At 37.9% G+C, this 54,167-nt stretch carries 65 protein-coding genes, 1 tRNA gene, 1 other RNA gene and 1 pseudogene; 14 read left to right on the top strand and 54 right to left on the bottom strand.

Features of this window, described 5'->3' with window-relative positions; genetic code table 11:
* Positions 1-225 precede the first annotated feature (225 nt).
* Positions 226-1,335: a transposase gene (locus M3Z76_RS14835; protein WP_293928225.1), complete on the bottom strand. Its 1,110-nt coding sequence runs from the start codon at positions 1,333-1,335 to the stop codon at positions 226-228.
* Positions 1,336-1,477: 142 nt separating this feature from the next.
* Between M3Z76_RS14835 and M3Z76_RS14830 the strand changes: the two genes are divergently transcribed.
* Both M3Z76_RS14830 and M3Z76_RS14825 read left to right on the top strand, forming a co-directional pair.
* On the top strand, positions 1,478-1,864 hold the full coding sequence (locus tag M3Z76_RS14830; protein ID WP_293928227.1) for a hypothetical protein: 387 nt from the start codon (positions 1,478-1,480) through the stop codon (positions 1,862-1,864).
* Positions 1,865-2,014: 150 nt separating this feature from the next.
* Positions 2,015-2,383 carry an integrase core domain-containing protein gene (locus tag M3Z76_RS14825; protein ID WP_293928230.1) on the top strand — a complete coding sequence of 123 codons (369 nt, stop codon included), beginning with the start codon at positions 2,015-2,017 and terminating at the stop codon, positions 2,381-2,383.
* Between the two features lie 521 nt (positions 2,384-2,904).
* Here the strand turns inward: M3Z76_RS14825 and ssrA are convergent.
* The 6 genes from ssrA to secG form a co-directional block, all read right to left on the bottom strand.
* Positions 2,905-3,261: a transfer-messenger RNA gene (ssrA, locus tag M3Z76_RS14820) on the bottom strand.
* A 197-nt stretch (positions 3,262-3,458) separates the two neighbouring features.
* Positions 3,459-3,923, bottom strand: a complete 465-nt coding sequence (smpB, locus tag M3Z76_RS14815; RefSeq protein WP_293928233.1) for an SsrA-binding protein SmpB — start codon at positions 3,921-3,923, stop codon at positions 3,459-3,461.
* A gap of 65 nt (positions 3,924-3,988) precedes the next feature.
* Positions 3,989-6,379, bottom strand: a complete 2,391-nt coding sequence (gene rnr / locus M3Z76_RS14810; protein WP_293928235.1) for a ribonuclease R — start codon at positions 6,377-6,379, stop codon at positions 3,989-3,991.
* Positions 6,380-6,417: 38 nt separating this feature from the next.
* Positions 6,418-7,167 (bottom strand): alpha/beta hydrolase, encoded by a 750-nt coding sequence (locus M3Z76_RS14805; RefSeq protein ID WP_293928237.1) that lies wholly within the window; start codon positions 7,165-7,167, stop codon positions 6,418-6,420.
* A gap of 91 nt (positions 7,168-7,258) precedes the next feature.
* A complete protein-coding gene (locus tag M3Z76_RS14800) occupies positions 7,259-7,495 on the bottom strand; it encodes a hypothetical protein (protein ID WP_293928240.1) in 237 nt (78 codons plus the stop codon).
* Positions 7,496-7,574: 79 nt separating this feature from the next.
* Positions 7,575-7,802 (bottom strand): preprotein translocase subunit SecG, encoded by a 228-nt coding sequence (secG, locus tag M3Z76_RS14795; protein WP_293928243.1) that lies wholly within the window; start codon positions 7,800-7,802, stop codon positions 7,575-7,577.
* 142 nt (positions 7,803-7,944) lie between these two features.
* On the opposite strand from secG, the gene M3Z76_RS14790 reads away from it, so the two are divergent.
* The 4 genes from M3Z76_RS14790 to M3Z76_RS14775 all read left to right on the top strand — a co-directional run bounded on the left by M3Z76_RS14790 (position 7,945) and on the right by M3Z76_RS14775 (position 11,651).
* Entirely contained in the window at positions 7,945-8,625 is a 681-nt protein-coding gene (locus M3Z76_RS14790) for a response regulator transcription factor (RefSeq protein WP_293928246.1), read from the top strand.
* Positions 8,615-9,955, top strand: a complete 1,341-nt coding sequence (locus M3Z76_RS14785) for a sensor histidine kinase (RefSeq protein WP_293928249.1) — start codon at positions 8,615-8,617, stop codon at positions 9,953-9,955. Before M3Z76_RS14790 ends, M3Z76_RS14785 begins: the two co-directional genes overlap by 11 nt.
* Complete coding sequence (locus M3Z76_RS14780; protein WP_293928252.1) at positions 9,948-10,595, top strand: PepSY domain-containing protein; 648 nt, start codon at positions 9,948-9,950, stop codon at positions 10,593-10,595. Before M3Z76_RS14785 ends, M3Z76_RS14780 begins: the two co-directional genes overlap by 8 nt.
* Positions 10,596-10,685: 90 nt before the next feature.
* Entirely contained in the window at positions 10,686-11,651 is a 966-nt protein-coding gene (locus tag M3Z76_RS14775; protein WP_293928254.1) for a PepSY domain-containing protein, read from the top strand.
* 47 nt (positions 11,652-11,698) lie between these two features.
* On the opposite strand, the pseudogene M3Z76_RS14770 reads toward M3Z76_RS14775, so the two are convergent.
* Positions 11,699-12,040 (bottom strand): annotated as a pseudogene (locus M3Z76_RS14770) (HIT family protein); the annotation flags it as partial.
* A gap of 233 nt (positions 12,041-12,273) precedes the next feature.
* On the opposite strand from M3Z76_RS14770, the gene M3Z76_RS14765 reads away from it, so the two are divergent.
* On the top strand, positions 12,274-13,632 hold the full coding sequence (locus M3Z76_RS14765; protein ID WP_293928257.1) for a PepSY-associated TM helix domain-containing protein: 1,359 nt from the start codon (positions 12,274-12,276) through the stop codon (positions 13,630-13,632).
* Positions 13,633-13,677: 45 nt separating this feature from the next.
* Here M3Z76_RS14765 and M3Z76_RS14760 read toward each other — a convergent pair whose 3' ends face one another.
* The 14 genes from M3Z76_RS14760 to M3Z76_RS14695 form a co-directional block, all read right to left on the bottom strand.
* Positions 13,678-14,211 carry a TlpA family protein disulfide reductase gene (locus M3Z76_RS14760; protein ID WP_293928260.1) on the bottom strand — a complete coding sequence of 178 codons (534 nt, stop codon included), beginning with the start codon at positions 14,209-14,211 and terminating at the stop codon, positions 13,678-13,680.
* On the bottom strand, positions 14,208-14,894 hold the full coding sequence (locus M3Z76_RS14755; RefSeq protein WP_293928263.1) for an ABC transporter ATP-binding protein: 687 nt from the start codon (positions 14,892-14,894) through the stop codon (positions 14,208-14,210). Before M3Z76_RS14755 ends, M3Z76_RS14760 begins: the two co-directional genes overlap by 4 nt.
* On the bottom strand, positions 14,891-15,688 hold the full coding sequence (locus M3Z76_RS14750) for an ABC transporter permease (protein WP_293928265.1): 798 nt from the start codon (positions 15,686-15,688) through the stop codon (positions 14,891-14,893). The genes M3Z76_RS14755 and M3Z76_RS14750 overlap by 4 nt, the downstream gene beginning before the upstream one ends.
* Positions 15,685-16,137, bottom strand: a complete 453-nt coding sequence (locus tag M3Z76_RS14745; protein WP_293928268.1) for a nitrous oxide reductase accessory protein NosL — start codon at positions 16,135-16,137, stop codon at positions 15,685-15,687. Before M3Z76_RS14745 ends, M3Z76_RS14750 begins: the two co-directional genes overlap by 4 nt.
* On the bottom strand, positions 16,134-17,381 hold the full coding sequence (locus M3Z76_RS14740) for a right-handed parallel beta-helix repeat-containing protein (RefSeq protein WP_293928271.1): 1,248 nt from the start codon (positions 17,379-17,381) through the stop codon (positions 16,134-16,136). The genes M3Z76_RS14745 and M3Z76_RS14740 overlap by 4 nt, the downstream gene beginning before the upstream one ends.
* Positions 17,371-18,024: a nitrous oxide reductase accessory protein NosL gene (locus tag M3Z76_RS14735; protein ID WP_293928274.1), complete on the bottom strand. Its 654-nt coding sequence runs from the start codon at positions 18,022-18,024 to the stop codon at positions 17,371-17,373. Before M3Z76_RS14735 ends, M3Z76_RS14740 begins: the two co-directional genes overlap by 11 nt.
* A 343-nt stretch (positions 18,025-18,367) precedes the next feature.
* Positions 18,368-18,628: a transposase gene (locus M3Z76_RS14730; RefSeq protein WP_293928277.1), complete on the bottom strand. Its 261-nt coding sequence runs from the start codon at positions 18,626-18,628 to the stop codon at positions 18,368-18,370.
* A gap of 383 nt (positions 18,629-19,011) precedes the next feature.
* The gene (gene eno, locus M3Z76_RS14725; protein WP_293928280.1) at positions 19,012-20,304 is read right to left on the bottom strand and encodes a phosphopyruvate hydratase; all 1,293 of its coding nucleotides are present in this window, start codon (positions 20,302-20,304) and stop codon (positions 19,012-19,014) included.
* A gap of 25 nt (positions 20,305-20,329) precedes the next feature.
* Positions 20,330-21,868 carry a 2,3-bisphosphoglycerate-independent phosphoglycerate mutase gene (gene gpmI, locus M3Z76_RS14720; RefSeq protein WP_293928282.1) on the bottom strand — a complete coding sequence of 513 codons (1,539 nt, stop codon included), beginning with the start codon at positions 21,866-21,868 and terminating at the stop codon, positions 20,330-20,332.
* On the bottom strand, positions 21,861-22,622 hold the full coding sequence (gene tpiA, locus M3Z76_RS14715) for a triose-phosphate isomerase (RefSeq protein WP_293928286.1): 762 nt from the start codon (positions 22,620-22,622) through the stop codon (positions 21,861-21,863). The genes gpmI and tpiA overlap by 8 nt, the downstream gene beginning before the upstream one ends.
* A 70-nt stretch (positions 22,623-22,692) precedes the next feature.
* On the bottom strand, positions 22,693-23,877 hold the full coding sequence (locus M3Z76_RS14710) for a phosphoglycerate kinase (RefSeq protein ID WP_293928288.1): 1,185 nt from the start codon (positions 23,875-23,877) through the stop codon (positions 22,693-22,695).
* A 147-nt stretch (positions 23,878-24,024) separates the two neighbouring features.
* Positions 24,025-25,038, bottom strand: a complete 1,014-nt coding sequence (gene gap, locus M3Z76_RS14705) for a type I glyceraldehyde-3-phosphate dehydrogenase (protein ID WP_293928290.1) — start codon at positions 25,036-25,038, stop codon at positions 24,025-24,027.
* Positions 25,039-25,082: 44 nt separating this feature from the next.
* The gene (locus tag M3Z76_RS14700) at positions 25,083-26,114 is read right to left on the bottom strand and encodes a sugar-binding transcriptional regulator (protein ID WP_293928292.1); all 1,032 of its coding nucleotides are present in this window, start codon (positions 26,112-26,114) and stop codon (positions 25,083-25,085) included.
* A gap of 154 nt (positions 26,115-26,268) precedes the next feature.
* A complete protein-coding gene (locus M3Z76_RS14695) occupies positions 26,269-26,502 on the bottom strand; it encodes a glutaredoxin family protein (protein WP_293928294.1) in 234 nt (77 codons plus the stop codon).
* A 78-nt stretch (positions 26,503-26,580) separates the two neighbouring features.
* Between M3Z76_RS14695 and M3Z76_RS14690 the strand changes: the two genes are divergently transcribed.
* Positions 26,581-27,198, top strand: coding sequence for a spore coat protein (locus tag M3Z76_RS14690; RefSeq protein ID WP_293928296.1), 618 nt, complete (start codon positions 26,581-26,583; stop codon positions 27,196-27,198).
* Positions 27,199-27,386: 188 nt separating this feature from the next.
* Here the strand turns inward: M3Z76_RS14690 and clpP are convergent, their stop codons facing one another.
* Positions 27,387-27,977, bottom strand: coding sequence for an ATP-dependent Clp endopeptidase proteolytic subunit ClpP (gene clpP / locus M3Z76_RS14685; protein ID WP_293928298.1), 591 nt, complete (start codon positions 27,975-27,977; stop codon positions 27,387-27,389).
* 228 nt (positions 27,978-28,205) lie between these two features.
* Here clpP and M3Z76_RS14680 point away from each other — a divergent pair.
* Positions 28,206-28,277 (top strand) — tRNA-Arg (locus M3Z76_RS14680).
* 192 nt (positions 28,278-28,469) lie between these two features.
* Here the strand turns inward: M3Z76_RS14680 and M3Z76_RS14675 are convergent.
* On the bottom strand, positions 28,470-29,333 hold the full coding sequence (locus M3Z76_RS14675; RefSeq protein WP_293928300.1) for a helix-turn-helix domain-containing protein: 864 nt from the start codon (positions 29,331-29,333) through the stop codon (positions 28,470-28,472).
* Between the two features lie 37 nt (positions 29,334-29,370).
* Positions 29,371-29,541, bottom strand: a complete 171-nt coding sequence (locus M3Z76_RS14670; protein WP_293928302.1) for a hypothetical protein — start codon at positions 29,539-29,541, stop codon at positions 29,371-29,373.
* A gap of 125 nt (positions 29,542-29,666) precedes the next feature.
* Between M3Z76_RS14670 and M3Z76_RS14665 the strand changes: the two genes are divergently transcribed.
* From M3Z76_RS14665 to M3Z76_RS14645, 5 genes are all read left to right on the top strand, one after another.
* Positions 29,667-29,885, top strand: a complete 219-nt coding sequence (locus tag M3Z76_RS14665) for a helix-turn-helix domain-containing protein (RefSeq protein WP_293928304.1) — start codon at positions 29,667-29,669, stop codon at positions 29,883-29,885.
* Positions 29,886-29,966: 81 nt separating this feature from the next.
* Positions 29,967-30,536 carry a hypothetical protein gene (locus M3Z76_RS14660; protein WP_293928306.1) on the top strand — a complete coding sequence of 190 codons (570 nt, stop codon included), beginning with the start codon at positions 29,967-29,969 and terminating at the stop codon, positions 30,534-30,536.
* A gap of 224 nt (positions 30,537-30,760) precedes the next feature.
* Entirely contained in the window at positions 30,761-31,222 is a 462-nt protein-coding gene (locus M3Z76_RS14655; protein ID WP_293928308.1) for a hypothetical protein, read from the top strand.
* A 13-nt stretch (positions 31,223-31,235) separates the two neighbouring features.
* Positions 31,236-32,369: a homing endonuclease associated repeat-containing protein gene (locus tag M3Z76_RS14650; protein WP_293928310.1), complete on the top strand. Its 1,134-nt coding sequence runs from the start codon at positions 31,236-31,238 to the stop codon at positions 32,367-32,369.
* Positions 32,366-32,572, top strand: coding sequence for a helix-turn-helix domain-containing protein (locus M3Z76_RS14645; protein ID WP_293928312.1), 207 nt, complete (start codon positions 32,366-32,368; stop codon positions 32,570-32,572). The genes M3Z76_RS14650 and M3Z76_RS14645 overlap by 4 nt, the downstream gene beginning before the upstream one ends.
* Positions 32,573-32,635: 63 nt before the next feature.
* Here M3Z76_RS14645 and M3Z76_RS14640 read toward each other — a convergent pair whose 3' ends face one another.
* From M3Z76_RS14640 to M3Z76_RS14500, 29 genes are all read right to left on the bottom strand, one after another.
* Positions 32,636-33,385 (bottom strand): N-acetylmuramoyl-L-alanine amidase, encoded by a 750-nt coding sequence (locus tag M3Z76_RS14640; protein WP_293928314.1) that lies wholly within the window; start codon positions 33,383-33,385, stop codon positions 32,636-32,638.
* The gene (locus M3Z76_RS14635; protein ID WP_293928316.1) at positions 33,385-33,777 is read right to left on the bottom strand and encodes a phage holin family protein; all 393 of its coding nucleotides are present in this window, start codon (positions 33,775-33,777) and stop codon (positions 33,385-33,387) included. The genes M3Z76_RS14640 and M3Z76_RS14635 overlap by 1 nt, the downstream gene beginning before the upstream one ends.
* Positions 33,778-33,854: 77 nt before the next feature.
* A complete protein-coding gene (locus M3Z76_RS14630) occupies positions 33,855-34,043 on the bottom strand; it encodes a hypothetical protein (protein WP_293928318.1) in 189 nt (62 codons plus the stop codon).
* A gap of 16 nt (positions 34,044-34,059) precedes the next feature.
* Positions 34,060-35,787, bottom strand: a complete 1,728-nt coding sequence (locus M3Z76_RS14625; protein ID WP_293928320.1) for a phage tail spike protein — start codon at positions 35,785-35,787, stop codon at positions 34,060-34,062.
* 86 nt (positions 35,788-35,873) lie between these two features.
* Positions 35,874-36,026: a hypothetical protein gene (locus M3Z76_RS14620; protein ID WP_293928321.1), complete on the bottom strand. Its 153-nt coding sequence runs from the start codon at positions 36,024-36,026 to the stop codon at positions 35,874-35,876.
* Positions 36,027-36,079: 53 nt separating this feature from the next.
* Positions 36,080-36,394, bottom strand: coding sequence for a hypothetical protein (locus M3Z76_RS14615; protein WP_293928322.1), 315 nt, complete (start codon positions 36,392-36,394; stop codon positions 36,080-36,082).
* Positions 36,391-37,644 carry a hypothetical protein gene (locus M3Z76_RS14610; RefSeq protein ID WP_293928324.1) on the bottom strand — a complete coding sequence of 418 codons (1,254 nt, stop codon included), beginning with the start codon at positions 37,642-37,644 and terminating at the stop codon, positions 36,391-36,393. The genes M3Z76_RS14615 and M3Z76_RS14610 overlap by 4 nt, the downstream gene beginning before the upstream one ends.
* 16 nt (positions 37,645-37,660) lie before the next feature.
* Complete coding sequence (locus tag M3Z76_RS14605; protein WP_293928326.1) at positions 37,661-38,482, bottom strand: phage tail domain-containing protein; 822 nt, start codon at positions 38,480-38,482, stop codon at positions 37,661-37,663.
* Positions 38,479-42,873 (bottom strand): phage tail tape measure protein, encoded by a 4,395-nt coding sequence (locus tag M3Z76_RS14600; RefSeq protein ID WP_293928328.1) that lies wholly within the window; start codon positions 42,871-42,873, stop codon positions 38,479-38,481. The genes M3Z76_RS14605 and M3Z76_RS14600 overlap by 4 nt, the downstream gene beginning before the upstream one ends.
* Before the next feature lie 220 nt (positions 42,874-43,093).
* Positions 43,094-43,423 carry a hypothetical protein gene (locus M3Z76_RS14595; RefSeq protein ID WP_293928330.1) on the bottom strand — a complete coding sequence of 110 codons (330 nt, stop codon included), beginning with the start codon at positions 43,421-43,423 and terminating at the stop codon, positions 43,094-43,096.
* A 71-nt stretch (positions 43,424-43,494) separates the two neighbouring features.
* Positions 43,495-44,109 (bottom strand): major tail protein, encoded by a 615-nt coding sequence (locus tag M3Z76_RS14590; protein ID WP_293928332.1) that lies wholly within the window; start codon positions 44,107-44,109, stop codon positions 43,495-43,497.
* Between the two features lie 2 nt (positions 44,110-44,111).
* Positions 44,112-44,444, bottom strand: coding sequence for a gp17 family tail completion protein (locus M3Z76_RS14585; protein WP_293928334.1), 333 nt, complete (start codon positions 44,442-44,444; stop codon positions 44,112-44,114).
* Positions 44,441-44,821 carry an HK97-gp10 family putative phage morphogenesis protein gene (locus M3Z76_RS14580; RefSeq protein WP_293928336.1) on the bottom strand — a complete coding sequence of 127 codons (381 nt, stop codon included), beginning with the start codon at positions 44,819-44,821 and terminating at the stop codon, positions 44,441-44,443. Before M3Z76_RS14580 ends, M3Z76_RS14585 begins: the two co-directional genes overlap by 4 nt.
* Before the next feature lie 10 nt (positions 44,822-44,831).
* Positions 44,832-45,191, bottom strand: a complete 360-nt coding sequence (locus tag M3Z76_RS14575; RefSeq protein WP_293928338.1) for a phage head closure protein — start codon at positions 45,189-45,191, stop codon at positions 44,832-44,834.
* Positions 45,188-45,475 carry a hypothetical protein gene (locus tag M3Z76_RS14570; protein ID WP_483310174.1) on the bottom strand — a complete coding sequence of 96 codons (288 nt, stop codon included), beginning with the start codon at positions 45,473-45,475 and terminating at the stop codon, positions 45,188-45,190. The genes M3Z76_RS14575 and M3Z76_RS14570 overlap by 4 nt, the downstream gene beginning before the upstream one ends.
* Positions 45,456-45,653 carry a termination factor Rho gene (locus tag M3Z76_RS14565; protein ID WP_293928339.1) on the bottom strand — a complete coding sequence of 66 codons (198 nt, stop codon included), beginning with the start codon at positions 45,651-45,653 and terminating at the stop codon, positions 45,456-45,458. Before M3Z76_RS14565 ends, M3Z76_RS14570 begins: the two co-directional genes overlap by 20 nt.
* Positions 45,654-45,697: 44 nt before the next feature.
* The gene (locus M3Z76_RS14560) at positions 45,698-46,858 is read right to left on the bottom strand and encodes a phage major capsid protein (protein ID WP_293928341.1); all 1,161 of its coding nucleotides are present in this window, start codon (positions 46,856-46,858) and stop codon (positions 45,698-45,700) included.
* A gap of 25 nt (positions 46,859-46,883) precedes the next feature.
* Positions 46,884-47,588 (bottom strand): head maturation protease, ClpP-related, encoded by a 705-nt coding sequence (locus M3Z76_RS14555; protein ID WP_293928343.1) that lies wholly within the window; start codon positions 47,586-47,588, stop codon positions 46,884-46,886.
* A complete protein-coding gene (locus M3Z76_RS14550; protein WP_293928345.1) occupies positions 47,588-48,685 on the bottom strand; it encodes a phage portal protein in 1,098 nt (365 codons plus the stop codon). The genes M3Z76_RS14555 and M3Z76_RS14550 overlap by 1 nt, the downstream gene beginning before the upstream one ends.
* A gap of 75 nt (positions 48,686-48,760) precedes the next feature.
* Positions 48,761-50,473: a terminase large subunit domain-containing protein gene (locus tag M3Z76_RS14545; protein ID WP_293928346.1), complete on the bottom strand. Its 1,713-nt coding sequence runs from the start codon at positions 50,471-50,473 to the stop codon at positions 48,761-48,763.
* Complete coding sequence (locus M3Z76_RS14540) at positions 50,470-50,796, bottom strand: P27 family phage terminase small subunit (RefSeq protein ID WP_293928348.1); 327 nt, start codon at positions 50,794-50,796, stop codon at positions 50,470-50,472. Before M3Z76_RS14540 ends, M3Z76_RS14545 begins: the two co-directional genes overlap by 4 nt.
* 126 nt (positions 50,797-50,922) lie before the next feature.
* Positions 50,923-51,222: an HNH endonuclease gene (locus M3Z76_RS14535; RefSeq protein ID WP_293928350.1), complete on the bottom strand. Its 300-nt coding sequence runs from the start codon at positions 51,220-51,222 to the stop codon at positions 50,923-50,925.
* Positions 51,222-51,422, bottom strand: coding sequence for a hypothetical protein (locus tag M3Z76_RS14530; RefSeq protein ID WP_295656806.1), 201 nt, complete (start codon positions 51,420-51,422; stop codon positions 51,222-51,224). Before M3Z76_RS14530 ends, M3Z76_RS14535 begins: the two co-directional genes overlap by 1 nt.
* Positions 51,423-51,431: 9 nt before the next feature.
* Positions 51,432-51,584: a hypothetical protein gene (locus M3Z76_RS14525; RefSeq protein ID WP_293928351.1), complete on the bottom strand. Its 153-nt coding sequence runs from the start codon at positions 51,582-51,584 to the stop codon at positions 51,432-51,434.
* Between the two features lie 149 nt (positions 51,585-51,733).
* Entirely contained in the window at positions 51,734-51,955 is a 222-nt protein-coding gene (locus M3Z76_RS14520; RefSeq protein ID WP_293928352.1) for a hypothetical protein, read from the bottom strand.
* On the bottom strand, positions 51,955-52,374 hold the full coding sequence (locus M3Z76_RS14515; RefSeq protein ID WP_293928353.1) for a transcriptional regulator: 420 nt from the start codon (positions 52,372-52,374) through the stop codon (positions 51,955-51,957). The genes M3Z76_RS14520 and M3Z76_RS14515 overlap by 1 nt, the downstream gene beginning before the upstream one ends.
* A gap of 4 nt (positions 52,375-52,378) precedes the next feature.
* A complete protein-coding gene (locus M3Z76_RS14510) occupies positions 52,379-52,987 on the bottom strand; it encodes a hypothetical protein (RefSeq protein WP_293928354.1) in 609 nt (202 codons plus the stop codon).
* A 5-nt stretch (positions 52,988-52,992) separates the two neighbouring features.
* Complete coding sequence (thyX, locus tag M3Z76_RS14505) at positions 52,993-53,745, bottom strand: FAD-dependent thymidylate synthase (protein ID WP_293928356.1); 753 nt, start codon at positions 53,743-53,745, stop codon at positions 52,993-52,995.
* Complete coding sequence (locus M3Z76_RS14500) at positions 53,745-54,059, bottom strand: MazG-like family protein (protein WP_107838645.1); 315 nt, start codon at positions 54,057-54,059, stop codon at positions 53,745-53,747. Before M3Z76_RS14500 ends, thyX begins: the two co-directional genes overlap by 1 nt.
* Positions 54,060-54,167: the final 108 nt, after the last annotated feature.

The following is a 54,167-nucleotide window of genomic DNA, read 5'->3' as shown; positions in this document are numbered from 1 at the left end:
GTAATTTTAAAAAATTAAAAATCAGGCACAGGAGCAGTCTAAGCTCTTAAAAAAATCGAATTATGAAATTGATTCAAGTGAAGGTGATTTTATGCATAACTGTAAATATTGCAATACTGAACTTAATGAAAATTGAATATTGCGAACCAAAAGGTTCTTACGCTTTTTTAGTGAAAAGTGCTAGGTATATGTAGTAGTGTTGTAAATTACTTTATCAATATAGTATCATCCGTTAAACCGTACACGTTTTTCAAGCAATTCAATACTTGCGCGACCGTACATCATACGTTTTAACATCTTTAGTCGATTAATCTGCCCTTCCACAATGCTTGTATTAAATGTATAAATAAAGGAGGCTTTAACAGCTTCTAAATCCTCTTTTATGGCCGTTACATATCGTTTGATTTCTTTTGTCTCTTCTCGCTCAAAATAACGGAGAAGTTGCAGGAATGTTTGTAGGTCGCTTGTTGAATAGGCAACTCTAACTAGCTGGACGAATGCGTAAATCGGTTGTGTTTCTGGATAATTACTTAATGTCACTTGCAACATTTGATGCTGTTTTTCTTTTAATTGTTCATAAAAGCGCCAAAAACCTAGAATGATTTTTTTACGACTGACCTTCTTGGACAGTGGGATAGATGGCTCTTTTGTGGGTTTTAAACGCTCGACCGTTTTTCGGACGGTTGAGTAGCTGCCTTTGAACCCTAAGCCTTCGATTTCTTTTAAAATCGCTCGCACTGTCACACCACTTTCGGTTCGTTCTTGGACAAGTTCATAAAATGGTCGTATTAAGGCAGAGATTTTTGATTCACGATAATACAAGATTGGTTCTTTTATTTCGATATATTTTTTAACCGTATTTCGACTCATATTAAACTGCCTTGCGATTTCACGTTGGGATTGACCTGTTTGATAGGCCTGTTTGATTTCTTGTATCAATACCCATCTCTCTTCTTTTGGTTTTAATGGCGTTGGAATAGGTGGTTCAATCATGTGTGCCTGCTCTTCTGGCAGTTCAATATAAGCAGGCAAGAGACGTGACAATGCGTCTTTCGCTGTTTTAAAAAGATTTTGAACAAGATGGAATCGATCGCTCACGTGGACAATATCAGGTGAAGCAGTTGTAATCGCTGCTCGATATGAGTTAGAGCCCTCGCGTGCGACTACGTACAATTTTGTTTGTGTTTTTAACCAATCTTCTACGGTCTTTGTATCGCGACCATTCAATAAAGCAAGAGGCTTGTTCGTACGTAAATCACAAACAATGGTGCCGTAACGATCTCCTTTTCGAAAGGCAAAATCATCAATCGCAAGGAAAGGGAGACGGCACAGCAATCTGAGGTGTCTGATAAATCAAGCGAAGCAACGTATCATGACTCACGGGTAACCCTAGCTTTTCACTCAATTTAGCGGCTTGTACGCAATTTGTTCGAAAAGCGATTTCACGTAAGCATTCATTCACGCGAACTGTATTCCGTTGATAAGCTGGTGCAGCGTCAATCGTTTCCGTGAAGATGGTCGTATTACAAAGCTATCTGAAGAAGAACGAACAGAGATTTCAACCGTAGTGAAGCAAGATGAATATGCCGATTTACCACCAACACAAATTGTCCCAAAGTTAGCTGATCAAGGGACGTACATCGCTTCAGAATCAACATTTTACCGTGTATTACGCGAAGAAAAGATGCAAAATCACCGAGGCTTTAGTCAAAAACCGACGAAACGGATACCAGAAAGTCATCTCGCTGTGGCACCGAATCAAGTATGGACATGGGACATTACGTGGTTAGCAGGACCTGTGAAAGGTATGTTTTATCGTCTTTATTTAATCATTGATTTATTTAGTCGCAAGGTTGTCGGCTAGGAGGTTTGGGAAACCGAAGAAGCAAACTATGCGGAGCAACTGGTACAAAAAGCGGTACTGAATGAAAAAATTCAAGGTGCGCCACTCGTCCTTCATTCGGACAATGGCAGCCCGATGAAAGCCTCCACTTTTCAAGGGTTTCTGGAGAAAATGGGCATTCAAAGCTCGTATTCAAGACCACGTGTCAGCAACGATAATCCCTATTCAGAAGCGATGTTTCGGACGTTGAAATACCGTCCTGATTTCCCACGAAAAGGGTTTAAGTCCGTAGAGGAAGCACGTGCTTGGGCATTAAAATTTATCCGCTGGTACAACGAAGTGCATTTACATAGCGCCTTGAAATTTGTGACGCCAGTGCAGTGCCATACTGGTAAAAATATGGAAATTTTAGAGAAAAGAAAAGAAGTGTATGAAGAAGCTAAACAGAAGCATCCAGAGCGTTGGGCTGTGCAAACACGCAATTGGTCAGCGCAACAACAAGTAGCACTGAATCCGATAAAAGAAGTCGCTCAGGAATAAAAAAATCCCCCTTTTCCCTGTTGATGTTCAATGGAAAGAAAATCGCTTTCCATTGAACATCAACAGGACAGCAAGCACAGCGCGCTAGCTTCTATTGAATTGGGGATTTGATTGGAACGAATAGGAGTTTAGTAGAAAAGTAAAATAGCTCGATGCGACAACTATATTGACAAACACCGAATACGAGATTGCCACATTAATTGGCGTTCCGATCGTTTCATAAAAAAACCTCCAACTTGATTCATTTTCATGATTGTCTCATGGCCATGAAATTCGTTGAAGGTGTGCTGTATTTGGCGCTTACAATTGTCCGCATTGAGTGGCTTAAAGTTCCGCACTGGTGGTCTTTTCGGTTCGCAATATATCACCTCCCAATTTTTTAATTAGAAGGTCTAAGAATCGTTCAAATATGTTATTTTTCCATAGGGATGAAAATAGGGATATTCAACAAGAGTTCAACTCCCGTTCAATATCCCTAACCTCGAAAATCGTTGATATACCGCCATTTATAGGCTGGTAAATTATGGAGACGGCGGGAGTCGAACCCGCGTCCAGAAGCTCCAATACGCCGGCTTCTACGCGTGTAGTTTGTCTATTTGCAGTTCACGTGGCATTATGCCGACAGACAGGCGTCCTGCACGCTAGCTTGGAAGTCTCTTGTCGGTGACTCAAGCGGCACCACCGACCGTATCCCACTTAAAGTTGAGCCCTACGTACTGCACATGGGTGATGCAGAGGCAGAGCGCCTACGAGCTTACGCTGCGAAAGCTAAGTTTTGTTGTTTGCCAGTTATTATATAACTTCCGTTGATGACGGAGCCGAGACCTCCGACGCGCGACCAGAGCTTGAACCACCCCTGTCGAATCCGTAACGTCCCCGGATAATAATCCGGTTTGTAAACCGTATACGGTCAGCACTGCTTAATGCATGCTGTAAAATGAGCAACGTATGAGTAGCTGCTCGCTGGCATTATAGTCACTATTATAAGACAAAGATAGTCAAACATCAAGTGATATTACTTGTTAAATTTTTCATTTTTTTGAGTAGCACGCCCATAATAGCGTGCTGCTCAACATTAGCGTTGGCGGTCCTTGAAAGCACGTTCCATTTCACGCTTTGCTTCTTTTTTGCGTAAATCATCACGTTTATCGTGGTCCTTCTTCCCTTTACCTAGACCGATTAATAGCTTTGCATAACCATCCTTGATATACATTTTTAATGGCACGATGGTGTAGCCATCGCGTTTGACTGCGCCTACTAGCTGACCGATTTGTCGTTTGTGTAGTAGGAGCTTGCGGTTGCGCAGTGGGTCGTGGTTGAAGCGGTTGCCTTGGTCGAATGGGCTGACGTGCATGTTGTAGACCCATGCTTCGCCGTTGCGAATGCGAATGTGCGAGTCCTTTAGTTGGACTTTGCCTGCACGGATTGATTTGATTTCTGTGCCTGTTAGGACGAGGCCTGCTTCGTATGTTTCTTCGATGAAGTAGTCGTGTCCTGCCTTTTTGTTTTGGGCTAGTACTTTGCCCGTTCCTTTTGCCATTTGTTACACCTCACAGCGAGCTGCTCACGATTGGTATGAGCAGCTTATTCTCATTATATCTTGTTTTATTTTCTCTTTTTCTTTTTGCCTTTTTTAGCGACGCCTTCGTAGAATTTTGGTTTATCCTTTGCTTTGCCGTCTTTGCGGCGTCCGCGTGGGTCACGTTCAGCTGTTTTGCTTTTTTTGCGTCCTGGGCGTTCATCGTCACGCTTTCTTCTGTCACGGCGCTCTGAGCGTTCGCCACTTTTCTTTTCAGCGCGTCCTGCGTGAATAACCTTTGGTGCAGCTTTGCGTGGGCGTCCACCATGTGATGTGACCATGCCAACAACTTCAAAGTCGATGGATGATTCCTCGATGACTACGTTTGCGACGCGTACTGTCACTTCATCACCGATATGGAATTGGCGTCCTGTGCGCTCGCCGATTAGTACCATTTGGCGGTCATCGAAGCGGTAGTAGTCGTCTGTCATATTGCTAATATGGACAAGGCCTTCTACTGTGTTTGGTAGCTCAACAAACATGCCGAAGTTTGTCAAGGATGATACCATGCCGACAAATTCTTCACCAATTTTATCAAACATAAATTGTGCTTTTTTCAGTGCGTCTGTGTCGCGCTCTGCTTCTACAGCACGGCGTTCGCGCTCTGATGTATGGTCAGCAATTTCATCCATCGCTTGCTGCCATTTGAATACCGTTTCCTTTGATGTGTCACCATTAATTAAATATGTGCGAATTAAGCGGTGCACGATTAAGTCTGGGTAACGGCGTATTGGCGATGTGAAATGCGTGTAATAGTCTGTCGATAAGCCGAAATGCCCTAGCGATTCTGGATAGTATTTTGCCTGCTGTAATGAGCGCAGTAGCATCGTTGAAATCACTGGCTCCTCAGGCATGCCTTCAATCGAGCGAATAATTTCCTGCAATGCTTTTGGATGGACAGAGTTACCTGTTCCTTTTATGACTAAGCCGAAATTCGTTACAAACTCAAAGAAGCGCTGTAGCTTTTCTGGTTTCGGGTCTTCGTGTATACGATAAAGGAATGGTAGTTCCATCCAGTGGAAATGCTCGGCAATCGTTTCGTTCGCAGCAAGCATAAATTCCTCGATTAAGCGCTCCGCTACTGTGCGTTCACGCAGCACAATATCAGTTGGCCAGCCTTCTTCATTCACTAGCACCTTTGATTCCTTGAAATCAAAGTCAATCGCCCCACGTGCCATACGTTTTTGGCGTAAAATAGCGGCTAGCTCTGCCATTTGCTGAAACATCGGTACAAGCTGCTCATAGCGTTGTAGTAGCTCTGGATGCTCATCAGGTTCCTCTAAAATTTTATAAACATCTGTATAGGTCATACGCTCTGTTGTGTTAATAACACTTTGGAAAATTTCGTGCTGCACAACTTGCCCGCTACCATCAATTGTCATTTCACAAGATAGTGTTAAGCGATCTACTTGTGGATTCAATGAACAAATACCGTTTGATAGGCGGTGCGGAATCATTGGAATTACGCGGTCTGTTAAATAAACAGATGTGGCACGCTCATATGCTTCTTGGTCTAATACAGAGCCCTCTGCTACATAATGGCTCACATCCGCAATATGCACACCAAGCTTGTATGTGCCATCTGCATTTTTCGTTACGGTTACGGCATCATCTAAATCCTTGGCATCTGCGCCATCAATTGTGACAATGACTTCATTGCGTAGGTCACGACGCCCGATTAAATCCTGCTCTGACACTTCATCAGATACTTGCCCTGCCGCATCGACAACCTCTTGCGGGAATTCAGGTGGGATATCATATTTATAAAGAATGGATAAAATATCGACACCAGGGTCATTTTTATGCCCTAATATTTTTGTCACCATACCCGAAGCCGATTTAATTTCATCTGGCCATGCAGTTACTTCGACAACGACCTTATGTCCATCTACTGCGCCGAGTGTATCCTCTTTGGCTACATAAATGTCCATATTTAATTTTTTATCATCAGGTATTACAAAACCAAAGCCACGATTTGCTTGGTATGTACCGACGAAAGTCGTTTTGCTACGCTCAACAATTTTCGTAATCGTTCCTTCACGGCGATCGCCTGATGATTCGTTTAGTACACGAATTAATACCGTATCGCCATTTAGTGCACCATTAATTTCATGTGGTGGGATGAAAATATCATCCATCCCGTCTTCCTCAGGTGCGACGAAACCAAAGCCTTTTGCATGGCCGATAAAGCGTCCGCGCAATAAATTCATGCGCTCTGGTAAGCCATAGCGATTGGCACGTGAGCGTACAACATAGCCTTGTGCTTCCATCTTTACTAAGGTTTTGACAAGCTCTTTAAATTCCTCTGCTTCAATCATGCCAAAGACATCTTCAATTTCTGAAACGGTCATTGGCTTGTACTCTTGACTTTTCATCAGCTCTAGCAAGCGCTGCTGTAAATCATTTTTTTGCGTCATTATTGTCCCTCCTTACTAACAAACATCTCTATTTCCAATTAATCGACATGCCAATCAAGTGCTTCTAAAAAGGCATACACATCCTCATGTAGCTGTTCCTTTTCTTTATCTAGTGTAATGACATGTCCTGAATTGTCATACCATTTCATCGATTTCTTTAAGGATTCCACACCTTCGTAAATCATATTCGCGGAATCTGGATTAATTACGTCATCTTTTGTTGCCTGCACGACGAAAATCGGTGCATAAATCATATCAATTTCGCGGTATACATCGTCAACAAGCTTTTGCAAATCCTTTAAGGACGGCATACCTTGCTGACGAATCGCTTGCAATTCTAGTTCGATTTGCTCGTCAGTTTTTCCTTCATATTTTTTATATTGCTTTGCATAGTCTAGCACACCGTCAAACATAATATCTAATGTGCGCATCGTCATCGGTGAACACATTGTCACGATGCCCTTCACTGGAAAGTTCATTGCCAGCTTTAATGAAAAAACACCACCAAGGGATAATCCCGCAACCGCAATTTCCTCATAGCCTTGTTCCTTTAAAAATTGGTAGCCATTCTGCACATCCTGCCACCACTGACTCGGATTCGTCACGAGTAGCTCCTCTGGTGGTACACCATGCCCTTTATAATGTGGCGCATGAGAAGTGTAGCCCTTCTTCTCTAAAAAACGTCCAAGCATGCGCACATCGGCAGAGGTACCTGTAAAGCCATGCAATAGCAGTACAGCTCGCTTCCCCGCTTGAAAGAAAAATGGTTTTGGCTGTGTTAGTTTCATTGTTTTGTCCTCCATACTTTTCAACAATTGCCCGTCTAATTTACATTATAAAGTAAAACAACCAATGATGGCGAAAAATCGAGCTTTTCTTTTAGGATTTATCATCTACTACCCAAACTTTATATCGGGCAGCTGTTGATTCTGTCATTACTTTCAATTCTTTTATCCCCGCAAGCCTAAAAGCTAAAGAATAGGCTATTTTATAATCTGGCGTATCATAGCCATCATAAAGTCGAGCGTAAATTTCATTAGCTATTGAGTCAGCCCACACATCTGCTTCATGTAAGCTGTCAAATATAATATCCTCCCTATTCCATCTCGTCACCATCTATTCCCCCCTCGAAAAAATGTTTAAACAAAAAGCCGCCACATAAGTTTTCACTTATGGACAGCTTGTCTCACTTTAATTAAATTTTTGTAATAGCAAGTGTTAAAATAAAGAAAATTACCGCTAATACGATTGTTGTGCGGTGTAAAATTAAATCCATACCGCGCGCTTTTTGTTTACCGAATAGTTGCTCCGCTCCACCAGAGATGGCCCCTGATAAACCTGCACTTTTACCTGATTGTAATAATACAGTAACAATTAAAGCAATCGAAACGATAATAAGTAAAGTCATTAATAACGTATGCATACGTCCACCTCCTGCATCCCAAACATTGCAACAAGATTCATTATACCAAATGCCCTTCTATATGACAATGCGAAATATTTCAAGTCACTTGCATCTCCTATTCTTATCATCTAGGATAAATATAAGATTGGAGGTCCTAGCTATGCAAAAAATTTTAATTATAGAGGATGAGCCACAAATTGCGCGTGTTTTGCAATTGGAGCTTGAATTTGAAAACTACGCAACAAAAGTAGCACATACAGGAGCAGAAGGATTAATTGCCTATCGCGAGGAGCAGTGGGACCTCGTATTGCTCGATGTGATGCTGCCTGAGATGAACGGCTTTGAAGTATTGCAGCGCATTCGGAAAAAGGATGATACACCTGTAATTTTGCTAACAGCAAAGGGGCTCGTTGAAGATAAAGTAACGGGACTGGATTTAGGAGCAAATGATTATGTCACAAAACCCTTTGATTTTGAGGAATTGCTCGCCCGTATTCGCGCTGCTTTGCGCACAAGAACTGTACAGCGCGAGGAACAATTGAGGTTTGCGGATTTATTTTTAAATGAGCAGACACGCGAGGTGATGCGTGCAGGACAAGCAATTCATTTAACGCCACGCGAATATGATTTACTCGTTCATTTTTTAAAGCATCCACAGCATGTGCAAAGTCGAGAGCAAATTTTAACGACCGTTTGGGGCTATGATTATTTTGGCGATACGAACGTTGTTGATGTCTATGTTCGTTATTTGCGTCAAAAAATTGATGCAGTAGGTACTCCCCTGCTTCATACAGTACGCGGTGTTGGTTATGTCTTGAAGGTAGCGAACGATGAAGCTTAAAACGAAGATTAATTTATTTTCGACATTGCTTACATTATTTATTATTACGACAAGCTTTACAGGTATATTTCTGATTTATCAAAAGCTCGCCTTTCAAAATGAATATACACAGCTGCAAAATCGTGCAGGTGAATTAATGAGTGGGATGAGCAAGGTAGATGCCAACATGAATATTAGCTCCTTTTTGCGTGCGTATATTCCGTCAAATGGTGCTTTGCGTATCGTAGACGAGAAGGGTGAACAGCTAATGAATATGCAGGCGACGGCAACTGTTGAGCGCATCCCTTTCATATTAGAGGAAAATGCTGATTATACAATTTCTTATTGGAAAGATATGCCTATCATCGCAACCAACTATCCGCTTATTTGGTCAACAGGTGAAGTTGTTACATTACAATTGATTGAGCCATTGCCTAATATTGCGCAAAACATTGCCCTTTTAAAATGGATTTTAATTGCTATGGCATTAGTTGCAATTATTCCAATTTATTTAGCGAGCTCGATTTTAGCAGGTATTATCGCAAAGCCAATTCAACAGCTGACAACGACAATGCAGCAAAACATTACAACAAATCGCTATGAGCAGTTACCTTTACAGCAAAATAAAAAAGATGAAATTGCGGAGATGACAACGACCTATAATGCGCTAATGCATCGTTTAGAGGACAATTATTTGAAGCAGCAGCAATTTGTTGGCAATGCCTCACATGAGCTGAAAACGCCGCTCACTGTTATCGAAAGCTATGCCAAGCTTTTGCAGCGTCGTGGCTTTCAAAATGAGCAGGTCGCTTACGAGGCGCTGACAGCCATTACGAAGGAAACAGCAAATATGCAGGATATGATTACACAAATGCTACAGCTTGCCTCTGTCAACGAAAATGTTGAAATTGCTTCAGCTCAGACAAATATTGAGCCGTTATTGCAGGAAATTGCCATGACAATGCAGCAGGCCTATGCGCGTGAAGTTCGCATAGAAGGCAATAGCTTTATGTTGATGACAGATGCTGCGAAATTAAAGCAGCTGCTCTTTATTTTTATTGATAATGCGCGTAAATATAGCGATCAGCCCATTACAGTAACAATGACAGATAAGCAAATTATTATTGAGGATACAGGTATCGGTATACCTGAAAAGGATTTACCACATTTATTTGAGCGCTTTTATCGTGTTGATAAAGCGCGTAATCGTAAAACAGGTGGCACTGGGCTTGGTTTGGCAATTGCTAAGGAGCTAGCTGATTTACTGCATTTAACGATACAAATTAGCAGTGCTGTCGGTGTTGGTACAACTGTGACAATTTCGAGTAAGGATGTGATGATACATGAATAGAAAGGTCATTTTATTGTTGATTGCAACATGTATCGTTAGCTATTTCCTCTTTTCTGGATTGAATAACATTATGCAAAAGCAGCCGCTAAGTGAGGCCGATGTGCAACAGCATATTGAAAATTTATATGCAGGTGAAGTCAAGTCAATTGCGATGGAGGATGATATCGCTATAGTATCCTTTGCCACAGCAGAGGGTATTTACCAGGTCAATGTTGATTTAGAAAATAGGCATCCTTCCAATTTAACACTTGTCCATCAATTTGTAGCACAGATAGATGAAAAGAAAGAAGTTGTTACAAAAGACAATTCCAAAAGTGATGTAGTGCAAGAAAATACAAAACAAGTAGAACAAAAAAATGATACAGTACAAAAGCCAGTGGAACAGCCTAAGACGAATGAGCAAGCCACTAAGCCACAAACAAAGCAGCCTACTCCAGAAAATAAAAGCTATAAAATCTCTCAAGAGCAGGCAATTCAAATTGCGCTAAAGGAGCAGCCTGGCATTGTTGATAAGGCAAAATTTAAGAAAACGGATGATGGCGGCACATATGAAATTGAAATAGAGCATGGCGACTATGAAACAAAGTTTGTTATCCATGCTATTACAGGGAAAATTATAACTGTAGAATTCGATGATTAAATTCTCATTAAATTCTAATGTTGCTCTCACAGTCATCTCATTTTCATTTTTTATAATGAGGCTATAAGCAACAGAAGGAGTGTATGAGAAATGAAAAAATATTGGATTATTCCTACGGTACTTGTCGGCATGATTGGTGGTTATATTTTCGCACAAAATGACTTATCTGGCTCAGCGGAAAAAGCGGCAACGATTACAGCTCAGCAAGCAAAAGAACTGGCATTAAAGCAATTTGAAGGACAAATCATTGATTTTGATTATGATGGTGATGACAGAATTCCACATTATGAAATTGACGTAAAAACTGCAACGGAAAAGCTAGAGCTTGAAGTGAATGCGAAAACTGGCGCAGTAACAGTTGTTGAACGTGAAGCATTGAATGCAACAAAACAAACGGCAAACTCAATTACAGAGCAACAAGCAACAGATATTGCCTTAAAGCAATTTGCAGGGCAAATCATTGATTTTGATTACGATGGCGATGACAATATTCCACATTATGAAATCGAAATAAAAACAGCGACAGAAAAAATAGAGCTTGAAGTGGATGCACAAACAGGTGCAGTAACGATCGTTGAGCGTAAGACTTTAAATACAGCTAAGCAACCTGTTAATACACAAAATCTTATTACAAAGCAACAGGCGATGGATATTGCGTTAAAACAGGCTTCTGGTCAAGTAACAAAGGCTAAGCTAACTTCTAAAAATAACAAAGAGATTTATGAAATCATCGTGCGTGACCGCAGCATCGTCAACACATTTGATATTGATGCAAAAACGGGGGCTGTTTTAAGTCATGATAATTGGGACAATAAAAATTCCCATAATGACAATGCCACTTCAAATGTATCTAACAAGCCAAGCAACTTGATTTCGTCACAGCAAGCGATTGCGATTGCCCAAAAGCAAGTCACTGGTAAAGTGAAAAAAGCTAAGCTTGACGAAGATGATGGCCGCTATATTTATGAAGTTGAAATTAAAGATGGCAAAATTGAACACGAATTTGAAATTGATGCACAAACTGGAGAAGTTTTAGAATATAGCATTGATGACTAGTTGTCATTTTGAGCTGTTCGAAAAGCGTGCTTTTCGAACAGCTCTTGTTAATTCAACTCTTTTGTTAGCTGCTGAATCGCCTCCATCACTGTATTGATATTTCCCTCACTATTCATATGGTTTCTAGCATGCAACAAAACAGGTCTTACAGATTCTACCGAGCGCCCAAATTGATACATCCAGTCATAGCGTGGGACTAGCCAAGTATGAAAATGATGTGTTGTATCCTCATTGTAAAAATAATAGACATGCTCTATCCCTAAAGCCTTTCTTTGTACAGCTCTAATTTTTGATAAAACTGTAATATAATCTAACTTTTCTTCCTCTGTTAATTCATCAAAGCATTTAATATGGCGTTTAGAGGCTAATATAATTAATCCTTTGATCGGGTTATCTTGTTCAACGCTACTCGCTGCTAATGTTGTTAATTCTTTAAAAAATGATTCTTAAAATTAATTGTCGTAGCAAGCTGATTTTTATATTGATAATCTGTGTGTTTTTCGCTATCATTTAAATAAAATTTTTCTATTAACCTTAAATTTCCCCTAAAAATATCATTCAAATTTCACACTTATTATGTATATTATTCATGTAAAAAGAATTATACACTACAGGAGGCTTTATGAAGAACTTCTACAATCGTTTTTGGCGATGGCACTTTTTCGCTGCATTATTCATTACCCCATTGTTACTTACATTAACAATCAGTGGTATAGGCTACTTATTCTACCCCGAAGTGGAAAATAAACTATATGCGGATTCCTTCTTTGGCGATAGTGACCAAAAAACAAAGCTTACAATTGATGAAGGAGTTGAGCAAGCAAAGGAAGCGTTTAACGACTATTCCCTTAGTAAAATCATTATATTGGACGAGCCATATAATACTCGATTAACCATGACTAACAGTGCGGGCGAGCAAAAGTATGTATTTTTAGATGATAACTATCAAATTGTAGGCAGTCAGGATGCCAATTATACATTTTCCAATGTCCTAAGAAATCTACACAGCTCCTTGTTCATAGGTGGAACATTCGTTAATTATTTAGTGGAGTTAGCTGCATGTTGGGCTATTTTCTTATTACTTTCAGGTCTCTATATGACTGTTAGAAAGAAGTTGTGGAAAAAAGCACAGACAGAAACAACACGCATTCGTTCTCGAAGATGGCATGCTCTATTAGGTGTGATGATTACGATTCCTATGGTGGCTATTATTTTTACAGGGTTACCATGGTCAGCATTGATGGGACATTTTATCTATACGGCTGCACAAGAAAATCCATCCATCGGTATTCCTGAGTTGCAGCAAAATCCGCCAACATCTGAAGTAAATGAGATTCCGTGGATTACACGTAAAAATGAAACGCCAACATCTAATGCTCAGGATCATTCAGGTCATGGAGGACATACAGGCGCTGCAGATTACTCAAATGAATATGCATTATCTGTCGAGGAATTAATCGGACATATTGAAAATGAAAATATTCCAAAGCCTTACTCTATTATTTTACCTAGCTCTGAAGAAGGTGTTTTTACAGTTGCTAAAGGCTCAGGTACAGGTGTTACAGGGCTAGATGTCAGTCCAGATGAAGAAATCACAATTTATTTTGACCAATATAGTGGGACATTTATTTCTTCTGTTGGTTACGATGAATATGGAATTTTAGGGAAATGGTTCACATGGGGCATCCCTCTTCACGAAGGGCATTTATTTGGTTGGGCAAATAAAATTATCAATTTATTTGTCTGTCTAGCCTTCTTATATTTGATTTACCTTGGATTCAAAACATGGCTATTGCGCAGGCAAAAGGGGATGATTTCTGCACCACCTATAGCAAAAGAAATCTCTATTCCTTTTTATATTTTTGTCGTTGTATTGGGTATTATAATGCCACTCTTCGGTATCTCACTGATTCTCGTTGTTTTCATTGAGCTGGTTCTCTATTTTACGAAAAGACAACAAACAACACTCAAAGAGAGCTAATGAATTTAAAAATCAGGCACCAATTACTTTGGCGCCTGATTTTATTTATAATTGCTCCAAAATATTATCTATATATGCCTCATCAATAGCTCCATAAACTTCATGAACGATTTCGCCATTTGCGCTCAAAAATACAGTCGTTGGTATGGTAAAGCCGCCAAACCTCTTTCGGATTTCTCCCGTTTCATCAAATAAGATAGGTAAACTCCATCCCTTATTAGCAGCATATTTAGTGACGGCTGCTATACTTGCCTCCATATCAGTTGCGTTGACTGCTACAATATGTGCATCTTGCTTTGTCTCATAATATTTTTGTAATCGCGGCATTTCTTCATTACAAGGACCACACCACGTTGCCCAAAATGTAAGGACAACAGGTTTACCTAAATAATCGTATAATGTTGCTTTTTCACCCAAAATATTTGGCAATTCAAAATTTTGTACAGCTCTGTCAGAAAGCTCTACATCTTTTGTGTTAGCCTCTTCTTTTACAGTCTCTTTTTTATCTGGTGCTAAATAATTAACTACTATAAGCGCTACTAAGATAAAAATAACGCCACCGGAAAGCAAATTCTTCAAGACGTTTCCTCCTTTAAATACAATTTCATCCATAAGGCTTCTAATGAATTCTCAGCGTATTGAAGTTTTAGATTTGAGATATTACCAGAGGCAAGAACTTGACCTTTATGAATAAAAATGACTTCATCTGCCATCTCTTCAACCATTGATAGCAAGTGAGTAGAGTATAAGATTAATTGACCTTTATCTTTCTCTTCCTTTAAAATGGATTTCACCCTGTTAATCCAATACGGGTCTAGCCCGTTAGTGGGTTCATCTAAAATATAGACATCACATTCCCCTAACAAGCTTTGCGCAAAGTTTAAGCGCTGTCGCATTCCTTTAGATAGCTCACTAACAAAACTATTGATATGGTCAAATAAATCAGCTCGCTTTAAAATCTCCTTTTGACTTTCTTTTGTAATTCCTTTTAATTTTCCTAGCAGTTCAATAATTTCACCCACTTTTAATGTAGTAGGAAAGTTCAAATCGTCAGGCATATAGCGTACCTTCCCTTTAGGAATTCCCGTTATCGTGCCGCTATCTACAGGTAATTGCCCCATAATCAATTTCATGATAGTGCTTTTTCCAGCACCATTCTCCCCGACTAATGCGATAATTTTTCCACTTGTCATTTGGTAGGTAACAGGTCCGATTTGTCGTCCTTTACGATATGTTACTACTACTTCTTGTAGCTCAATCATTTAGAGTTCTCCTTACGTTTTAGCTTAAAATAGGCAAGACAAAGTGGCATAAACCACCATAATGCAGTAATACCTATCATGAGGAAAAAACCGATTTTCGTTTCATAAAACTGTGTTAAGTAATAAAACGACTTACCTAAAATGCCGGTTTGTTCAATTTGAATTAAATAAATATAACGTAACCACTCGATAATATTTAGATGAACATGGGCATAAATTACATTTTCATACATTTGCTTAGGGATGATTGTGCCAACCGCCATCACAATATAATTACTTAATAATGTGAAAAGTGCCCATACCCCTAAACTAAAACCTAGCGCTTGTAAGCGATGTATAGAAATAGCACCAATCATTACGCTCATTGCACTAAAAACAGCGATAATAACGATTGTTAGTATAAGAAAATACCTATCTATATGGACACCACCAAAGAAAGCCCCCATAAGTAATATCACTGCCTCTGTAGTAAACAGGGCAAATAAGAATATAGTAACCAATGCAACATACTTAGCAGTTAAATAATGTATGATATTGACTGGATAGGAGCGAATTAATTGATACCAACCTGATTCAATATCAGCAGCAATGCTCATCGCTCCAATTGTCAGGATAAATAAAGGAAACAAAAAAAGTAATAAATTTAATATCGAGGCTTGAAAACGGTCAAATCCACCTGCGTCCACATTTAATTGCTGTAGCATTAAAATAGAAACAAATAACACAATAAAAATACAAAGCAACATATAAATCCATTTGCTCCGGAAAAGCTGCTTTATTTCCGATTTAATCAATGCTCATGCACACCCCAATTAAATGACGTTACTAGCTCATCATAAGTAAGAGCCTTCCCTGCCCCATTCTCCTGCTCGTAAATAGTTGCATCCCCGACTGATGCAAAAGCAAGTACACCATAATTCATTGGTGTCCAATAATCTTCATTGTATATATAGGCAGCCTTTTTTACATCTATCCACTCATGCTTATCATTTGATTGAATGTACGCTACTGCGACTTCTTGCTCTGGCTCTCTTAAATATTCAATTAAACAGCCTAAATCATCAAATACTAAGTAATCATTGTTTTTAAAAATCACTTGTCCTGCATAATCTGAATGTGTAATCCCCATATTGCATACAAGACAAATATCCGTTTCTGGGTCGATTTTTCGTGGTTCAACTGATTGTTCTGAGCAACCAATTAGCAAAAGTCCCATAATGAATAATAAAATAATTTTTTTCATTTCAATCTCCTCCAACTAAAAACTAATAGAATAAATAAAGCGATGCCCATAATAAAGTGCTTCCCTGAGAAGGATAATTGCCATACCTGCCCCTCTTGAATCACAGGCTTCACATCGACCAGAGCATTTGCTTCCGATATGTTTGTATCCATCCTCGATAACAACCCTGTCGCTGTATTTCCAATAAAATATTGATAATATTCATTTTTTAAGACCCATTGACCAAAAGTAGAAGTGACAGTGTATACGCTATCACCATAACCGTCTCCATCAAAATCCTCACCATCATAATCATCATAACTATTAGCTAATAATGTAATTCCCTTAGACCCACTTGAAGCGACTAATACATTGCCATAGAACTTATTATTTGTAACCAGTATATCTTTTGGCTGTATATTTTTTAGCACAAGTAAATTACTTGCGATGATATTGTCAGACATATTTACTGATTCTGCCTGTTGAAATTGAACAGCAATCGAATTTTCACGAATCGCATTATGAACAATATTCACTTTGGTTGTTTGATACAGTGTTAGACCTGAACTATTTAAGGCATTTTGATGTTTAACTGAATTATTTTCTATAGTTAAATCATCGACCATCATTGCCATAATGCCCGTTATATGGTGAGCATAGGTATTATGTAATAATTGGATATTCTCACCATACATAATGTGTGTTCCATAGCGTCCATGTGTAATCGTATTTCCTTCAATCGTCACACGTACGCTATCTTCTAAATAAATGCCATCTTGCATTTGTTTAATCCTATTGTTTTTTACATAAATATCCTTTGACTTATAAAGAGAAATACCATGACTTTTTTTGGAGTAATGACCTTCTTCACCACTAATCTCTACTTCCATAATCTCGCTATTTATGACACTATCAAAATAAATAGGAAATCGCTTCGTTTGAAAAGAGCTTTCAGTTATCTTAATATTTTTCACTTTCTTTGCGACAATGCCTTGTTCGCCAAGAAATTGCATACCATTAACCTCAACATCATCAGAGATGATAGTTACCTTGCCAAAGAGCTTGACCTTGTGATTCCCATTAATATGAATCGCTTTATCGAGAATGAGGTCTTCAGAATATTGCCCTGGTGCTAACTCTAAAATACTACCTGACGGGAGTTGATTAATCTGTTGCTGTAGGCTCTGTGCATATACGGGGGTCGCAAATCCAACCATACAGAAAAAAAGGGCAAGTAAAATGCCCTTTTTCATATTAGTGACCATTATGCTCTTCCGATTCATCTTGATTCTCATTATTATGCTCATGGTCTTCACCTTCACCATGACTGCCTCCATGTTCCTGCATCATTTTTTCATGGCGCTCTTGTGCTGCTTGTTTCACTACTGCTAATTCTTCAATCTTTGCTGTTGGATTTTCTGAGATATATGTATTTGCATCTTCCTCATAAGCAAAGAATATATAGCCCCAATTCATCGGTGATTTCATATCTGTTTTGACTACTGTCGCTTCTTCAATATCAATCCAGTTTAGTGTAATATAATCTCGCACAAACTTTTCGATAGATTGATGTTCAGCTTTTTCTGCACTTAATAAACAACCGATGTCATCGTAAAATGCAATTGTTCCATCTGCTTTTACAGCTTGCGCAGAAAATACACCTAACTCATGGTCTCTTGTGTATACTTTCATATTACAAATTTCACAAATCGTATCCTCGGCTGGTTCCTGTAAACGATTGTCAATTTCCCATTCAGCCGTGGATGCTAAATATGTAACCTCATTTTTTGGTTGTTCCTCTGATACAACCTCTTCTGGTTCAGATGCTTTGTCTGTTCCTACTGTACTATTATCACCACATGCATAAAGTGCCAGTATAAATGGAACAACAAAAAATATTTTCTTCATTGCCTTCCCTCCAAGATTATTTTTTCATTATACATAATATACTCTACTATAAAAATGTGAAAGAAAATCAAAATATAGGTGACAATAATTGTGACATTGTGTGAAATAAAAATAGCTGGAATCTGGGAGGGAACTATAATATACGCTTTAGCTGAATCAAAAGTTAAATATTACTTTAATAACAACCATATAATCATAAATCACTTAACAAGATATATTCACAATTATCATCCTTTCTCCCAATCTTACAAACACATATTAATACATAACTATTGGATCTATGTCAACTGAACAGGTTGATGCTCGCTTTCTTTTTCAATGTGATTGATGAGTTCTTGGTCGTCTATTTTTGCGCGAATATGGTCATAGCCTTTTTTAGAATGTCTACCTCTTGTTTCAAACGTAGATTTTCCTTTTGAATCGCAGCCACTTCAGCTGCCGTTAACTCATTTGTTCCTTCAATCGGAGAATGGAGTTTAATCCATTTATAAATTGTGACTTCTGATACACCATATTCGCTGGATAGTTGATTGACCAGTGTGCCAGAGCGATAAAGCTCCACCACAGTTTGTTTGAACGCTTGATTATATTTTTTTTGACTCATGTCGGACACGTCCTCTCATATAGGTTATTTTACTAACTTAGCGTGAGTATGTCCATGACTCTATATTACATCCACTTGATAAACATTTTAAAATGCACAGACGATACGTTTTTTACATTAAGTGATTCGAAATTTTCTTTTCCAAATTCTAAAAAGCAGAAATATTATAAGAGTAAGTATCAATTGTCCGCTGTGAATAATTCTACAATTTTAAGTCCATTAAAAACTCTTTTAATAAATCTTCAAGCAACAAAAAAACAACCTCCAATCCGTAGAATTTAATCTACAAATTAGAAGTTGTTTAACATTAATTACAATTTAAAATATCGAATCATACAACTAAATTCAATTGTATTTTTGGTGATTTCAAATTGTTTTTCATCTTATTTTAAGTTATAGAATGTTTTTAAGCCTAAATATTGTGCAGTTGCATCTAGTTGGTCTTCGATGCGTAGTAATTGGTTGTATTTAGCTACGCGGTCTGTACGAGATGGAGCACCTGTTTTGATTTGACCAGCGTTTGTTGCAACAGCGATGTCTGCAATTGTTGCGTCCTCTGATTCACCAGAACGGTGTGAGATTACGGCAGTGTAGCCTGCGCGCTTCGCCATTTCGATTGCGTCGAACGTTTCTGTTAACGTACCGATTTGGTTTACTTTGATTAAAATTGAGTTGCCTACGCCTTCTTCAATACCGCGAGAAAGCTTCGTTGTGTTCGTTACGAATAAATCATCGCCTACTAATTGTACGCGGTTACCGATACGCTCTGTTAATAATTTATGACCAGCCCAGTCGTTTTCGTCTAAGCCATCCTCGATTGAGATGATTGGGTATTTCGATGTTAATTCTTCGTACCAGTCAACCATTTCTTCAGACGTTTTCACAACGCCTTCACCATCTAAATGGTATTTGCCATCTTCTTTATTGAATAGCTCTGAAGATGCTACGTCCATTGCTAAACGTACTTCTTCACCTGGCTTGTAGCCAGCTTTTTCGATTGCTTCTAAAATTACTGTAATCGCTTCTTCGTTTGAGCCTAAGTTTGGTGCGAAACCACCTTCGTCACCTACAGCAGTGTTTAAGCCTTTGTCTTTTAATACCGCTTTTAAGCTATGGAAAATTTCAGCACCGATACGTAATGCATGTGTGAAAGATTCTGCGCCTACAGGCATAACCATGAATTCTTGGATATCCACGTTGTTATCTGCGTGTGCCCCACCATTTAAGATGTTCATCATCGGTACTGGTAATTGCTTCGCATTGAAGCCGCCTAAGTATTGGTATAATGGCATGTCTAAGTAGTTCGCTGCTGCGTGTGCAACTGCCATTGATACACCTAAAATTGCATTAGCACCTAATTTGCCTTTGTTTTCTGTGCCGTCAAGCTCGATTAATGCTTGGTCTACAACTACTTGGTCTAATACAGAGAAATTATCCTCTAATGCTTCAGCAATAATTGTATTAACGTTTTCAACTGCTTTTAATACACCTTTACCTAAGTAGCGTGATTTGTCACCATCGCGTAATTCAACTGCTTCATATTCACCAGTTGATGCGCCTGATGGCACGATAGCGCGACCAAATGCACCTGATTCTGTAAATACTTCTACCTCTACTGTTGGGTTACCGCGTGAATCTAATACTTCGCGAGCATAAACTTGTGTAATAAATGGCATGTTACATTCTCCTTTTTCGTTAAGCTTATTTTGTTGTCATAATTAATGACTTACCTGTCATTTCAGCTGGTTGCTCCACTTCAAGCAGTGCAAGCATCGTTGGTGCAAGATCTGCTAAAATGCCATCTTGCTCTAATACTGCATCGCGTTGTGTCACAATCACTGGGACAGGATTTGTTGTATGGGCTGTCATCGGTAAATCGTCGAGTGTAATGACCTCATCTGAATTACCATGGTCAGCCGTAATAATTGCTGCGCCACCTTTTGCAAGGATTGCATCAACTATTTTTCCTAAGCATTCATCCACTGCTTCAATCGCCTTAATCGTTGGCTCTAGCATACCGCTATGTCCAACCATATCAGGGTTTGCAAAGTTTAATAGGATCGCATCAAAGCGCTCTGCTTCAATTGCCTCGAGCAGTGCATCCGTTACTTCATATGCGCTCATTTCTGGCTGTAAATCATATGTTGCAACTTTTGGAGAGGCAATTAAAATGCGCTCTTCCCCAGCAAACTTTTCTTCGCGCCCACCGCTCATGAAAAATGTCACATGTGGATATTTTTCTGTTTCGGCAATACGAAGCTGCCTCAAGCCGTTTGCAGCGATGACTTCCCCTACAGTATTGACTAAATTATCATTTTCATAAGCAACAACTGCATTCACTTCGTCACTATAATGTGTAAATGATACAAATAGCACATTTTCAGGATGCTTCTCTGAAAGTGTAAAGCCGTCAAATGTTGGGTTTGTAAATATTTTTGATAACTGAATTGCACGGTCTGGTCGGAAGTTAAAGAAAATAACCGCATCATTCGTATCAACCGTCGCAGTTGGTTGCCCTTCCTTCGTGATCACGAAGGGTACAACAAACTCATCCACTACTTCACGCGTATAAGAAGATGAAATACCCTCTTTTGCCGTTGCTGCTGTTTGACCGATACCATCAACTAATGCTTTGTAGGATAGCTCGACACGATCCCAGCGCTTGTCGCGGTCCATTGCATAGTAACGACCATGAATTGTAGCAAACTTACCGACACCGATTGCTTCCATTTGCTTTTCTGTTTCTTCAACATACTCTATTGCTGTCGTTGGTCCAACGTCGCGTCCATCTAAAAAGCCGTGTACATATACATCTTCCACACCATTTGCTTTTGCTAGCTTTAATAAAGCAAATAGATGCTCATAATGGCTATGTACGCCACCATCAGATAACAGCCCCATTAAATGCAGCTTTGAACCATGCTTTTTCACATGCTCTACCGCTTGTAAAAACGCTTCGTTACGGAAAAAATCGCCTTCACGAATCGACTTGTTAATGCGTGTTAAGCTTTGATAAACGATGCGCCCTGCACCAATATTCAAATGCCCAACTTCTGAATTACCCATTTGCCCGTCTGGTAGTCCTACTGCCTCACCGCTAGCTGTTAACGTTGTGTGAGGGTAGACATTCCAATAACGGTCAAAGTTTGGCTTGTTCGCTTGCGCCACTGCGTTTCCTTTGACTTCATCACGCAATGCAAAGCCATCTAAAATAATTAATGCTACTGGCTTTTTAGGCATTTGCCCCCGCCTCCAATAATTTTAAATATGATTCTGGCTGTAAGCTTGCACCGCCAACTAATGCGCCATCAATATGCTCTTTTGATAATAATTCAACGATATTTTCTGGTTTTACAGAGCCGCCATATTGAATGCGCACCGCTTCTGCTACCTCGCTACCGTATAGCTCATTCACTACTGCGCGAATCGCGCCACATGTTTCGTTAGCGTCATCAGCAGTCGCTGTTTTGCCTGTGCCGATTGCCCAAATTGGCTCATAGGCGATAACCATATGTGTTACTTCTTCGCCTGTGAAGCCTTCTAGCGCTGCACGTATTTGACCTGATACTTTCGCTGTCGTTTGACCAGCTTCACGCTCTTCTAATGTTTCGCCACAGCAAATAATTGGCACGATATCATGATTTAAAGCTGCACGTACCTTTTTATTTACTGCCTCATCCGTTTCGTTAAACATTTCACGGCGCTCTGAGTGGCCTAAAACAACATAGTCCACACCTACGCTTGCTAGCTGTGATGGGCTTACTTCACCTGTAAATGCCCCCTCATTTTCAAAGTGCATATTTTGTGCACCGATTGCTAGCTCTGAATCAGCCTGAATTTGTACAAGGATTGGTAAATAAAGTGCTGGTGCACAAATGACTGCATCTACTTTATCATTTGCTAGAATTTTATCTTGCACTGCTTCTACAAACTCTACAGCCTCATCAAATGTTTTATACATTTTCCAGTTTCCTGCAATAATTGGTTTACGCATGTTTTTGCCTCCAATGATTATTTGTCTCATAAGCACTGACTATGAAGTTTTTAGCTTAACAATCAGCCACTCACTTATCGTTTAATGCTATAATGCCTGGTAGCTCCTTGCCTTCCATTAGCTCTAAGCTTGCGCCGCCACCTGTTGAGATATGACTCATTTTGCTTGCTACTTCGAACTTTTCAACCGCTGCTGCTGAATCGCCGCCACCGATAATCGTGTAGCCTTCTGTTGCTGCCATTGCATCCGCAACTGTTTTCGTACCGTTTGCGAATTTCTCCATTTCGAATACGCCCATCGGCCCGTTCCAAATAATAAGCTTGGACTTTGCAATAACATCAGCATAGTTAGCTGCTGTTTTCGGTCCAATATCAAGACCCATCCAGTCTGCTGGAATTGCGTCAATGTCTACTACTTGTGTCGCAGCATCCTTTGAAAATTCATCTGCGATGACAGCGTCAACAGGCATATGTAATTGCACGCCTTTTTCCTTCGCTTTGTCAATAAAGCTTTTTGCTAGCTCGATTTTATCTTCCTCTAATAAAGAGTTACCAACATCGTGCCCTAAAGCTTTAACAAATGTATATGATAAGCCGCCACCGATAATTAAGTGGTCTACTTTTTCTAATAAGTTTTCGATTACGCCGATTTTATCTTTTACTTTTGCGCCACCAATAATGGCTGTGAATGGACGCTCAGGATTTGATAAAGCTTTTCCTAGAACATCTAATTCCTTTTGCATTAAGAAGCCTGATACAGCCGGAATGAACTTTGCAACGCCCTCCGTTGTTGCATGCGCACGATGCGCTGCGCCAAATGCGTCATTTACATAAACATCCGCTAATTTTGCAAAGCTTTCTGCTAGTGCTGGGTCATTTTTCTCCTCGCCTTTATGGAAGCGAACATTTTCTAATAATACGATATCGCCATCTTGCATTGCTGCAATCGCTGCTTCTACAGTTTCACCAATTGATTCATCCAATTTCGTTACAGGGCGCTCGATTAATTCAGCTAAGCGTGTTCCTACTGCTGTTAGACGCATTTCTTCATTTGCTTCACCTTTAGGACGACCTAAATGGGATGCTAAAATTACCTTTGCCCCTGCGTCAACTAAATATTGAATCGTTGGCAATGCTGCACGAATGCGTGTGTCATCTGTAATATGCCCCTCTTCCATTGGCACATTGAAGTCTACACGTACAAATACGCGCTTCCCTTTGACATCGATATCCTTCATCGTCTTTTTATTTAACATAAAAAAGCTCCCTTCAACATTATTGGTCACGCTGTTTGGCGCGCTTAGTTTTATAGTAGCAAAAGTCACATCTAATGTCTTGCCATTTCTAATAAAAATGGAGCAAGGGAAAAATCCCTTCCTCCATTCCCTTTTAGTCAGGCTATATTATTTGTTGAATCCTTTGCTTGCTACATATAATGCAAGGTCTAATAAACGTGCAGAGTAGCCGCTTTCGTTATCGTACCATGAAATAACTTTTACTAATTTGTTTTCTAGTACCATAGTAGAAAGTCCATCGATTGTTGAAGAGCTTACGTTACCATTGTAATCAGATGATACTAATGGTAGCTCGTTGTAATCTAAAATACCTTTTAGATCGCCTTCTGCTGCTTCTTTTAATGCCGCATTTACTTCTTCAACTGTTACGTCTTTTTTCAATGTTGCAACTAAGTCTACACATGATACGTTTGGTGTTGGTACACGCATAGAGAAGCCATCTAATTTACCTTTTAATTGAGGTAATACTTTTGATACGGCTACTGCTGCACCTGTAGTTGTTGGAATCATTGATAACGCACCAGCACGCGCACGACGTAAGTCTGCATGTGGTAAGTCAAGAATGCGTTGGTCATTTGTATAAGAGTGGATTGTTGTCATTAAACCACGCTCGATACCGAATTTTTCATCTAACACTTTTGCTAATGGTGCAAGACAGTTTGTTGTACAAGAAGCATTTGATAATACATCATCTGTTTCTGGATTGTAGTCTTCATGGTTTACACCCATTACGTATGTTGGCACATCACCTTTTGCTGGCGCTGAAAGAATCGCTTTTTTCGCACCTGCTTGTAAGTGATAGCTTAATTTTTCTTTATTGTTGAAAATACCTGTACACTCAAGAACGATATCTACACCTAGCTCGCCCCATGGTAATTGCGTTGGGTCTTTTTCTGCATATACTTTAATTTCTTTACCGTTCACAGTGAAAGAATTTTCGCCTGCTTGCACATCAGCATCATAGATACCGTGTACTGAGTCATACTTTAATAGGTGTGCAAGTTGACCTGCATCTGTTAAGTCGTTAATTGCAACTACTTCTACTTCACTATTATTCATTGCTTCACGAAATACTTTGCGTCCAATACGTCCGAATCCGTTAATTGCTAATTTTACTGTCATTTGAAATTCCTCCAAAATTTTATTTATAAGAGCGTTGTTGCTCGTTATAGATTTTTTAAAATTGCATTTGCTGCACTTTCATCCGTAATAAAAATTGTATTTTTTACTGGATTTTTAAAATAAGCTTGTACTGATTTTGCCTTGCTCGCACCAGCCGCAATGGCGATAATACAATCGCTTTGCTGAACTTGCTCTAACTGAATGCCAATTGTACGAATATGATGAACAATTTGACCTTGCTCATCAAAATAGTAACCAAATGCTTCAGCTATTGCGCCTTTTTCACGCAATAATCGCTTATCGTCCTCACTGCTTTGCCTGCGATCTGCCATTTCCATCGCTTCACCAATACCGTGGATAACAATATTAATATTGTCATAAAGCTCAATCATTTCTTTCACAATTGGCTCATCCTTCATGGCGCTATATGCTTGCTCGCTTAAATGCTCTGGTAAAAATAACGTGCGATATGTTGCATGGCATTGCTCAGCAAATTGCGCTACGAGCGTATTTGCCTGCATTGTTATTTCATCACCTATACCGCCACGAGCTGCAATAAATTGTGCATGTTGCAAAGCTTTATGAGGCTGTAAATACGCTCCAATTGAACCAACTGACGTACCACCAGTAACCGCTATTTTGCAGTTTGGCTTTGCGTTTTGCATAATAACTGACGCTGCTTCTTTTCCGATTAAGGAATATGTGCTCACATCTTGCTCAATGTCGCCATGTACGATAATGACTTTGTTAATATTGAGTGCAGCCTTTAACTGCTGCTCTTTTTTAGAAATACCTGTAAGTTCATGAAACAATGTTTTTAATTGCTCTAAAACGGTATACCCAAATTCTGTGCAAACCATGCCTTTTGCTTGAATATGGATCAATTGCTGATCGCTTAAAACCTGTGTCTCCTTGCGAACATCACGCTCTGTTAGCTGTAAAATATCAGCTAAAGCTCTTCTTCCGATGGGGCTTTGCAATGCGATTGTTTGCAATAAGCGATAGCGCTTTTTAAGCAACTCATCCATTTCTGGTAGAAGCTTGCGCTGTACTTCATATATAGAGTTACTGTTCAACAACATCACCTTCTACAAAAGTATGGACATTTTTTGTCCCGCACTTTAAAAATTGTCCCACTAGAGGTAAAAAAAATTTACTTCCTATATCCATTATATACACGTATATAAATTTTGGCAATTCTTTTGTCTAAAAACTTTAAAGCACTACTTACTATTGCAGTGCTTCAAGCAATGTTGCATAATCCAGTATACCATATTGTATAACTTCCTCATCATAAGTAACAACTGGAATCATCAGCATATACTTTTCATGCAATGCATCATCTTCCTCTATATTCATTATATTTATATCAAATGAACAATCCTCTTGTACAAGCTTCAACGTTAGCAAGCCTTCTTCGCATAAATGGCAATGAGGTCTTGAATAAAAATTAACGATTTTCATGAACATCCCTCCATGTATAAAATAACATAAATTAGCCAACCTATAAAATGTACGACATTTTGATAGGAGGAAAAATAAATGACAGGCGATTTCCAACAAGAGCAACAACAGCAATCAATGGGACCACTTTCTACAAACCATGGCGGACATGAGCTTTTTGATGTACATGAGGTGCTAAGTGCAGCAATTGGCGGCTTAAATCAATTTGTCTTGTTACGTGACCATGTACAGGACCCAGAGTTACTGTCCATTATGGACAAACAATATGCATTTATGCTCGATGAATACAATATTACAGTCGAAGCATATAAAACAGGTCATGATCCACAGCATCCTACTCGCACATACAATATGCAAACAGGTAACGATTTCAAATACGGTCTCACACCTAGTGAGCCGAAAAAGCCAATGCAGATGGCGAGTGAGCTAGATGATGCAATTATTGCAGGCTGCATTTTAGGCGCACATAAAGTTAGCGCTACAGGCAAAACAACAGCAGCACTTGAAACGTGTAACCCTGTATTGCGTCGCGTGCTACAAGATTCCATCAAAAACTGTATTGAGATGGCTTACGAAATCTCCATTTACCAAAACAAAAAAGGCAACTATCAGGTGCCACAATTAGCGCCAGCCGATATGCAGGCAATGCTCAATATGTATGGGCAGGGTCAAATGGCCAAAAACATGCCGAACTAAAAAACAAGCATCCCCCGTATGAGGGATGCTCTTTTTTACTATATCAGCGACTTTCCCTAACTTATCTGCGATTTTTCTTAAGTTATCTGCGGAATTCACTGAAATATCTGCGAATTTTTATAGTTTATCTGCGATTCCCCAAAAAAGCTGCCTGAAAACGCGTTTTCAGGCAGCTTTTTATATACATATTATTTTACTTGATTGCGATCAATAATTTCATCGATTAAGCCGTAAGCTTTTGCTTGTTCAGCTGTCATGAAGTTATCGCGGTCTGTGTCGCGAGAAATTGTTGCATAATCTTGACCAGTTTTTTCAGCCATGATTGTGTTTAATTTTTCGCGTAAGTGTAAAATGCGTTTTGCAGCGATTTCAATTTCAGTCGCTTGCCCTTGTGCACCACCAAGTGGTTGGTGAATCATCACTTCAGCATTCGGTAAAGCAAAGCGTTTGCCTGGCTCACCAGCTGTTAATAAAAAGGCACCCATTGATGCAGCCATGCCGATACAAATTGTTTGCACTTTTGGCTTAATGAAGTTCATTGTATCGTAAATTGCCATGCCAGCCGTAATGGAACCACCAGGAGAGTTGATGTATAAGGAAATATCCTTATCTGGGTCCTCTGCCTCTAAAAATAATAGCTGTGCTACGATAGAGTTCGCTACATTGTCATCAATTGCGCTCCCTAATAAAATGATGCGATCTTTTAGCAAGCGTGAATAAATATCGTAAGCACGCTCACCTCGGTTTGTTTGTTCAATAACTGTAGGAATTAAATTCATTGAAAAATCCTCCTTTATAAAAGGTAAATTCATATACTAAATTGTTGAAAAGTTAAGCTTCTTCAACTGTATCCTTATCATACACATTATAGTCAAGAAAGGTCAAATATAAACTCTATAAATTTATGTTGAAATATTCGTCTGACATTTGTATAATGGGAAAGTCGTTAATTTTTGCACATACGACAATTTTATCACCATTCAGAGCTTTGCACAATTTTTGCACTTGTCCTCGTGGTGTAATGGATAACACTGAAGATTCCGGTTCTTCCGCTGGGGGTTCGATTCCCTCCGAGGGCGTTTTGAGGTCTATAAACAATATTTTTAAAAAATGAATAAAGGCTTAAAAGCGTTGGTGCATAAGGATTTTTGATGATTTATTAATAACAGACTTATCAAACCTTATCCAAGTTTTTTTTATTATTTTACACATTTTTTACACATTATACACAACAATTATCTTTCAAGACCACTCAATTACGGGTGGTCTTTTTACAACTCATAATAACTCATTTCGTGGTCCTCGTAAGCCTTGTCCAAACTATCCAACCAACTACTATTCAAAAGCTCCTTACAAGCCATTTCCGATGCCTTACAAGCGATATTACGCAAAGTATTATTAAAGTACCCTGTTATGCTGTCCACAGGATTGGCGCTATTGTATTTGCGTTTATATGCGTTTAGCGTGTGTTTGGCTGCTTCAATCACATTTTCAAATGAAGTTGGTATAATAGCGTTTTTATTTTGCGCTAAATAGATACCATACATTTTACTTGCTAATTTACTATCACCAAGCACGCTCATAACTAATGATTTAAGTTGCTGATATGGTGTTTGCTCTTTTGTCTTTAAAGGCTTATTGTCGTCCACAGATTTTTGAGCGGACGCCTGCGTAGCATACGTATTATTTAATAAATTATTTTTAAGATTAAAAGAAATAGATGGTTGATTTTCTGTGGAAGGCTCACAAACTGCGTTATTATCGCTTGTATTAGCATTCTCACGCTCGGACATTTGCGGTGGGACATAAGGTAAAATTACATATACATTAGCGCCTTGACCGCCATTTTTATCGCGAATTGTTGTTACCTTTTTAATGATGCCTAGCTCATTTAATTTTTTAACTGCTCTATACACCGTTTTAGCGCTAATATTTAATTTAGTAGCAATCGTATCAGCTTTAAGGTGGCACGCTCCAGGATAAGCTAAAGAACGGCTAGCGAGCATGAAAACAATGGCACGTTCGCTTTCCGTTAGATTAAAGTAATGTTCTGCCATGTGGCCCTCCACAGACTTGTCCATGTCCTCCACAGATTGAAATGTTGCATATTGCTCTAAATAATCAAACACTGCCATTGTTCTCACCTCACTTTCCTACATTAAAAATAATTATTTATTCATCCTCACCGTATGCGAACAATTCCATTTGTAAATCCGCTATTGCTAGTGTCAGTCCCAACAATCGTACAGTACGACCGAAACGACCATTTTCTTTTGATTCCAATTGCGCTGTATATTTATCAACAATACGCTGTAACTTTGCAATTTTTTCTGAACGTTTCATATTTTCCAGCTCCCTTTAATAATTTATTTGTTAAACAAATAATATATCTATTTAATTAATTTGTCAAATAAATTATTGATTAAATTAATAATTTATATTACTATCTATTTAAGGAGATGATAAAAATGGATTTAACAAAAGAAATAAAAAAATTACTTGTAGATAGAAACATGACAGCTACACAGCTTGCCGAAAAAATCGGTATGTCACAATCTAATTTGTCTTTGAAAATGAAAAACGGAACTTATAGCGTTGCTGACTTGGAGAAAATTACAGAGGAGCTAGGAGTTAAATTAGAAATTAATTTCATAGCAAAAGATAATGGTCATGTAAAAAACAGATAACTAATTTAAAGTTGTCTGTTTTTTGTTATGTACTTTTCTTTATGTATTACCTAAAATGGTAATTGAAAGGAGTTGCATATAATGAAAAAATTATTTTTAATTAGCTCGTTAGCTTTATTATTAGGCGCTTGTGGCGATGATCAGGAAGAGGTACAAAAATCTGTAGAGGACAAGGAAGAAGTTGAGGAAGTAGCAAAGGAAGAGAAACCAAAAGAAAATAAAGAATTGACTTATTATGAAGCCGAAACAAAGATTTTCATTGATGAATACGTAAAAAAATTCGATTCTACTTGGAATAATATTTGGGTTATTGTAATGGACCGTGCAGAGAAAAATGATATATCTACACAAGATGCATATACTCAAATACAAAAAGTACATGACATTTACCGTGAAATGAGTATGGATGATGATGTTCCAGTAAAACAATTAAGTAAAGAAAATAAAAAGTTAGCCAAAGAGGTTGCTGAAAATTTAAGTTATGCTTCTGTAAACCGTCAAGAAGCTGCCAAAATTGCTATGGAAGTTTTAGAAACAAATAGCTCAGCGAAGTTAAATGAAATGAATGAGAAAATTCAATGGTCAGATGAATTTGTACAAAAAGCTGTAGCGGCTTTTAAAGAATTAGAAAGCAATTTATATACAGAGTAGCCCCCACAATAGTCTGTGGAAGGCACACCAAAGGTCACTCAATGAGTGGCTTTTTTATTTTAATCACAGAACGAACACTCTTATTTAATGACAGGTAATTTATGTATTCACAGGTTATTCAACATATATAATTTTAATTTAAAAATATTAACCTAAAAAGGTTTACAAATTAACCTATATAGGTTATAATAGAATTAACAAAGGGTGACAGGAGGAAATTATTTATGCAAGAATTATTTATAAGATTGGATATGGATGGGCATTGGAGAGGTGCTGACCACCGTTCTAGTATTCAAGGGGTTGCAGAAGAAGGTTTTTGGGAAGAGGGTGTTAGTTGTTACTCTCTTAAAGAATTATATAGACTAGAGGCGATGGCTGATTTATATGATTATTGGATTAATTATGCGTCACTTAACGTAAATGATATCGAACGTTGCAATATACAAGTAACTATTTTCGAAGGCGAAATGTTGAATAGTTCAGGAATGAATGGAGAAGATTTAGCTATTTGCCACAAAACTATTGTTCAATTTGACGCGAAGGAACTTTATGTCAAATGGAGAGAAATTGAACAACGATGGGAAGATGATATGCAAACAGAAGCGTCATTCGGAAAAGAATATATCAAGGAAAATGCAGAAGAAATATTCTCTATTATACAAAAACACTTACCAACACAGATATAGGCAGGTGAAATATATGTACAAATATACTAACGAGGATTTATTGAATAAAATAAGAGAATACCACAGAATTTATGGGAAAATCCCAAGAAAAAGGGACATCAGAGAGAACCAAGCAATTTCAAAGCGGTTTGGTTCTTGGAATAATGCTATTGAACTCGCGGGGTTTAAACCCACCCGCAAAAATTGGACAAAAGAAGAAATTATTAAATTGATAGATGAACAAATTGCACTTAATGGTCGTCCATTTACAAGACAAGAAATATTAAGTGACAATACACTTTTTTCTTACGAGAATTTCAAGTCTTACTTTGGGTTTTCGTACCTGAAATATGCGGAATCTTTAGGATACAGTGTAAATCAAATACGTTTGGTTGATAAACAGTATCTAAAAATGGATGATGAAGCCTTTTTAGACGAAATTTCGAAAGAACTAAATCGAATTAAGTCCAATCATTTACGTACATTTGATAAAAAAAGAAAAAAAGGATTTCCAGCTTCGCGCTATATACTATCACGGTTCAGGTGTAATTGGTCTGAATTATTAGAATCACTTAACCTGAAAGCAAATAAGAAATATCTTTCTAAAGAAGATTTTGTCGAATGGTTTCTAACAGAAATAAACAAATTAGAAACTATACCATCTTCGACTTATTTAATCAAAAACCATTCCTTTTTTTATTCTTGTTGCAAAAAATATTTTAAAAATTACACAAATATGTGTAAAGAATTAAATATAGATCCACCGTTTCTCACACCTACTACGGTGGTTCATAATAACGAAGAATTGCTGGAACTTTATCATGATTTTTATAAAAAAATCGGGCGTATTCCAACAACTGACGACTTAGACCATTCATCAGATATTTATAATTCCGATGTTTTCATAGTACGCTTTGGTACGATGAATCGTTTGAGAGATTTGGCAAATGTTCCAAAAATCAAAAAAACGCGACTGTCTTTAATAACAAAAAAGGAAGTCGAAGAGGAGTTAAAACGTATTTATAAGAAATTTGGAAAAGTGACATATAAAGAATTAGAAAACCTTAGCGAGTATCCTGTTACAACAATTTTCCGCAAGTTTAATAAAACTAATATGGAAGATGTTTGGAATGAAATTCATGAAAAAAATGGAGGAAAAGCAAAATGACAAAGACAATAAATGATTTTATGACGATTGTTGAAGCTGCCGAACGGTATAATATAAATCCACAAACATTAAAAAATAAATTCAAGCCTTCTGTTGTTGGTCAAGAGAAAATCGACGGTTGGGTTTCAGAAGGTCTTATTCGTTTATCCTCTAAAACGTGGATACTATCTACAGAGTTTATGGAACAAATATCGAAAAATTGATTTAATAAATAGACTTAAAAAACAAATAACCCCGCCCTCCACAACGGAAAGGCGGGTTTAAATTTATTTACTGTCAACAATCGCTTTAGCTGCTAAACCTAATAAATCATCATTTGTAATTGTTTTATTTTCTAGTTTTGCCATCCACACTTCTTTATTTGCTCCTGCTTCAATAGCGGCTTCAACAATCATCTTCCTGCGTGCTGCGCTTGCTAGTGTAGTTTCTGTTTCATTTTTTAATGCTGGACTACTAAATTCCATTGTACGCACCTTCTTTTCATTTAATTTTACACCAACATGTAATGCTAATTCCGTTGCAATTGCTTGGCATAACGCTTCAAAATGTTCGTTATATCCAACTACATCGCTTACGCTATTCACAAAACAAACTTCCAATAAAATGGACTGTGGAAGGCTATTTAAAAAATAAAGATTATCACGATATTTAGCACCGCGATTGGGAACGTCCATAGCATTAGCCATGACGCCGCTAAGCTTGCTTGACAGGGCTTTTAACGCTCCACCTTTGTATAACACCTCTGTGCCGATTGCTCGCTGTTGACGTCCAGTAGATGCGTTAAAATGCACACTCACATCGAGCTTGCGAGAAGTTTTTTTATGCTCATTAACTAGATACGTTAAATTTTGCTGTTGATTTTTTGAAACATTATCCTCAATGTAATTAGCTTGCACACCGCCCTCACGCAATATAGCTACTACACGCTTCGCGACTTTACGAGCCTCTGTTACCTCGTCTATAATGTCCCTTGCGCCTGTTCCGACTGTCCAGTGACCAGGTGAAATTGTAATCATTATTTATCCCCCTTACGCATTAAACCTTTGAAAAACTCAATAAATGGGTCCATGCTTTTATCGTCATCAGCTAACTTGAAATGATTTAAAATCGAATTAATCTCACTTAATAAGTAACCGATGTATAACACATATAATGCACTAATCCCCAACGGCTCAGGCATTAATAAAGCCACTGGAATTGCATATACAAGTACGATAAATAAAATAAGCTTGCGAGCAATTCCGAATATCGCTTTAGCGCTGCTAAAATCTACTTTTTTATTAAACTTGGCATTAAGCCAGCCAATTGTAAAATCTATTAAATTTGCACTTAAAATAAGCGCTAAAATATAGATTAGTTTTGTATCATCAGATTCCAAAAAACGTTGCAAATACTCAATCATATCCATAAACCTCACCCTTCAATTTGTATTTTTAATAATAAAAGCCCTCCACAGAATAGTTGTGGAAGGCAATAAAAATAACGCTAGTCATTTGACTGCGTTGCTGTTGTTGGCAGCACACTAACAATAATATGCTTGTTGATGATTGCTCCGCCAATATTGACAAAAGTTATACTTTGATTATTTAATGTCGCTGTAAAAACATCAGCGTCAAACTCTGCATTTGTTAAATTAATTACCTGCCCATTGTTTAGCTGTACTTGATAATCCACGTTTCTCATGCTCCTTTTAATTAATTTCTACTTGCCCTAAATAGCTTCCGTTTTGTCTAAAAGTCATATATTTTTTACCACCACTCGTACTATAAGACATTGTGTAACCATTAACACTATTAGCATTGTCAACTGATAGTCCCACTGTATATGCTGCTGAAAAATCGACTTGTCCATGAAAGCGAGTGAAAGCACCAATTGAGGTTCTGCTACCAATGTACAACTCCCCGCCATCAAGCTCTTGTATTTGATTCTGTCCAAATACAATCGCCCTATTACCACTGCCTCGTAAGTATAAATTATTACCGATTAGTACATCACGATTTACATTAATATTTGTCGCACCACTGATATCGCCATTGACCATGACTGCGCCATTTAGATTGATTTTGTCGGCATTGATTGTAGCAACACCCGGTGTCAAGTTAATGTCCGTTATACTTCCGCCTTTATCAACTTTTAAATTAATACTAGACTGCATGACACTAATACTTGCATTAGTATTTTGTTCTAAATTTGATACTGATAATTCAATTGCATTTGCACGCACATTGATAGCAGCTACTTCATTTGTGATGCGATTGTTTACAGATAAATTTATGTTATCTGCTTTAATATCAACTGTAGCAATAGATGTATTTAATTGCTCAACTTCAAGTGTAATACGTTCATTTGTTTGAGTGATTGAGCTTCTAAATTCCCCTTCTGCTTCCTCTATTTTTTCATTGAGTTCTTCTTTTGTTTCATCAATGTATTCATTGGTATCACCGATTTTTTCTTCATGGTCTGCCAAAATATCCTCTGACGATTTGGGCAAAGAGTTACCAAATACTACGCTTGATGTAATCAATTCGCCATCAATTAAAACTTTTGTTTGCTTTAATATGCGCGTGGACATCTCGACACCTAACGGCTCATAAATCAGCCATACACGCTCGCCGTTTGCCCTTGATACTAATTCGGGTATGGTTGTTTCGATTGCCAATTGTGGCTCGTCCTGTAGCTTGCTTTTAATATAATTTAATAAAGCTGTAGCGTCTGTAAAACGTTCGTCTTTTACAGGTTCTTCTTCCCTCACTCCGAAAATTGATGAGTTAGGGGACGTATACTCGACCGTTAAGCCGTCCTTACCAAAGCCTTTTATATACGTTGCCAAGTTAGTTGTGTCCTCTTGTAAAACAATTGATGATATATTGTGTTTATAACGGTATTGATAGTCGTTGTTGCCGCCAATTTCTTTAGCAAAATGCAGTTTTTTATTTGGCAAAATTTCAAACTCAACCTCATGCGCCTTGCATATTTTTTGCACTAACCTAACCACATTATCATTGCCAAATGAGCGTATATAATTTGTGACGTTTGCTATAGCTGCATCTACTGTAAACGTCCATCCTGTACCACCTAACGCAAAATTCAGATGATTATTTAATGTGTGGCTACCCTCAAATGTGCCATGCTTAAAAGTCTTTAAATGGTCATAAAAAATACTTAACGCTGTGACTGTTTTGCTATGCGCATTGTCATTAAATACTTTAATTCTAAAATCGTTGCCGTCCACAGTTATGACACTCTCTGACTGCAAAATATCATAAGCAGGATTGTCATGTGGAAATGTAGTAAAAGACACTGTATAAGTGCCTTCTACGTCCTGCTCCATTTTAAAATCTGTACCTATATTTATTAAAGGCTCAACTTGCGAGTTATCTAAACTAGTAACATAAAACAATTTATCACCGCCCTTCAAATGAAATAGCCTCCCACAATACCAATGTAGAAGGCTGATAAATATTTGATATTAAGTTGTTAATTTGTTTACTACACATAATTGGACTATGGTGTAGTTGGTGGCTGATAATCACCAGCTAGAAACTCGACACCGCTGTCCGCTAAATGCTCATACACTTGTGGTTTTAGCGTGCTTGGTACTGCCTCAAACTCCAATTTCATTAAAATAACTCGTTGTGCTAGTAATAATGCCATCATAAAATCATCTCCTATTAGTTTTATTAATATTTTTTGTAATAAAAAACGGAACATCATGAGTTAATCGTCAGAATAATTTCTGTCAATACTTCCTCGTGAAATTCCGTTTGTTCTACTAGTGCTGCATTTTGCGCTTTTAATAATTTGTTTTCTTGCTCTAACTGTGTCATTCGTTCCTCAGCAGTTGGTGTTGGTAAAATTGGTGTCGGATCGTGTGCATCGATGATTTGTTGCACTAAATCCATATCTGTATCATCCGCAAAAGTAAAATCACCATAATCCCCATAATTAAAAACGGGGTATGGATAAATGCCATTATAATTTAACTCTGTATGCAATACACCAACATTTACTCCGTTTATCCTCATGATAAATCCGCCACCTTCGTAATTACGACATTACTAATACTTAGTATATCTAATGCGCTGCCACTCGATTGGATAGCCACCAGCTCTAATAACGTATTTGTAGTTAATGTTCCTTTGAATTTTGCTTGTAGGCGAGTAGGTGAAGCCCCTCCAGTAGCATTAACAGTGACGGAAAATGACGCACTGTGGGGTTGTACATATCTAAATCCTGTCGCATTTGGACTAAAGTGTACATTTAACAGGATTTCATAAATACCGCTTTTAGTAATTTTAAGTTTATTATTTGTGCCATCCCAAACTAAAAAATCGGCTCCATTACTCAAACTTAATGATGATAGCGCCAAATAAGTTTCACTGTTGTTTACACTACTTTGATTCGCAGGCAACTTTGCGGTTGCAAACATCTTAGTATTGTCCAAATGTGTATTAACTACATCCTCTAACGATGTCAAATCTGCATTGTTTGCTTTTGCATCTAATGCGCCTTGTAGACCATTAATATTAGCGATACCTACATCGACATTGCCGTTTTGGTCAGGCAATTGATCATTAACGGTTTGTACTGCCCCTTGACCATCTAACCCCCTGCGAGCAATTAAAATCCAGTCTGTGGTTGTGGTTGGTATAGATGTTACTCCATCGTGTTTAGCCTGGTATGTGCTACCCTCATGCGTTACAAAATTATTACGATTGTAAATTGTACCGCTTTCGTATGGCACAGCTTGTCCCCAGCCAGCAATAGCATCTGCTGCACTCTCTGCTCTTTGTGCTGCATTGTCTGCGTCTGCTTTCGCTTGCTGGGCGTCTTGTGCTGCTTGATTAGCGTTTGTAGTAGCATTAATTGCTCCTGTGGTTGCTTGTGTCGCATCTGTAATACTTTGCTCTAGTGACGTTTGCAATTGCTCTAAATCACCTTGCAACGCTGTCATATCACTGATTAATTGCGTAGCGTCTGCTGTTGCTTGATTAGCCGCGTTTGCCGCTTCGGTAGCGGACGTGGTGGCGGCAACCATATCGTCAATTAATTGTGTTGCGTCACTTAATGCTGTTTGTAAATCTGCTAATGTTGCATCTGCATTATTTACCGTATCAGTGATACGTTGTATTAACTCATCTACATCATTATCGCCTGCTAGGATATTTATTTGACGTTGTAAGTTATTAAAACGATTTAAAATATCCTGCCATGTTGCATTGATATTGTTACGTTCTTCCCTTGTTATTGGCGATTGAGTATTATATAAAGTCATGCTTCAAACTCCTTTCTTACATGTATAAAAACTTAAAATCAAAAGCGATACTCGTTAAAGTACCGCCCTCCACAGTTATATTGTTTTCACCTTTTGCTAAAGTGATTAGCCTTTTATTTGTGTCTTTAAATACTGATACACCGTTTTTAAGTGTACGTATACCGTTTATAACGAGTGTGTCAATCGCTGTTAATGCGCCATTGTATCGGTATACATCACCTGTTGTATTGTTTTTTATTTGCAAATACGATGCTGCTGTTGCCTTGATTGTAATTTCGATCTCATGCACTCTTGGATCGATTGGTATGTTGCCTATATTGTTGATAATAAAATTATTGGCACTATGGATATACTTATAATCTTTATCCCAATCTAAGCCCATGCCCCAACCCCATAAATCAACGTCCCATTCTTTATTACTGTGGAGGGCTAAAGATGTGCCGATTGATTCTGCATATTCGTTTACGCATATAAAATTAATTGAAAACTTATTTAATCGTGCATACTCACCGACAATATCAATGTTATCAGCCATTGTTACGAGCCATCGTTTAAATGGCAATTTTTTATTGATAATATAGAAAGTTTCTTCACGGAAAAACAATTCATTCAATTCATCACGTAACAAATAAAAATCAATCACATCATACGTTTTAATCATAAAATCAGCGCGTAACGAACGTTCTTTTTTATCGACACTTGTCAATATCGGCGCTCTGCCGTCCACAGATTGAAAGGAGGGAGAGCGTGATACTGACGGCACAAACGGCTTTAATAATTTGCAATTATATTGCTTTTCTAAATCAATTTGTTGACCATTTAAAAATTCAATTATCACACCTTCACCCCTCTCGTCATTGCTCTCACATTGGCATTTCCGTATTGATTACTAGACACGAACGGCGTTACAACCTCTGCTACTACACGTCCATCTAACACGCTTTGTACCACAATTGTGGAAGGCATACTAATGTTTGATTGAGCGTTTAAAGCACTTGCAATATTATTTAATGTACTGCCATATAAGCTATTAAAATTACCACCTGTAGGCATTGTAGCGACCTCTACAGGACTTGTAATAGCTGTTGCTAATTTTTGTCCAGCAGTCATTACATTACGCAACTTATCATTAACACCAATCTCAAAACCTTTGGCTAGGTTGCCAGCTACAAAATCACGCATCCATCTTGATGGCGAATGAATATCAAGTGACTTTTGAATAGTGTTTTTAATAGTCTTTGCCATAGTTTCCGCTTGCTTTTGCAAAGCACCGTCCATTGATTTAAGTCCATCTAATAAGCCTTGTCCTGCATTCTTGCCGACTTGGTGTAATGTCTTTAATTCCTCGTCAGTTCCACCAACAACTTTTTTAATGGCGTTCTGCCACTCTACATTTAGTGTTTCAAGCTCCTTGTTAGCAGCATTACGCATTTCACTAATTTGCTGTTGTGTTTGCTGTTTCAGTGGCTCCATTTCTTTAATAGCTTGCTCACGTGCAAGTTTTGATTTTTCTTGATAGTTTTGTTGGTAATTTTTTAATTCGCTATCAGTCATGGAATTTAAAGCTTTTAATTCCTCAATTGCTGACGGACCCATAGCCTTCAATTCGTCAAGAAGCGTTTTAGTAACTTTCCTGCGCTCTAATTGATTGAGTTGATTCGTCCACTCTCGTAAAGCTTGTACTTGGTCATTTAAGTTTTTAGATAGCGTTTCGGACGTTACAGCTTCACGTTGCTTCACTTCTTCGAAAAGACCAAACGACTTAACAATATCTTGATAACGACTTTCTACAGCATCGTTATATTCTTTATTTAAACGCTGCTCATTTTGAATTAAATCATCATTAATTTTTTGAGAGCGATTTAAGAAATCATTATTCACACTTGTAATTGCATCATTAATGCGTTTTACATTGTCTTGATATTGCTTACGTAACTCAACATTTTCAGCAGAGCCAGTCTTAAATTGCTGATATGCCGCACGCCAATATTGCGCTTCGTCAATCAAGCTCAACTCGTTGGCTTTCTTTTTGTCGTCCACAAACTTCTTGACCGCTTCAAGCTTTTGTTTGTTGAGTTCTTTTTCTTTTTCAACCATACTAGCCCATGCTTTATTGTTGATTTCCGTAAGCTTTCCATGCATTTCCTTTTCGAGTTCAGCGATTTTTTTACCATTTGCTTTTTTCATATTGCTACGTTTTTTAGCATATGACTGTTGTATTTTTGTACGGTCAGCTTCCGCTTTATCAGCAATTTTTGCAACTTCTGCCGCATTGGCTTTAGCCGCATTCGTCATAACTGCTGTTACATCTTTGATGGCTTTTTCGTTTTGTTGTTTTGTACTTGCTACACCAATAGCCATACCTGCGCCGATTTGTTTACCCACTTCATCCCTAAAAACTCGTGATGGTGATTTAATCTTTAATAATGATTTTGCTTTATTAATCACTCCATCTACGACACCTGTTACGGCTTCAATTGCACCGACAGTCATTTCCTTAATTCCATTGATAAGACCTTTTATTAAATCTTTCCCGGCATTAAACATTTTAGTTGTTGTGCTTTTTACAACATTAACAACGCTAGTCATAATATTTTTGATTGTGTTTAATATGATATTAAATCCATTTGTTACAACTGTTTTAATTGCATTTACTGTCGTAGTAAATATTGTTTTAATTACATTCCAAACTGTCGTAACGACGGTTTTTATTGTATTCATATTTAAGTTTATTACATTTTTTATTGCATTAAACGCTGTGGTAGTAACTTTAGAAATAGCACCTGTAGAGGAGGTAAATAAATTTTTAATTGTCGTCCACAGTGATGTGAATAGACCGCTGAAACTTGCTGCAAATGTCTTTAAACCACTTAACAATTTACCAAAGAACATCAATTGAGCAATGTTCCAAATAGCTTGTACAGCGCCCGAAAGGAATTGTTTTACACCTTCCCAAAGTCCACTCCAATCTCCAGTAAATGCACTAGCAAACATTTTAACAAGTCCAAGTATTACATCTAAAACACCTTGAATTGTTCCCTTTATAGCATTCCAAATTTGCTCAATAACAGTTTGAATAACAATCATAGCCGTTTTGATTACTGCGCTAATAACAGGCATTACAGCGTCAATTACAGCCTTTATTGCCGTCCACACATTTAATGTGGCTTGCTTTATTTGCTCGCCATTTTCATTCCAAAATTGCGTGATTTGTTCCCATATATTTAATACAAAATCCTTTATTGTTGTCATGACATTTTGAATAATATCCATAGCAGCACTTAATACATTATCAACTACATTTCTAAACCCTTCAAAATGTTGATAAGCTGCCACCATTGCAGTACCAATACCTACAACAGCCGCAATAGCCAACCCAATAGGACCTGTTAAAGCCGCAAACGCCATTTTGAGCACCGCCAATAATCCACCTGCGTTCGCAATTGCTGTAGACATAGCGCCAAATGTGGTAACTATTGTACCAACGGAGGAAATTAATGTTCCAATAACAACAAGTACAGGACCAATAGCCGCTGCAATTCCTGCTATGATTAATAACATTTTTTGTGTGCTTTCTTCCATTTTTGCGAACTTATCTATCAATGGTGAAATAGCGTCCATTAAAGATATAACTACTGGAATTAAAATTCCTCCGATTGTTATACCTAAATCTTTAACTTTGTTCCACATGATTGTCATTTGTGAAGCTGTCGTTTTATAACGTTCTTCAGCTTCTTTATTCAAGGCATTATTTTCTTCCCAACCGACATTAGATGTTTCAACTGCATCTGCAAATAATTCAGCAGCTCCACCGGCTCGTAATAAAGCATCTCGTAATTGGATTTCCGTAATACCCATTTCTTGAAGCATGTTAATAGCTGTTGTACCTGCTTCTTCTGCGTTACCTAAACCATTAACGAACGCGCCAATTGCCCCTACAGCGTCAGTCTCAAATGCTTTTTTAAATTCTTGCCCTGTCATTCCGGCAATTTTAGCGAAGTTTTCTAAATCCGCCCCCGATGAAACTAATTGAGAAAACTCTTGTTTAGTCATGCCTAAATCTTCTGCAAGGTTACCGAATGCTTTCCCACTGTGCGATGCCATCATTTGCAGATCGCGTAAAGATAGCCCTGTGGAATCCATAATCGCTTTTAATTTATCCGTACTAGACGTTGCCATTTGCATGTTAACCATGACACGCGAAAAGGCACTACCGCCCATTTCTGCTTGAATACCAACCGATGTTAATGCAGCGGACAAACCTAAAATATCCGCTTCACTTAATCCGACTTGCGCACCGGCACCGGCTAAACGTAAAGCCATTTCAGTAATTTCGGATTCTGTCGTAGCAAAGTTGTTCCCTAGCGCAACGATGGACGAACCTAATTTATCAAAATCAGCTTGATTCATTTTCGTGATATTTGCCAATCGTGCTAATGCGGTCGCTGCTTCATCGCTACCCATATTAGTAGCTGTGCCAAGCTTTACCATCGTTTCGGTAAAGCTAAGAATATTTTCTTTTTGAATGCCTAATTGCCCAGCCGCTTCACCTACTGCCGCTATTTCTGTAGCAGCGGTTGGCATACGTTTTGCCATATCACGAATACCATCCGATAATGCTTGGAATTCTTCTTCTGTAGCGTCAACCGTTTTGCGTACGCCTGCGAAAGCTGATTCAAAATCAACTGCTGCTTTAAATGCTCCTGCTCCTAGTGCAACAATTGGCGCTGTAACTTTCATTGATAAATCTTTACCAATGCTTGACATTTTGTCGCCAACAGCTTTTAATTTATCGCCCGCCGACTTCATTGTTTCGCCAAGCTTATTCCATGATGATTGTGAGCGTGCTAAAGCATCTTCTTGACGCTTTAACTCTGTTGTCACTTCTGACAATTCACGTTCTGTACGCTGCATTTCCGCATTTGCTTTATTAAGCTGTACTGCTAGTTTTTCAGCTTGCGTTGAGTTCTCACCATACTTTGTTTTCGCATCTTCATAAGCCTGCGAAAGCTTTTTAACCTTTGTAGCTTGCCCTTCAAGCAATCGACTGTAAGCGTCTTGTTTTTGTTTTAAAGCGTCTATAGACGCGCCCCACTCTTTGCCTTTGTTTTGTAAGCCACGTATCTCTTGTCCTATCGCTTGCAATGTGCGATTCATTGACGCTACCGACCGCTCGAATTGCGCATTATCTAAACTCAACTTGACGGATAAATTACCTACCTCAGCCATTTTATTTCACCATCTTTCTACAACTGGATTTGGTCTATAAACACTTTGCTAGCTTGCTTTTTCTCTTTCTTCCAACGATTGAAAATGCAATGTCTATCCCAAAGTGCTAATAGCTTGCGTGGTGTTGTCCTCCACACTGTTGATTCCTGCATGCGTAAATGCACAGTTCCGATGTATATAAAAAAATCCGCTGGCCACTCACTGTTGCCTTGCGGACTGTTTACTTTCCCTCTACCTCATCTGTGGAGGGCATAGCATTGTTAAATGCTTTCTCTAATGCCTCTGTAATCATAAATAAATTTTGCATATCAATGAGTGCACCAATTTCACGTTCAGTCATTTTTTCGTTTTCGCCATTCGCAAGCGCAATATGTAATAGCGTGCGAATTTTAGAAAAGTCCTTATCTAAGTTATTAAATGCTGTATCAAAATCACCGAATTTTTCTTGTAAATCACACAGCGCGTTTAAATCAAATTTGACCTCGAATTCCTTTTCTTTTAATTTGATTTTTACGCCTTCATCTCTCATAATTGTTGCTTTGCTAGCCATTTAAATCGCTCCTTTTTATAAAAATACAAACAAAAAAGAGAGTGAATAAATCACCCTCTTACAATTAATTTTTAAGGCTCTGGTGTTACCTCTGCCTCTGCACCTGTATAAACCTTTGTAAACCAATTTGCAATAACGTCTGCATTTACGCCCTCATCGTCCTCATCAACAAACATACGCTTGATACCGTTACCTTGTGCATTTTTAACAATGTCACTGTGGACGAATACGCCTGTGATAGATGGTGTGTTGTACTCAATAGATTCGCCTTTTGTTTGGTATGATTCTTCTGGCAACTGGAACGTGCCTTTTAAAAACCAAAAATAACGGTACTTGCCGTTTGATTTTAGCGAGCGAAACGCTAATGCTACGTTTGGTGCAACGTCGCCTGTAGAATCAACTACAACACCGTCTGCATTGGTTTCTTTGCCTAATAAATCTGCATAAATTGCATTAGCGATAGCGTCCACAGTAAAGGAAATTTCTGTTTCGCCTTCCGCCGATGCTGATTCTGCCGCTCCATCATCTGCATATAAAACAGCGTTAGAAGTGTTTGGTGTAACAGTCGCCTCAATTGCTTTTGCTAATTTTTTAATTGGATTTGTAAACGCCGTTTCTACATCTGTAGCATTTGGCGCAATGATTGTATAATGAATATCCGATAAACCGATTAATACTCCTGCCATAATTAAATAGCCTCCTTGTCATAATAAAAGCGATAGGCTTTGTGATACGTCTTTGTGTCCTGTTCGAAATTCTCGAAAAAGGAATGACGTATAAAGCCTACCGCTTGTAATTTTGTTTTTACTTGCTCTGCCAATGATTCAATGTCACCTTTGCCCCAAACGTCCACTTGTACGCTGTGCCTTGTAACCTGTTCCGAATCATCAGCTAAAATTGTCCCTCGCTCGTTATAGCGAAAAAATGTTATATATGTTTGTTCTGTGCCTGTGTAAACCATATACATGACAGGCACGCCCAAAGGTAGTAATGCGTCACGTATGGTTTTGTTAATGCTCATAAGCGCATCCTCCTTTGTAATTCTTGTTTCATAATTTCTATGATTCGATTCATTTCGTTTTCAAAAGTTGGGCGAAACCACGGTCGAGCGCGCATCTTTGAAGTCCCATACTCGTGGAAATAGAGATAAAAGGCATCGTTATTTTGATTACTCAAACCGACCGCAAGTGAGCCGTCCACAATCTTACTATCAATTACTATTGATTTTTCCGACTTACCCGAACGCCTTTTGAAACCGTAATTGTACACATTTTCTTCTAACTTTTCTTTTAGGTATTCAGCGCCTTTTTGTAAAACAGGCTCTTGTATACTATCAGAATCTAGTCGCTGTTGTAATGCCCTTTGTAGCTCTTCTAAGCCTGTAAAATCAACTCTCATACCATCACCTCTAAGGCTTTCTTACAACTGCAATAATGGTCAATGTATTTTGCATTTCATCATCGTTTAAAACGGCTTGTATATCGTAAATACGCGATTTGAATAAGATTCGCTGTTTAGCATTCAAGCCGTCTACATAGCGCACTATAAAGCGATAAGTTTCTGTATTAACTTCCGCTGCCGCTTTAATGACTTCCGAGCCTTTAACCGTTTTGATTTTTGCCCACAGTTTACATTTTGTTTGCCAATCCTCTACAGGATAGCCGTTATCATTGACCGTTTCGACAAACTCTTGTACTTCGATTCTATTTCGCATTTCTCCACTGTTTAATTTCTGCTGTTCAACAATCGGCTTCGGAATACGTTTCATTCTTCTTTTTCCTCCATCGCCTTTTCAATTGATAGATTTACAATTTGCGTTAAAAAATTATCGGAAAAATGCTCTAGTACATCGTTGTAAACATAGCGCGAGCGCTCGAATACAAGCTCTTTAAAGCGTTCACTAGTGTTTATATCATAATCACCGCAAACGGCTTGTAAGTCCTCTGTGGACGCTTTTAAGATGCGAATTAAATTATCGTCCTCATCATCACCAAGCTTCATGCGCTCTTTAAATTCGATTAAAATTTCATTGCTAATCTGTATCATTATCATCACTCGTTTCAGCAACGATGAAAATTGAATTATATTTATTTTCCGTTGTAGACAGTTCATTCAAGCGTGCTTTTGTCGCTCGTTTGCCCTCCACAGGATAATAGTCATTGACTTCATAAATATGTCCGCCGTGTTTCACCTCTTTAAAGCGCTGTACGACCTTATATTTCTCTGCCACTATCTATTACCTCCTTTCAAATTAAAAACGCCTAACACCCAAAATTAAGGTGTTGGCGTAGACGTATTGAATTGAATATCTAAGTCATAAAGCAAAGCTGTTTTGTTGTCCTTTGGCTTACCATTAGCGAATTGCTTGATTGTATAAAGCATTGCATCTTCGATAGCTAATGTTTGATCAAATTTATTCAATTTGTAGCCACCAGCAATAGCAGCTAAATAAGCGCCTTTGACAAAGAACAGTGCTTTCTTTTCTGGAATTTCTTCGGATTCAACCACTTGGATGTTGTAAGGTAAAGCAGTTACCCATTGACCGTTGGAAGTTTGAATTGTATTTCTAGCTTGAACTGAAATTGCGTCAATTGGATTTACTAACATCACTACTTTATTTAAAACTTTTCGAGCTTTACCTTTTTCATCTGTTGACAATGCTTTAATTACATCATGTAATTCACCAGAAACAACTTCGCCAAATTCAGATGGCGCAAAAGTTAATGTACCCGATGGAGTTTTATCAGTAACCGCACCTGTTGAAGAATCAACATTTTTCATTAAACCAATTGGTTCATTTTGTGCTGGACCACGACCATTGACTAAACCATATTCTAAGCCCACCGAATACGATTCAACTAATAGTTCGCGTACATAACGTTCAACATATTCTGGCCCAAGCTCCAACATATCTTTTGGAATAGCTGCAAAAGCTGTAAGTTTTAATTGACCAATTTGCTCTTCGCGGAATGCTGCGTTAACTTGACCTTTAATTTCACCGAACAAAGCACCCCATGCGTATGTCTTTGTTGGGTCAGAATAAATAAAACGTGTAATAGCCCCTAAGTCTTGTAACCCAATTACAGTAAGTAACGGATGTTCTGTAACTAAATCTTCAAATACACGTTCTTGTGTTGTAATTGGTAAAATTGTATCTTCCTTAAATCCACCTTCAAGCACGACTGCATTGAAGAATTTACGCTCTTCGGATGTTAATACGTTTTGCCCACGTGCAGATAAAATTTGAGCATCGTGAACTTCATTTCTAGCTTCATTTGCAATTTGTTCTGTTAAATCAGTTTGCAAAGCAGCAAACATTTCATTAAATGCAACTTCTAATTCTTCGGGAGTTGAATTTTCCGCTTTCACTAAATCCATATAAGCTTGTTTTTTTGCATTAAAATTTTCCATTTTACCTTTTAGTTTCATAACCATTAATGATTACCTCCGATTTTAAGTATTAAAAAAAGAACCCTTTACGTTTAGCCGCTACTTTCGGCTGTTCAACAGGTTCTTCTTTTGATTGATTTAATTGTGTTTGTAAGCTTGTAACTTGCGATTTCAAGTTATTAATCTCTTGCATTAATTCCTCGTTGCCCTCCACAGTTGAAGAAGTGGTAGCGAGCGCATTATTAAATTCTTGTGCTTTATTCGAGAAAATTTCCGATTCAACTTCCTCTGCCTTGCCGTCAATAATTTCATCAATAAAGCCATATTCCTTAGCGGTTTTTGCTGACATATATTTTTCTTCATCGAGCAGTTGTTTCACTGTTTCTTCTTCTACACGATGTGTATATGACGCTAAAACCGATTCGCCAATGCTCTCTAAATCGTCAGCAATTTTACGCAATTTTTTTGCATTGCCTGCCGCATAAGTCCAAGCATGATGTACCATTAATTGAGTATTGGAATACATTTTTACTACATCGGCACCCATCGCTATGATTGATGCTGCGCTCGCCGCAATACCTGTAATAATAACTGTTACCGTGCCTTTATGCGCTCGCAATGTATTCATGATGTCAATTCCCATAAAGACATCGCCACCGTATGAATTGATTTCGAGTGTAATATCCTCGTCCTCTTTAATATTGCGCATTTTGTAATTAAAATCGTAAATTGTGCCATTCCATGAAGTTATGTCGCCTTTGATTTTATGCTTCATTATTCTTTCTCACCTCCTTCAACGGAATCTAATTCTTGATAGTTTTTTGTAAAGTAATGCTTGTTCAATCGCTCATCTGTGGATGGCTCATCACCTAACATTACACGTACTTCATTCGGCGTGTACACCATACTAGCAACAAGCTTGTCAATCGCTGTAGCAAGCTCCAATGGACTTAATTCAGTCACGCCATGTATACCGATTCGCTCGCCGTTCATGTAGTCGTCACGGTCGATTAATTTTGCGTTAAGCTCATCCCTAATTTTTTTAATCAATGGCTCGATACAAAACTTGATATAAGCTTTTACAGCCGTTTCGTATTCTGCCATGTCACCATGTATTAAAGTTGCTGGAATGCCTAAAATATTTGCTACATGGCTTGTCAAATCCTTTTTAAGCTTCCCTAATTCTTCTACCGAGCGACCTTCATTTTTTACACCTTTTGTAATTTCCTCATAATTGAAACCTTTAATTTGTGGAACGATTGCAAATGCTTTTTTTCGGAAAGCATTAAACATTTTATCAATAAAGCCTTCTAATTGATTTCGCTTTTTATCATCCAATGATGTATTTCCATCAACACCAGCAATCGCACGGATTTGATTTGCATACATATTCGTTTCAATCATTCGGCTAAATAATTCAGTGTAATCTTTAAACATGCCATCTAAAAAGCGTGTGAATTTTTCGTTATTGTATGAAATATGAATAACTTCGCTCATTTCAAATGATTTTTTAAACTCATATCCTTTTACAACAACATTTTTAAAAATGTCAGGATATACAGCGTACTCCACACGATTAAAACTATCGGCAATTAGCAAGTCATTATTGTCACTCAAAATCACAAGCACTTCATTTTCATGCAATAATTTATAAACAAAATCTTGCCAAAAATCCGCTGCGCTTTGGTCTGTATTCGGACGCACATTAAGTAAGTAGTCCCAATCGCTTTTAGCTTTTTTTCCATCTTTAGTAAAACGAAATTCAGCCAAAGAAATGGTTCGCCCTATAAAATTGATACATGTTTCAATTGCTGTTTTCTTTAAATAAGCACGCTGTTCAATGTCAATACCGAAAATATCAAAATCCCACATTTCAGCAGCTTCTTTTCCGATTTCTCTATTGCGAAAAATAGCATCTAAAATTACCCCAATACCTCACCCCCTTTACTAAAATGTGATGCTGTCTAAGAAATCAAGTACGCCGTCCACATCGGTGTCCTCTAAATCGCGCGAACCCCACACGCCGTATAAAAACATCATAAAACCATCTGTTTTACGTTTTGTTTCCTCTTTTTTGCGATATACCTTATTTCCGTTAGGTAGCCGCTTAACAAGCACGTTATTCGTGTACCAACGCATTAGTGGATTGTTCCCGAATATTACTTGCTCGTTTTCAAAAGCAATTTCAATTCTTGGTGCTAACAATCCGCTTGCCGCATCAGGATTTCGTATAACTTCAACTTCAAAGTCCGCCGCTTCGAACAACGGTTTGAGAATATCCATTTTGAAGTTATCACCGATGATTTTTTTAATGTTCCAGCCTTCATCGCGCCTATCAACAAACCACTTGACAACTAAATGCGGGTCCATAGTTTCAATGTCCAGGACACTTAAAAGACCATCGTTTTCCCATTCGCGAATTGGAGCAAATTTTCGATGGTCCTTCTTATTGTTGTTTTCAGCTTTCTTCTTACTATAAGCGTAATGTTTGTCTGCAAATGGTTTACATACGTATGAGTGTGTTAATTCCTTTGGCACGATAAAATTGTCACTCTTTAAAAATAACAATCCCATTGCAACAAAATCTCGAACAGCAGCATAGTCTAAGCAGCCAATACATTCGCGTTTTTTCAATTCATCCAAATTGTAAGCTTGGTCTGTAGCCTTGATTTTCTCCCAACTTGTCACTGATTTTTCTAAGTCAACTTTCGGTAAATTCATACGCTTTGTTATAAATTCCTCATAGCCATCGGGGTCATGTTCCAACTTGTTATATTGCTTCATAACCGTTTTAAACAACGTTTTTGCATATGTCGTTAATGGCGGGTGAAATTGCGAATTTGCCTTTTGCCACATTTCAGAATTATGCATTTCTGCTTCATCATCTAAATTACACATAAACGCAAAAAGACCATCATCGCGTATGCTGACATGGCCATCTAAAATATTATCTGCTCGCTCAATTAATTTGTCTGAAAACCCTTCACGTACATAGCCATCCGAGCCAACATAAAATATCCGAGGATTCGGCACTTTACCAAGCCCCGATGTAAATACGTTTACAGTGGATGAGTTTTCATATTGGTGAATTTCCTCAAAAATTACACAGCCATCACGCAAACCATCTTTCGTTGATGCGTTGGAAGTATGATATTGAAATACTGATTTCGTGCTACGTGATTCAATTAATGCTTTTTTATTAACAAAATGCTCTTTCAACGTGTCGTCTTTATCAATGGTGTTGTAGACCTCTGTAAACGACATTTTCGCTTGCTTTTCACTATTTGCTACGACTGATACATTATAATTATCAATGCCGTGTAAATCGCTGATAAAGTAATTTGCTAATGTCGATATACGCCCCGTTTTACCGCCGCCACGTCCTTCATAGTCCAAATGTTCATCAAACACCAAAGAGCCATCATTATAATATAAAAAAATAAAACACGTCTTAAATTTTTGTGTCAACGTGAGTGTGAAGTAATACTTTTCAGTAAATGTAATATAGTTTTCGATTTGTTCATTATCAAAATACATATCATTCGCTGTTAAAATATCACGCTCTATCAACTCAATTAATTTAATACGCCGTTTATTTAAAATTATTTTGCCGTCACGCCATAGCTTAATATATTCATCAATGTACTTATGACTAATCAAATTAAGCTCGTCCTACCTTTGTCCTCCACAGTTGAGGGGGCAGTGGCAGCAGGCTCACTTTCAATTTTTATTCCGAGTGCATCTTCTAATTTTTCAATCTCTTTGGAAATTGATAACTTTGTCGCAATCGCTGGATGCTGTTTCAAAAAGTTTTGCGTACCGTTTTCAATCCTTATAGTCGTTCCATCTTTATCAATATCAGTGTCGCAACTTAAATCAATCTTTAAAAATCTTATATAGCGATGGACTTTCGATAATTTTATTGGGTCATCAGCGTGACGTGCTAATAAATCTTTTTCAATTTTCTTTATACCTTTTTCCACATATACCCTCCTCCCTCCAAATGTGATATTTTTAGGATTTATTTTTAGACAAACGACTGCCTCCCCGGTCCGTAGGGTTTCAAAAGTCGCTCATCCTACGAATGGGGGGTATTATATTTTTACTTTTTACCACTTTTCATCATCAAACCATTTATTTTTTTTGCCATCAAACCTGTTATGTCGCTTGTTATGACATGGCTTGCATAGTGTTCGTAGGTTATCTAATTCAAGTGCAAGCTCTGGATGATGTTCTATTTCCTTTATGTGGTCAACTTCCAGTACAGCGTCATGTTTAGTTGTAACTTTGCCTTCCTCGGCACACCATACACATTCATGGTTATCTCGTTCGAGTGCTTCCAATCGTAATGATTGCCAAGCGGATGATTTATAAAATGCAATTTGTTCTTGCTTTGTTTTGTATTGCATTAAGTATCACCTTCAAGCTCAATCAATTCATTGTTGTATCGTTCTCTTGCTTTCTGTATTGCTGTTAGAAATTTATTCAATTGATGTCTGCGCTTAGTGTGTTTGCATATAGACAACGCCATCTCAGTTCGTGCTATACGTTCATCGAAAGCATTTATGATGTGTCGGACAACAAGTGTTCTAGGTATTTCAAACATCATTACCCCTCCTTAATTTTTAGCAAATGGTAGTTTAATATTTGCTGGTGGTCTTTCTTTCGCTGTCCATGACCTTACAATTCTGTCGCTTTCAATGTCTGATTGTGCGAAGTAAGCTGATGGACTTTTAATTCCTAACATTCGTTTTAATATTGGTTTAATCATCGTTTTGCCCTCCACAATTCATAGTTAATTGCATAATAAAAAGCCGCAAGCAATCGCTCACGACTTTGTATAAATTATTCGATGTTATCAATTTACATTGTTTTTTTGCGTAATTCGCTAGTTGGCACAATTACGATTTTATATTGTTATCAATATAAATCTGATAATTTCACCATCTGCTCGTATTGTTCTCCATTTTCATCTTCAAATATAACATCTGCTGTACTGTCTGTATAAATTCTTTTCAAAATACCTCGTTTATTTTTGTAACGTACTGTTGTGCCGTCTGCTTCTCCAATTAAAATCTGTAATTCTTTTTGCAATTTATAATATAATTTTTGCTTTTCTTCAATTGCTCGAAAGATATTCATCACACCCACCCCAATCTTTTAGCTGTTTCGTCAATCAATGCATTGCGTTTGCGTAGTACACGTTGCACACTCATATATAGTTCGTCTGCTACGTGCGACCACTCATAACAGTTGTTACCCTTATCCCAATAACGCATATGGACTATTGTTTTTTGGTCATCGTCAAGGCTGTGATATGTGCCTTCCACAGCTTGAATAATCTTTTTTAGATGTTGGTAGCGCTCGTCATTTGTAAGAATCATAGCTTTATTAGCTGTCGTATCACTGATTCTATTTGACTTTCCCCCACCGATATTTTCATCTTGCTTTTTATTTTCGAGCAGTTCCCATTCACGAAATTTTAAGTCCTTGCGATATTGGTCAATATTGAGCCAATATTCTTCAATTGCTTTATTTTGTACTGTCGATAATTTGCTCATGCTATTACCTCACTAGATTTTCTTTTTTCCATCGCCAAAGTGTAGCAACACTAATTCCATGCTTTTTCGCAATCGCCTTATCAGACATTTTTTCATCTTGATATGTTTTGTATTGTTCAATTGTGATATGCGCCTGTTTGCGTTCATTGTAACCACAAGCTTTTTTTATATTTAAAACTTCATACAATGGAATGTTATACATTTTGGCAATTTTCTTATCTGTTAATTTTTGTGCTTTTAATCTCAAAAAATTTGGTACATCAAGATTATTTCTGTAGGATTGTAGGTTTTTAATTCCATTCTTCCTTTCCCACGTGCGCAATTTTTCAATTGTTGTATTAAATTCAATGGCTAATGATTTCCTTGTCCTTCCTTTTCGTAAAAACTCGATATAGTCACTTTTAGTTACCACAAATGATTTTGTAATAATTTTATCTTTCGTAAATGTCGTTTTTGTTTTCTCTTTAGTAAGCGAAAGTAATTCCAATCCGCATTTTTGTAACTCTTTACATACTTCGCATTTTGCATATTCAATCGCCGACATACAATCGCATAATTTTAAAAGTGTATTAATACGGTCTAATATTTCCATACGTTTTTGACGATTAGGCATTTACCTCACCCCTCAAAATAATCACTTGTCCATGGTTCAACTTCGATAATTGCGTTTTTGATTCCCTCTGCAAATTCTGCAATTTCAACCTGCGCACCATTACCCTTTTTGCGCTTACTATAAAATTCAAGCCATGCTCGCAAGTTGCCACTGACAACCAGATTACAAGCAGTAGCATTCGGTAATACTGAACGCGCATCTTCCTGTGGTATTCCAAACTCTATCATTTGGTCATACATCTTTTGAATATCACTCATGCATTGCTTATAAAAAGTTTGGATAGCACCACCTGTGTTATGTCGTTCGTCATATACAACCTTACCTGATTCTTCAATTGTTTTTGGTGTTACATAATCAAACCCACCCGAACGCGAATCGCTACTAAACTTGTTATAACGTTGAGATTGCACACTGAATGATAATTGTCGATGGCGTGTTAATTGAGCAAGTAAGGCACGCGATACGCCTTCCGCAGCGAAAGTAAAATGGATATGTTCCATTGTCGACGTGTGCTTTGATTTCATAATATGGTCAAATAAACGTTTGCCTTCTTTGCCTTTATCACCAAAATACTTTTCTGATTCAGTTTCAAGCACTTCTAAGGCTGTTTTATGTGAGTAACATTGGCGGATAGCGGCTAATGCCACTACCTGCCCGTCAACGATGTTATTTCCTACTAATGTAATAAAATTGTTTTCTGATAATTTCAGGTACATATCTGTTGACAATTTTGTATGCGCTAATAACGTAATATTCATTATTTGCCCTCCACAGATAAGTCACTAGATTTAATGAATACACCATCAACCATTTTCCCTGTGCGTCCTTTAATTTCGTCATAGGCGCATTGTAAGCATTCATGCAAATACATTTCATGTTGCTGAGCTAATATAATAAGTGTCACTACTACATCCCCGATGCCATCTTGTAAAGCTTCCATGTCATTACGAGCTAACGCAGCAGCTACCTCACCAACTTCCTCTACCACTTTCAAAAATTGTTTACTAGATTCTGCCTTATCCAATCCTTTGTTGATTGACCATTGTTCTACTTGTTTGATTAATTCGTTCATTTTCTTTTCCTCTTTTCATTTTATTTACTATTCATTTTGGTCATTGTGCTTCTTAACTACAGCCCACACATGCCTTCACACTCGTTCGCCCATAAATCAATCTCTAAT

Origin of the sequence: Metasolibacillus sp., from assembly GCF_025291715.1 — a bacterium.
Classification (GTDB): Bacteria; Bacillota; Bacilli; order Bacillales_A; family Planococcaceae; genus Metasolibacillus; species Metasolibacillus louembei.
The sequence above is the reverse complement of the archived record's forward strand: the minus strand, read 5'-3'. Positions and strand labels throughout refer to the sequence as shown.

What these genes read in the sequence shown, in the direction of transcription:
- M3Z76_RS14595 (WP_293928330.1), bottom strand. Translation starts at nt 43,423, where the DNA reads ATGGCTAGCAAAGCAACAATTATGAGAGATGAAGGCGTAAAAATCAAA.
- M3Z76_RS14585 (WP_293928334.1), bottom strand. Translation starts at nt 44,444, where the DNA reads ATGAGCATTAACAAAACCATACGTGACGCATTACTACCTTTGGGCGTG.
- M3Z76_RS14785 (WP_293928249.1), top strand. Translation starts at nt 8,615, where the DNA reads ATGAAGCTTAAAACGAAGATTAATTTATTTTCGACATTGCTTACATTA.
- M3Z76_RS14535 (WP_293928350.1), bottom strand. Translation starts at nt 51,222, where the DNA reads ATGCAATACAAAACAAAGCAAGAACAAATTGCATTTTATAAATCATCC.
- M3Z76_RS14730 (WP_293928277.1), bottom strand. Translation starts at nt 18,628, where the DNA reads ATGAGTCAAAAAAAATATAATCAAGCGTTCAAACAAACTGTGGTGGAG.
- M3Z76_RS14675 (WP_293928300.1), bottom strand. Translation starts at nt 29,333, where the DNA reads ATGGCAGTGTTTGATTATTTAGAGCAATATGCAACATTTCAATCTGTG.
- M3Z76_RS14635 (WP_293928316.1), bottom strand. Translation starts at nt 33,777, where the DNA reads ATGGATATGATTGAGTATTTGCAACGTTTTTTGGAATCTGATGATACA.
- M3Z76_RS14510 (WP_293928354.1), bottom strand. Translation starts at nt 52,987, where the DNA reads ATGCCTAATCGTCAAAAACGTATGGAAATATTAGACCGTATTAATACA.
- M3Z76_RS14690 (WP_293928296.1), top strand. Translation starts at nt 26,581, where the DNA reads ATGACAGGCGATTTCCAACAAGAGCAACAACAGCAATCAATGGGACCA.
- M3Z76_RS14620 (WP_293928321.1), bottom strand. Translation starts at nt 36,026, where the DNA reads ATGATGGCATTATTACTAGCACAACGAGTTATTTTAATGAAATTGGAG.
- M3Z76_RS14610 (WP_293928324.1), bottom strand. Translation starts at nt 37,644, where the DNA reads ATGACTTTATATAATACTCAATCGCCAATAACAAGGGAAGAACGTAAC.
- gpmI (WP_293928282.1), bottom strand. Translation starts at nt 21,868, where the DNA reads ATGCCTAAAAAGCCAGTAGCATTAATTATTTTAGATGGCTTTGCATTG.
- M3Z76_RS14525 (WP_293928351.1), bottom strand. Translation starts at nt 51,584, where the DNA reads ATGATTAAACCAATATTAAAACGAATGTTAGGAATTAAAAGTCCATCA.
- M3Z76_RS14695 (WP_293928294.1), bottom strand. Translation starts at nt 26,502, where the DNA reads ATGAAAATCGTTAATTTTTATTCAAGACCTCATTGCCATTTATGCGAA.
- secG (WP_293928243.1), bottom strand. Translation starts at nt 7,802, where the DNA reads ATGCATACGTTATTAATGACTTTACTTATTATCGTTTCGATTGCTTTA.
- M3Z76_RS14615 (WP_293928322.1), bottom strand. Translation starts at nt 36,394, where the DNA reads ATGAGGATAAACGGAGTAAATGTTGGTGTATTGCATACAGAGTTAAAT.
- M3Z76_RS14745 (WP_293928268.1), bottom strand. Translation starts at nt 16,137, where the DNA reads ATGAAAAAAATTATTTTATTATTCATTATGGGACTTTTGCTAATTGGT.
- tpiA (WP_293928286.1), bottom strand. Translation starts at nt 22,622, where the DNA reads ATGCGTAAACCAATTATTGCAGGAAACTGGAAAATGTATAAAACATTT.
- M3Z76_RS14515 (WP_293928353.1), bottom strand. Translation starts at nt 52,374, where the DNA reads ATGAGCAAATTATCGACAGTACAAAATAAAGCAATTGAAGAATATTGG.
- M3Z76_RS14735 (WP_293928274.1), bottom strand. Translation starts at nt 18,024, where the DNA reads ATGAAGAAAATATTTTTTGTTGTTCCATTTATACTGGCACTTTATGCA.
- M3Z76_RS14800 (WP_293928240.1), bottom strand. Translation starts at nt 7,495, where the DNA reads ATGGTGACGAGATGGAATAGGGAGGATATTATATTTGACAGCTTACAT.
- smpB (WP_293928233.1), bottom strand. Translation starts at nt 3,923, where the DNA reads ATGGCAAAAGGAACGGGCAAAGTACTAGCCCAAAACAAAAAGGCAGGA.
- M3Z76_RS14825 (WP_293928230.1), top strand. Translation starts at nt 2,015, where the DNA reads ATGGGCATTCAAAGCTCGTATTCAAGACCACGTGTCAGCAACGATAAT.
- M3Z76_RS14765 (WP_293928257.1), top strand. Translation starts at nt 12,274, where the DNA reads ATGAAGAACTTCTACAATCGTTTTTGGCGATGGCACTTTTTCGCTGCA.
- M3Z76_RS14600 (WP_293928328.1), bottom strand. Translation starts at nt 42,873, where the DNA reads ATGGCTGAGGTAGGTAATTTATCCGTCAAGTTGAGTTTAGATAATGCG.
- M3Z76_RS14575 (WP_293928338.1), bottom strand. Translation starts at nt 45,191, where the DNA reads ATGAAACGTATTCCGAAGCCGATTGTTGAACAGCAGAAATTAAACAGT.
- eno (WP_293928280.1), bottom strand. Translation starts at nt 20,304, where the DNA reads ATGCCATTTATTACACAAGTTTATGCTCGCGAAGTATTAGATTCACGC.
- M3Z76_RS14580 (WP_293928336.1), bottom strand. Translation starts at nt 44,821, where the DNA reads ATGAGAGTTGATTTTACAGGCTTAGAAGAGCTACAAAGGGCATTACAA.
- M3Z76_RS14550 (WP_293928345.1), bottom strand. Translation starts at nt 48,685, where the DNA reads ATGTGGGATTTTGATATTTTCGGTATTGACATTGAACAGCGTGCTTAT.
- M3Z76_RS14520 (WP_293928352.1), bottom strand. Translation starts at nt 51,955, where the DNA reads ATGAATATCTTTCGAGCAATTGAAGAAAAGCAAAAATTATATTATAAA.
- M3Z76_RS14500 (WP_107838645.1), bottom strand. Translation starts at nt 54,059, where the DNA reads ATGAACGAATTAATCAAACAAGTAGAACAATGGTCAATCAACAAAGGA.
- M3Z76_RS14775 (WP_293928254.1), top strand. Translation starts at nt 10,686, where the DNA reads ATGAAAAAATATTGGATTATTCCTACGGTACTTGTCGGCATGATTGGT.
- M3Z76_RS14665 (WP_293928304.1), top strand. Translation starts at nt 29,667, where the DNA reads ATGGATTTAACAAAAGAAATAAAAAAATTACTTGTAGATAGAAACATG.
- M3Z76_RS14650 (WP_293928310.1), top strand. Translation starts at nt 31,236, where the DNA reads ATGTACAAATATACTAACGAGGATTTATTGAATAAAATAAGAGAATAC.
- M3Z76_RS14640 (WP_293928314.1), bottom strand. Translation starts at nt 33,385, where the DNA reads ATGATTACAATTTCACCTGGTCACTGGACAGTCGGAACAGGCGCAAGG.
- clpP (WP_293928298.1), bottom strand. Translation starts at nt 27,977, where the DNA reads ATGAATTTAATTCCTACAGTTATTGAACAAACAAACCGAGGTGAGCGT.
- M3Z76_RS14740 (WP_293928271.1), bottom strand. Translation starts at nt 17,381, where the DNA reads ATGGTCACTAATATGAAAAAGGGCATTTTACTTGCCCTTTTTTTCTGT.
- M3Z76_RS14805 (WP_293928237.1), bottom strand. Translation starts at nt 7,167, where the DNA reads ATGAAACTAACACAGCCAAAACCATTTTTCTTTCAAGCGGGGAAGCGA.
- M3Z76_RS14555 (WP_293928343.1), bottom strand. Translation starts at nt 47,588, where the DNA reads ATGAAGCATAAAATCAAAGGCGACATAACTTCATGGAATGGCACAATT.
- M3Z76_RS14570 (WP_483310174.1), bottom strand. Translation starts at nt 45,475, where the DNA reads ATGATAATGATACAGATTAGCAATGAAATTTTAATCGAATTTAAAGAG.
- rnr (WP_293928235.1), bottom strand. Translation starts at nt 6,379, where the DNA reads ATGACGCAAAAAAATGATTTACAGCAGCGCTTGCTAGAGCTGATGAAA.
- M3Z76_RS14755 (WP_293928263.1), bottom strand. Translation starts at nt 14,894, where the DNA reads ATGATTGAGCTACAAGAAGTAGTAGTAACATATCGTAAAGGACGACAA.
- M3Z76_RS14590 (WP_293928332.1), bottom strand. Translation starts at nt 44,109, where the DNA reads ATGGCAGGAGTATTAATCGGTTTATCGGATATTCATTATACAATCATT.
- M3Z76_RS14560 (WP_293928341.1), bottom strand. Translation starts at nt 46,858, where the DNA reads ATGGTTATGAAACTAAAAGGTAAAATGGAAAATTTTAATGCAAAAAAA.
- thyX (WP_293928356.1), bottom strand. Translation starts at nt 53,745, where the DNA reads ATGAATATTACGTTATTAGCGCATACAAAATTGTCAACAGATATGTAC.
- M3Z76_RS14790 (WP_293928246.1), top strand. Translation starts at nt 7,945, where the DNA reads ATGCAAAAAATTTTAATTATAGAGGATGAGCCACAAATTGCGCGTGTT.
- M3Z76_RS14670 (WP_293928302.1), bottom strand. Translation starts at nt 29,541, where the DNA reads ATGAAACGTTCAGAAAAAATTGCAAAGTTACAGCGTATTGTTGATAAA.
- M3Z76_RS14530 (WP_295656806.1), bottom strand. Translation starts at nt 51,422, where the DNA reads ATGATGTTTGAAATACCTAGAACACTTGTTGTCCGACACATCATAAAT.
- M3Z76_RS14655 (WP_293928308.1), top strand. Translation starts at nt 30,761, where the DNA reads ATGCAAGAATTATTTATAAGATTGGATATGGATGGGCATTGGAGAGGT.
- M3Z76_RS14710 (WP_293928288.1), bottom strand. Translation starts at nt 23,877, where the DNA reads ATGTTAAATAAAAAGACGATGAAGGATATCGATGTCAAAGGGAAGCGC.
- M3Z76_RS14645 (WP_293928312.1), top strand. Translation starts at nt 32,366, where the DNA reads ATGACAAAGACAATAAATGATTTTATGACGATTGTTGAAGCTGCCGAA.
- M3Z76_RS14780 (WP_293928252.1), top strand. Translation starts at nt 9,948, where the DNA reads ATGAATAGAAAGGTCATTTTATTGTTGATTGCAACATGTATCGTTAGC.
- gap (WP_293928290.1), bottom strand. Translation starts at nt 25,038, where the DNA reads ATGACAGTAAAATTAGCAATTAACGGATTCGGACGTATTGGACGCAAA.
- M3Z76_RS14660 (WP_293928306.1), top strand. Translation starts at nt 29,967, where the DNA reads ATGAAAAAATTATTTTTAATTAGCTCGTTAGCTTTATTATTAGGCGCT.